Annotated in this window: 59 protein-coding genes and 3 pseudogenes (1 of these 62 running past the window's edge); 25 read left to right on the top strand and 37 right to left on the bottom strand. The window is 58.0% G+C overall.

Features of this window, described 5'->3' with window-relative positions; genetic code table 11:
• On the top strand, positions 1-114 hold a 114-nt coding region (locus BM216_RS31070), incomplete at its 5' end, for a transposase domain-containing protein (protein WP_143102828.1).
• Positions 115-523: 409 nt separating this feature from the next.
• On the opposite strand, the gene BM216_RS34380 is transcribed toward BM216_RS31070, so the two are convergent.
• The 7 genes from BM216_RS34380 to BM216_RS31085 all read right to left on the bottom strand — a co-directional run bounded on the left by BM216_RS34380 (position 524) and on the right by BM216_RS31085 (position 6,614).
• The gene (locus BM216_RS34380; RefSeq protein ID WP_177231002.1) at positions 524-676 is read right to left on the bottom strand and encodes a hypothetical protein; all 153 of its coding nucleotides are present in this window, start codon (positions 674-676) and stop codon (positions 524-526) included.
• A gap of 176 nt (positions 677-852) precedes the next feature.
• Entirely contained in the window at positions 853-1,062 is a 210-nt protein-coding gene (locus tag BM216_RS31075) for a hypothetical protein (protein ID WP_244530425.1), read from the bottom strand.
• Positions 1,063-1,792: 730 nt separating this feature from the next.
• On the bottom strand, positions 1,793-1,954 hold the full coding sequence (locus BM216_RS34385; protein WP_177231003.1) for a hypothetical protein: 162 nt from the start codon (positions 1,952-1,954) through the stop codon (positions 1,793-1,795).
• A 369-nt stretch (positions 1,955-2,323) separates the two neighbouring features.
• Positions 2,324-2,629 carry a hypothetical protein gene (locus tag BM216_RS33850; RefSeq protein ID WP_143102928.1) on the bottom strand — a complete coding sequence of 102 codons (306 nt, stop codon included), beginning with the start codon at positions 2,627-2,629 and terminating at the stop codon, positions 2,324-2,326.
• 727 nt (positions 2,630-3,356) lie between these two features.
• Positions 3,357-3,497, bottom strand: coding sequence for a hypothetical protein (locus BM216_RS34390; RefSeq protein WP_177231004.1), 141 nt, complete (start codon positions 3,495-3,497; stop codon positions 3,357-3,359).
• Positions 3,498-5,580: 2,083 nt separating this feature from the next.
• A complete protein-coding gene (locus BM216_RS31080) occupies positions 5,581-6,096 on the bottom strand; it encodes a hypothetical protein (protein WP_143102929.1) in 516 nt (171 codons plus the stop codon).
• Positions 6,097-6,416: 320 nt separating this feature from the next.
• Positions 6,417-6,614: a hypothetical protein gene (locus BM216_RS31085; RefSeq protein WP_093003930.1), complete on the bottom strand. Its 198-nt coding sequence runs from the start codon at positions 6,612-6,614 to the stop codon at positions 6,417-6,419.
• Between the two features lie 235 nt (positions 6,615-6,849).
• Here BM216_RS31085 and BM216_RS31090 point away from each other — a divergent pair, with 235 nt between their 5' ends.
• Positions 6,850-7,041 (top strand): hypothetical protein, encoded by a 192-nt coding sequence (locus BM216_RS31090; protein ID WP_093003932.1) that lies wholly within the window; start codon positions 6,850-6,852, stop codon positions 7,039-7,041.
• Positions 7,042-7,290: 249 nt separating this feature from the next.
• On the opposite strand, the gene BM216_RS31095 is transcribed toward BM216_RS31090, so the two are convergent.
• The 5 genes from BM216_RS31095 to BM216_RS31115 all read right to left on the bottom strand — a co-directional run bounded on the left by BM216_RS31095 (position 7,291) and on the right by BM216_RS31115 (position 10,101).
• On the bottom strand, positions 7,291-7,500 hold the full coding sequence (locus BM216_RS31095) for a hypothetical protein (RefSeq protein WP_093003934.1): 210 nt from the start codon (positions 7,498-7,500) through the stop codon (positions 7,291-7,293).
• 41 nt (positions 7,501-7,541) lie between these two features.
• Positions 7,542-8,225: a tyrosine phosphatase family protein gene (locus BM216_RS31100; protein ID WP_143102930.1), complete on the bottom strand. Its 684-nt coding sequence runs from the start codon at positions 8,223-8,225 to the stop codon at positions 7,542-7,544.
• Positions 8,226-8,344: 119 nt separating this feature from the next.
• Positions 8,345-8,629: a hypothetical protein gene (locus tag BM216_RS31105; protein ID WP_093003936.1), complete on the bottom strand. Its 285-nt coding sequence runs from the start codon at positions 8,627-8,629 to the stop codon at positions 8,345-8,347.
• 12 nt (positions 8,630-8,641) lie between these two features.
• The gene (locus BM216_RS31110; RefSeq protein ID WP_093003937.1) at positions 8,642-9,421 is read right to left on the bottom strand and encodes a phosphocholine cytidylyltransferase family protein; all 780 of its coding nucleotides are present in this window, start codon (positions 9,419-9,421) and stop codon (positions 8,642-8,644) included.
• Between the two features lie 32 nt (positions 9,422-9,453).
• Positions 9,454-10,101, bottom strand: coding sequence for a CDP-alcohol phosphatidyltransferase family protein (locus BM216_RS31115; RefSeq protein WP_244530426.1), 648 nt, complete (start codon positions 10,099-10,101; stop codon positions 9,454-9,456).
• Positions 10,102-10,654: 553 nt separating this feature from the next.
• Between BM216_RS31115 and BM216_RS31120 the strand changes: the two genes are divergently transcribed.
• On the top strand, positions 10,655-11,359 hold the full coding sequence (locus BM216_RS31120; protein ID WP_093003939.1) for an autoinducer binding domain-containing protein: 705 nt from the start codon (positions 10,655-10,657) through the stop codon (positions 11,357-11,359).
• An 8-nt stretch (positions 11,360-11,367) separates the two neighbouring features.
• Here BM216_RS31120 and BM216_RS31125 read toward each other — a convergent pair whose 3' ends face one another.
• The gene (locus tag BM216_RS31125; protein WP_093003940.1) at positions 11,368-11,679 is read right to left on the bottom strand and encodes a transcriptional repressor TraM; all 312 of its coding nucleotides are present in this window, start codon (positions 11,677-11,679) and stop codon (positions 11,368-11,370) included.
• A gap of 187 nt (positions 11,680-11,866) precedes the next feature.
• Between BM216_RS31125 and BM216_RS34915 the strand changes: the two are divergent.
• Positions 11,867-12,088, top strand: a pseudogene (locus tag BM216_RS34915) (helix-turn-helix transcriptional regulator).
• A gap of 50 nt (positions 12,089-12,138) precedes the next feature.
• Here BM216_RS34915 and pepT read toward each other — a convergent pair.
• The 6 genes from pepT to BM216_RS31160 form a co-directional block, all read right to left on the bottom strand.
• Complete coding sequence (gene pepT, locus BM216_RS31135; protein ID WP_093004031.1) at positions 12,139-13,461, bottom strand: peptidase T; 1,323 nt, start codon at positions 13,459-13,461, stop codon at positions 12,139-12,141.
• A gap of 121 nt (positions 13,462-13,582) precedes the next feature.
• Complete coding sequence (locus BM216_RS31140) at positions 13,583-14,863, bottom strand: CapA family protein (RefSeq protein WP_093003942.1); 1,281 nt, start codon at positions 14,861-14,863, stop codon at positions 13,583-13,585.
• 83 nt (positions 14,864-14,946) lie between these two features.
• Entirely contained in the window at positions 14,947-16,575 is a 1,629-nt protein-coding gene (locus BM216_RS31145; protein ID WP_244530434.1) for a dipeptide ABC transporter ATP-binding protein, read from the bottom strand.
• A gap of 32 nt (positions 16,576-16,607) precedes the next feature.
• Entirely contained in the window at positions 16,608-17,513 is a 906-nt protein-coding gene (locus tag BM216_RS31150) for an ABC transporter permease (protein WP_093003946.1), read from the bottom strand.
• Between the two features lie 12 nt (positions 17,514-17,525).
• Positions 17,526-18,500: an ABC transporter permease gene (locus BM216_RS31155; RefSeq protein WP_093003948.1), complete on the bottom strand. Its 975-nt coding sequence runs from the start codon at positions 18,498-18,500 to the stop codon at positions 17,526-17,528.
• A 7-nt stretch (positions 18,501-18,507) separates the two neighbouring features.
• Positions 18,508-20,103 (bottom strand): ABC transporter substrate-binding protein, encoded by a 1,596-nt coding sequence (locus BM216_RS31160; protein WP_093003950.1) that lies wholly within the window; start codon positions 20,101-20,103, stop codon positions 18,508-18,510.
• A gap of 331 nt (positions 20,104-20,434) precedes the next feature.
• Here BM216_RS31160 and BM216_RS31165 point away from each other — a divergent pair, with 331 nt between their 5' ends.
• The gene (locus BM216_RS31165; protein WP_177231006.1) at positions 20,435-20,701 is read left to right on the top strand and encodes a helix-turn-helix domain-containing protein; all 267 of its coding nucleotides are present in this window, start codon (positions 20,435-20,437) and stop codon (positions 20,699-20,701) included.
• A gap of 833 nt (positions 20,702-21,534) precedes the next feature.
• Positions 21,535-21,792 (top strand): hypothetical protein, encoded by a 258-nt coding sequence (locus tag BM216_RS34400; RefSeq protein ID WP_177231007.1) that lies wholly within the window; start codon positions 21,535-21,537, stop codon positions 21,790-21,792.
• A 212-nt stretch (positions 21,793-22,004) separates the two neighbouring features.
• Here BM216_RS34400 and BM216_RS31175 read toward each other — a convergent pair.
• The 15 genes and pseudogenes from BM216_RS31175 to BM216_RS31250 all read right to left on the bottom strand — a co-directional run bounded on the left by BM216_RS31175 (position 22,005) and on the right by BM216_RS31250 (position 38,345).
• Positions 22,005-22,894 (bottom strand): annotated as a pseudogene (locus tag BM216_RS31175) (transglutaminase family protein).
• A gap of 85 nt (positions 22,895-22,979) precedes the next feature.
• Positions 22,980-23,147 (bottom strand): hypothetical protein, encoded by a 168-nt coding sequence (locus BM216_RS34405; protein WP_177231008.1) that lies wholly within the window; start codon positions 23,145-23,147, stop codon positions 22,980-22,982.
• Positions 23,148-23,399: 252 nt separating this feature from the next.
• On the bottom strand, positions 23,400-23,849 hold the full coding sequence (locus BM216_RS34920) for a hypothetical protein (protein ID WP_244530427.1): 450 nt from the start codon (positions 23,847-23,849) through the stop codon (positions 23,400-23,402).
• A 662-nt stretch (positions 23,850-24,511) separates the two neighbouring features.
• Positions 24,512-24,649 (bottom strand): hypothetical protein, encoded by a 138-nt coding sequence (locus BM216_RS34410; protein WP_177231009.1) that lies wholly within the window; start codon positions 24,647-24,649, stop codon positions 24,512-24,514.
• A gap of 611 nt (positions 24,650-25,260) precedes the next feature.
• Entirely contained in the window at positions 25,261-25,470 is a 210-nt protein-coding gene (locus BM216_RS31200; RefSeq protein ID WP_029870033.1) for a cold-shock protein, read from the bottom strand.
• A gap of 60 nt (positions 25,471-25,530) precedes the next feature.
• Entirely contained in the window at positions 25,531-25,710 is a 180-nt protein-coding gene (locus BM216_RS33855; RefSeq protein WP_143102931.1) for a hypothetical protein, read from the bottom strand.
• 625 nt (positions 25,711-26,335) lie between these two features.
• Positions 26,336-27,382 carry a fatty acid desaturase gene (locus BM216_RS31205; protein WP_093003956.1) on the bottom strand — a complete coding sequence of 349 codons (1,047 nt, stop codon included), beginning with the start codon at positions 27,380-27,382 and terminating at the stop codon, positions 26,336-26,338.
• A gap of 437 nt (positions 27,383-27,819) precedes the next feature.
• Entirely contained in the window at positions 27,820-29,118 is a 1,299-nt protein-coding gene (locus BM216_RS31215) for a glycoside hydrolase family 130 protein (RefSeq protein ID WP_093003958.1), read from the bottom strand.
• A gap of 33 nt (positions 29,119-29,151) precedes the next feature.
• On the bottom strand, positions 29,152-31,434 hold the full coding sequence (locus BM216_RS31220; protein ID WP_093003960.1) for a glycosyltransferase family 4 protein: 2,283 nt from the start codon (positions 31,432-31,434) through the stop codon (positions 29,152-29,154).
• Positions 31,431-32,381, bottom strand: coding sequence for a class I mannose-6-phosphate isomerase (locus BM216_RS31225; protein WP_093003962.1), 951 nt, complete (start codon positions 32,379-32,381; stop codon positions 31,431-31,433). The genes BM216_RS31220 and BM216_RS31225 overlap by 4 nt, the downstream gene beginning before the upstream one ends.
• A gap of 666 nt (positions 32,382-33,047) precedes the next feature.
• Positions 33,048-33,314 (bottom strand): DUF1488 family protein, encoded by a 267-nt coding sequence (locus tag BM216_RS31235; protein ID WP_093003965.1) that lies wholly within the window; start codon positions 33,312-33,314, stop codon positions 33,048-33,050.
• 162 nt (positions 33,315-33,476) lie between these two features.
• Positions 33,477-33,599, bottom strand: coding sequence for a hypothetical protein (locus BM216_RS35155; protein ID WP_280141725.1), 123 nt, complete (start codon positions 33,597-33,599; stop codon positions 33,477-33,479).
• A 454-nt stretch (positions 33,600-34,053) separates the two neighbouring features.
• Positions 34,054-34,830 (bottom strand): HAD-IIA family hydrolase, encoded by a 777-nt coding sequence (locus BM216_RS31240; RefSeq protein WP_244530428.1) that lies wholly within the window; start codon positions 34,828-34,830, stop codon positions 34,054-34,056.
• A gap of 323 nt (positions 34,831-35,153) precedes the next feature.
• Positions 35,154-35,903, bottom strand: a complete 750-nt coding sequence (locus tag BM216_RS31245; protein WP_093003967.1) for an SOS response-associated peptidase family protein — start codon at positions 35,901-35,903, stop codon at positions 35,154-35,156.
• A pseudogene (locus BM216_RS31250) lies at positions 35,800-38,345 on the bottom strand (excinuclease ABC subunit UvrA). Before BM216_RS31250 ends, BM216_RS31245 begins: the two are co-directional and overlap by 104 nt.
• A gap of 542 nt (positions 38,346-38,887) precedes the next feature.
• Between BM216_RS31250 and BM216_RS31255 the strand changes: the two are divergent.
• From BM216_RS31255 to BM216_RS31285, 7 genes are all read left to right on the top strand, one after another.
• Positions 38,888-41,149: a PAS domain S-box protein gene (locus BM216_RS31255; RefSeq protein ID WP_143102932.1), complete on the top strand. Its 2,262-nt coding sequence runs from the start codon at positions 38,888-38,890 to the stop codon at positions 41,147-41,149.
• A gap of 157 nt (positions 41,150-41,306) precedes the next feature.
• Complete coding sequence (locus BM216_RS31260) at positions 41,307-41,993, top strand: sensor histidine kinase (protein WP_093003971.1); 687 nt, start codon at positions 41,307-41,309, stop codon at positions 41,991-41,993.
• Between the two features lie 107 nt (positions 41,994-42,100).
• The gene (locus BM216_RS31265) at positions 42,101-42,472 is read left to right on the top strand and encodes a putative quinol monooxygenase (RefSeq protein ID WP_210217091.1); all 372 of its coding nucleotides are present in this window, start codon (positions 42,101-42,103) and stop codon (positions 42,470-42,472) included.
• 64 nt (positions 42,473-42,536) lie between these two features.
• The gene (locus tag BM216_RS31270; RefSeq protein WP_244530429.1) at positions 42,537-43,211 is read left to right on the top strand and encodes a zinc-binding dehydrogenase; all 675 of its coding nucleotides are present in this window, start codon (positions 42,537-42,539) and stop codon (positions 43,209-43,211) included.
• Positions 43,212-43,286: 75 nt separating this feature from the next.
• Positions 43,287-43,604, top strand: a complete 318-nt coding sequence (locus BM216_RS31275; protein ID WP_244530430.1) for an FmdB family zinc ribbon protein — start codon at positions 43,287-43,289, stop codon at positions 43,602-43,604.
• A gap of 37 nt (positions 43,605-43,641) precedes the next feature.
• Positions 43,642-44,217: a type 1 glutamine amidotransferase domain-containing protein gene (locus tag BM216_RS31280; RefSeq protein ID WP_093003975.1), complete on the top strand. Its 576-nt coding sequence runs from the start codon at positions 43,642-43,644 to the stop codon at positions 44,215-44,217.
• A gap of 53 nt (positions 44,218-44,270) precedes the next feature.
• Positions 44,271-45,110, top strand: coding sequence for an aldo/keto reductase (locus BM216_RS31285; RefSeq protein WP_093004043.1), 840 nt, complete (start codon positions 44,271-44,273; stop codon positions 45,108-45,110).
• Between the two features lie 218 nt (positions 45,111-45,328).
• Here BM216_RS31285 and BM216_RS35160 read toward each other — a convergent pair whose 3' ends face one another.
• The gene (locus BM216_RS35160; protein WP_348272031.1) at positions 45,329-45,514 is read right to left on the bottom strand and encodes an ATP-binding protein; all 186 of its coding nucleotides are present in this window, start codon (positions 45,512-45,514) and stop codon (positions 45,329-45,331) included.
• On the bottom strand, positions 45,501-45,737 hold the full coding sequence (locus BM216_RS34925; RefSeq protein ID WP_093003977.1) for a hypothetical protein: 237 nt from the start codon (positions 45,735-45,737) through the stop codon (positions 45,501-45,503). The genes BM216_RS35160 and BM216_RS34925 overlap by 14 nt, the downstream gene beginning before the upstream one ends.
• A gap of 453 nt (positions 45,738-46,190) precedes the next feature.
• Between BM216_RS34925 and BM216_RS31300 the strand changes: the two genes are divergently transcribed.
• The 12 genes from BM216_RS31300 to BM216_RS31370 all read left to right on the top strand — a co-directional run bounded on the left by BM216_RS31300 (position 46,191) and on the right by BM216_RS31370 (position 56,594).
• Positions 46,191-46,559, top strand: a complete 369-nt coding sequence (locus BM216_RS31300; RefSeq protein ID WP_093003979.1) for a response regulator — start codon at positions 46,191-46,193, stop codon at positions 46,557-46,559.
• A gap of 388 nt (positions 46,560-46,947) precedes the next feature.
• Positions 46,948-47,157, top strand: coding sequence for a cold-shock protein (locus tag BM216_RS31305; RefSeq protein WP_093003981.1), 210 nt, complete (start codon positions 46,948-46,950; stop codon positions 47,155-47,157).
• 122 nt (positions 47,158-47,279) lie between these two features.
• Positions 47,280-47,504 (top strand): hypothetical protein, encoded by a 225-nt coding sequence (locus BM216_RS31310; RefSeq protein ID WP_093003983.1) that lies wholly within the window; start codon positions 47,280-47,282, stop codon positions 47,502-47,504.
• A gap of 30 nt (positions 47,505-47,534) precedes the next feature.
• Complete coding sequence (locus BM216_RS31315; RefSeq protein ID WP_093003985.1) at positions 47,535-47,915, top strand: DUF6481 family protein; 381 nt, start codon at positions 47,535-47,537, stop codon at positions 47,913-47,915.
• 79 nt (positions 47,916-47,994) lie between these two features.
• Positions 47,995-48,270: a hypothetical protein gene (locus BM216_RS31320; protein WP_093003987.1), complete on the top strand. Its 276-nt coding sequence runs from the start codon at positions 47,995-47,997 to the stop codon at positions 48,268-48,270.
• A 141-nt stretch (positions 48,271-48,411) separates the two neighbouring features.
• Positions 48,412-48,942 carry a hypothetical protein gene (locus tag BM216_RS34930; protein ID WP_244530431.1) on the top strand — a complete coding sequence of 177 codons (531 nt, stop codon included), beginning with the start codon at positions 48,412-48,414 and terminating at the stop codon, positions 48,940-48,942.
• A gap of 1,145 nt (positions 48,943-50,087) precedes the next feature.
• Positions 50,088-51,065: a TIGR03885 family FMN-dependent LLM class oxidoreductase gene (locus tag BM216_RS31345; protein ID WP_093003993.1), complete on the top strand. Its 978-nt coding sequence runs from the start codon at positions 50,088-50,090 to the stop codon at positions 51,063-51,065.
• 60 nt (positions 51,066-51,125) lie between these two features.
• Positions 51,126-52,787 (top strand): alpha-amylase family protein, encoded by a 1,662-nt coding sequence (locus tag BM216_RS31350; protein WP_093003995.1) that lies wholly within the window; start codon positions 51,126-51,128, stop codon positions 52,785-52,787.
• Positions 52,736-54,562: a glycoside hydrolase family 13 protein gene (locus BM216_RS31355; protein WP_244530432.1), complete on the top strand. Its 1,827-nt coding sequence runs from the start codon at positions 52,736-52,738 to the stop codon at positions 54,560-54,562. The genes BM216_RS31350 and BM216_RS31355 overlap by 52 nt, the downstream gene beginning before the upstream one ends.
• A gap of 640 nt (positions 54,563-55,202) precedes the next feature.
• Positions 55,203-55,427 carry a hypothetical protein gene (locus BM216_RS31360; RefSeq protein WP_093003999.1) on the top strand — a complete coding sequence of 75 codons (225 nt, stop codon included), beginning with the start codon at positions 55,203-55,205 and terminating at the stop codon, positions 55,425-55,427.
• A gap of 100 nt (positions 55,428-55,527) precedes the next feature.
• The gene (locus BM216_RS31365) at positions 55,528-56,133 is read left to right on the top strand and encodes a DedA family protein (RefSeq protein WP_244530433.1); all 606 of its coding nucleotides are present in this window, start codon (positions 55,528-55,530) and stop codon (positions 56,131-56,133) included.
• Positions 56,130-56,594 carry an MgtC/SapB family protein gene (locus BM216_RS31370; RefSeq protein ID WP_093004002.1) on the top strand — a complete coding sequence of 155 codons (465 nt, stop codon included), beginning with the start codon at positions 56,130-56,132 and terminating at the stop codon, positions 56,592-56,594. Before BM216_RS31365 ends, BM216_RS31370 begins: the two co-directional genes overlap by 4 nt.
• Before the next feature lie 103 nt (positions 56,595-56,697).
• On the opposite strand, the gene BM216_RS31375 is transcribed toward BM216_RS31370, so the two are convergent.
• Positions 56,698-56,984: the end of a GlxA family transcriptional regulator gene (locus tag BM216_RS31375; protein WP_210217092.1), read on the bottom strand. The gene runs 655 nt beyond the window's last position; 287 of the gene's 942 nt are visible here — the last part of the coding sequence; its start codon lies off the right edge, out of view; it ends in the stop codon at positions 56,698-56,700.

A 56,984-nucleotide genomic window follows, 5' to 3' on the forward strand; every position in this document is an offset into this window, starting at 1 on the left:
GTTGACCCACTTACCTGGCTGCGCCACGTGCTCACCGAGTTGCCTCAACGCCACGAAGCCGACGACATCGACGACCTGCTTCCGTTCAGCTTCTCCAAAACCTCAGCCAATTGATAGACCCGGATATCGCTTCGCAAACGAGGCCGCTCCGGTGCTGCCGCCTACGTCAATGTGCATGGAAAATCGCGCTTACGGCACTTCTGCGAAAGCTGTCAGAAAATGGCGGCACGATACCCGCCGAACTGCTGGACTGAGCGACCGGCATCAGGACCAGCTGGAAAAGGCGGCAGATATGCCGCCTTTTTTCCTGTGCGATCGTGTTACCGGTTGTTTTGATCGATCAGGCAACGTGGATCTGAACGTTTGAACAGGTGCCGAATGCCCCGGAGGGCGCTGCTCAATCGCTCATGCCACCGTTTAGCGGTCGCGGAGCCAGAAGCGTGTCAGGACAGACCTGACCAACTGGCTACTCGCCATCGAACGCAGTCGTATCCTGCCTAAAAGGCAGCGTTGCACTGCGCAACTATTCCTTCCTGGAGGGTTCTTCACCGGGCTTCTCTTGGCGAGCGCGCTCAAGCCCCTTTTCGGCGGCTCTGGACAGAGCGTCGCGGTTCTTGTCTGCGTTTTCTCCGCTGCGGGCAGCGTCACTTTCGGGAACCGATCTCTCGTCGCTCATGGTCTTCTCCAATGTTTTGAAAAAATAAAGGGAGTTCCAGTTTCCTGGTAGCTCCCTCCTTGATCAGAACCGGCCACATGGGCAGATAGCCGCCTCTGCTGTTCTAACATTGGCAATCGCCCTTGGTTCCCTTGCCGGAGACCCTCGCTTGTGTAGTGAGACACCGGCGACCTCATTCAAGGTCTCATGAGCCTGATTAGGAAGTCGAAGTCCCGGGGGCTATAGTGCTGGTCTGATCCCATAACCGCTATGCTCCAGTATTCTCTTGCCGCGCCGAACACGTCGGTGACCTGTACGATCTCCGCATCATCTGCGCCGGCACGGCGCGCCCAGTAGAACGACCCGACGCGGAGGTTTTCGGGGTCGATGGAAATCGGTTCTTTCACGGGTTCAGTACTCTGCATCCGAATCGGAGGGGCCACTATCGCATTTAGCTGCACGTGATCAAGGCAGCGATAATGCGCGATATGCGGCGAGGCTTCTTGTTCGATGTTTAGGCGCTGGACGGGGTTTACAAAAATCGTAACTCTAGCAATGCCCGTCCAGATAGTAGCCTTCAGCCGTCACCGCGTACTTTACCAAAATCCGTCCTGGCATTACGCCTTCCATCGAAGCGGTAAAGCGTGCTCTGTCTTCATCGCAAAATTACGGCACGCAAGGGCGCCGCGCAATCGCTGACCTGCTTGTCGTCAGTTGCCTTCAATAGCGGCACGTTGTTGCGGGCTCGAATTCATTTAGGTCGCGCTGGGTACGAGAGGATGTTCCTTCACTCCCCAGCGTGCAGGTGCCCGAGGAGTTCGGTGACGATAACACTGGAGGCCTGGTTGGGCAAAGTCCGCCGCCAAAGAATAGGAAGCAGCGCTCACCGCCCTGAACTCTTATTTATGCCGTTTGATCGGTGTGGTTGATGAGGCGAGATCGATCGTTCTGCGTTCGCCTGAGCATCCCAGAGATTGTCGCAAAAGCCGTTCTGAGCGTTGATGTACGTGTACCAGTACCAAGACGTCTTATCATCATCGTAAATGGGCGTAATAGCAGCGATCGCTTTGTCGTTGCACCACAGGGTGAGAATCCCTCGGTGGTCGGGTCGCCAAATCATAAGGCTCGTCCCGCGCCTTATCGCAGTGAGGGCAGTCTGCTCTTCGCGATGGTCTGTAGCTTCTCAAGATTTTCAGTGAGCGCGTTGATACTCGCAATCGCACCGCGAACGTGATCAAGAAGATCGGCTTTTGCCTGTGCGATGGTCTTCGCTGGGGCGTTGTCGTTTACGGGGTGCATGTCTTCTCCCGGGCGCAGTATCACTGCCTTGTCGCTAATAGAGACGATTGGAAGTTAGGGTGAGCGCACTTTCATAGTGCGAAAAGCCGAAGGTGGAGCGGACGTTTCGGGAACCACTCCCCTTCGACAATCCTCGCGCCGGAGCCTCCCGGGCGAATGAACAGAGACTAAGTTGGAGAAGTTACTGAACGTCTAATATTTCAGACTAAAGTCGGGGTTCTTGAGTGCCACGGGCTGACGGTACTGCTCTGACGCCAGTTGAGCTATCCATGACACATATGAATGGTCCCTTTGTCGCGCGTTTCTCCTCCGTACGATCTTTGTTCGTCTCGCTCGCGGTACCGGCCCCGCCCCCAGAATTTGCCTCTGCTACAGCGCTGTGGCACTTGTATATCCAAGCACCCACAAATCGACCTTCTCGCAGCCGTCGTCTACGAGATATGGACAGTGTCGAGGATTGAGCTTGACCTGTCCCGCGCTCCAACCTTCAAAGAAGACAAGTGCGCGATCGGAAGCGCCAAGATTTGAAAAATCAACTGATTTGTAGCCGTCGACCCATGCCTTCCAAGCAGAGCCGTCATGACCCAGGTATGGGCTGGCGGTGAGGGCCTGTCCGATTCTTGCCGAATGCCGACCCTGAGCAAAATACAACGCATATGAAATGTCTTCGTCCATTACACACCCCATGTATTGCGTGCAGTGAAACTTAGAAAAGCAGCATTTTCAAGAGGTCTAAGTTAGACAATGGGCCGTGATATCATCATCCTGACCTAACGTGTGTTGTTCCTCAGGTTTTGTCGCCCCAGCGATGCCGTTTCTGCTGATGCAAGCATCAAAGCGCGCTCGACTTGCTCATGTTCAGCCATTTCGAAGGTTTGTCACTCGCTACCGCAAGCCTGCGATCAACAACCTCACGCTGGCGCTGACTGACAGCCGTCATTGTGAGATCTTCACTGACTGACCTGGTCACTCTCCGGCGCACAGCTTCCCGAGGATATCCGACACCATGACGCCGGCCGCCTGCTTGAGGAGCGGTCGGTGCCCCAGCAGCGCATGCGGGAAGTCGATCGGGTCTGCAACGGCAACAAGCGTTAACCATCTAAGCGGAGCTCATGCGCTTCGTGCTGAGGATGGGAGAACACCGCCGTTCAGCCGCAAATGAATAGTCGCAATTGATTGCACCCGGCGGCCTCTCGATAGGGTGGCCCGGCCTTTTCATCTGCCGGCGCGATCTGATCGAGTTCCGACCGGGCGAACTTTACCGACCATACCTGGCGACAGCCTCCGTCATTGCTGGTAGGGTATCCCGGCGAAAGGTTGAGGAGCAGACGGATACGACCTGGTCATCCCCTGCCGGCAGGATGCTGATTGGGGTCATCAATGCGCCTAGAGCTTGCTCGGCTCACAAGTAGCTGAGAGCGAATATGAGCAGACTGGTGAAACCGATACCGATCGCAGCAACAAGAAGCATTCTGCCCGCGCTCATCTGCGCCTTTGTTTTGACCGGAGCCTGGCGCTCGAAATTTCGGTCGTCGACCGGCATCAATTGTCCTCTGGTGGCTTGTTGTCGGCAAAAACTCGCAATGCAATGAAGCAGTGGGTGGCTCGGCACAAATGCACAGATACATCAGGGGCGGTCTATAAACCTGTGGAAGCAAATACCCTGGCGATCCTCTTATGTTCAACCACTAATATTCATGCCGCTTCCCATGGCGACTGATACGCTCTCACTTCGTTCACGATACCTCCTGAAATGCCCCGTCGCGAGGCGGAGGCTCAGACGATACAAGTTCGAGAGCGGGCGCGCCATAGACGTGGTTCTGTGTCGGCACAGGGCTGATGGTTTGCTCTACGCTCGCCAGCCCCAGTATCGGCTCGGGGGCCCCTGCTTAGACATCACTGGATGGAAAACGTGCCCACCCAGACTCGGTATAAGGCGCGACCAGACAATTGCCTGGTCGCACTGTCAGCAAAAGAAACAAGCCTCTCTCTGCATCCAGCGTTTCGAAGCCAATGGTCGGCCGTGGAAACCTCGAAGCGGTTGATAGCGTCGTCACCGGCGCCATCGACACGCCCGGTAAAGGGCCGAAAACGAGGCTAGGTGGCGACAGCTCTTAAACGATGTCGCCGGTGTTCTCTCCCGCGGTTGCCAGCGGCAAGTTTTGACCTTTCATGGCGGACTTGCGACATGACTCAAGCGCTTGAGGAAGCCGTTGGCGACGGCCGATACGCGCCGCTGACAAGCCGCCCGATCCGGAAGTGCGTGACCACCGATCGAAGGCAGTGCCCCCCTTCCTTTAACGGGATGCGCGAGCGCCTGGATAATTTCGCGATCTGCAGACTGGACTAGCAACCTAAGCGCGATCCCGGTTGGCCGGGTACGACAACAGAATTGACGGGTACGCGAACGGGGAACGACGTTGGGTTTTTATTCGCTGTATAACCTGTGCATGTTCATTCTCCGAGGGCGCGAATAATAGTGACCCGATAAAACGAAAAAAGACCCGGCTCGCGGCCGGGTCGAAGGTCAGGTTTGCCACATCCCCTGCGTTCCACCTACTCGATCGAGACAATCCCGCCTGTAGCGCGAATGCCACAGCGACGAACATTTACGTGTAATATCTGTCTATCCCTTTGCATGGCCCGCCGGCTACGATTGGTCGGCATTGCGGGGCTTGCGAAGCCGCTTACTTCAACATGTCGGCAATCTCCGCCGCTGGCAGCTTGGCCCCACCGTGCCGTGGCAGCTCGCGATAGGACCGCGGGCAGATATCCGGCGCAATACCATAGCGTCACCGTCCGGCTTTCCTCGAAGCCATAGCAGCCCCACGTCTTGCAGCCTGATGATCGCAATAGTGTTTGATATGTATAATTGCCTTAGGTGGAGCGGTCCGGCTGTCATCACTCATTGCGTGCCTGGGGGCGAGAACAGGAGGCGCAGCCAAACTTCTTTATCAGCGCCTTCGGCTCCGTCGAGGCACTCTAAGGCACCGATGACAGGAGGTTTCGATGGTCCACGGCAGTCTCGCAGCCTAACGGCCGTCATTGCGTCGCTGACGGATGAGGCTTGAGGCGAACAGACCATCCGGTAGCGGGGAGAGATTTCCCTGCTACAATGATCCTTTTCTCGAATACCTGCTCCGCCTTTCTCTTCGCCTCATCCTGAGTCGAGGCTGTTACGGTGATACGTCGACGGCCAATTGGGAAAAGGAATTTGCGCTTCGTGGTATCAATCCTGTACCGAAATCCCGCAGAAGAGGCGACGCACGGCGATCTTATCGAGAGCATCCCGTTCAGTGGAGACAGGCATGACCACCAGTTTTCGAAAGCGATTTGGTTTCTTCTCATCCTGAGCCTGTGCTACAAACCCCGCTGAAGTTCCTATTATGTTCAGTCGTCATGTTGAATCAACATGGAGGGGTCAAGACAGCGTGAGTGACGTCACGAGGGCTAATGAGTTCGAGGTTGGGGGCAGAACTCTACGCATAGGGGACGGAGGCGTTGCCCTCGTGACCTAATCTTAACGGGCATCGAATGAAAACGTTCCGCAAAGCGCCCGTAGGCGCAAAGCCGCTGCAGCTGATCTCGACATCACGTGAGGCCGGAAGCGCATATGCCTGGCGACGTCAGCTCCTAGGGATCCCGGGATCACCGATGCGCGCAAGCGCCGGAGCCGCACCGATGAATTGACGATCTCGACACCATCGCAAGGACGGGCCGTCGGCAAGCATGACGCTTTTCAACAAGTCTGCCTGCCTTTCAGATTGCAGGCCGATGAAGGCGATGTCGGTGACCGACATCACCTTCCGGCCGCCCTCATTCTGGCTACGAGCCTCGACGCAAATCCGCAAAACTTCTGCTCCCGTAGCGCCGAGTGTTTCGACCTGCTCCAGAATGTCGGTGCTGACGGTACGACTTGCGCCGTAAGTCACGATGCAATCATTCCTGTCGAAACCGAGGGCGATCGGAATGCATTCTCCCGAAGGGACGTTCGCCGCCTTGGCGCTGGCAGAATCGTATAGATGGCCAATGCCGGAGAGTTTCCCATGGCGGCTCATTCCATAAAAATGATACCAGCCGGCCTGGCTCAGGTATTCGATCTTCCATATAACCTGTTCGAACTCGGCGGGGTCGGCCAGCATCCCGCTAAGAGCCTGGACCGCATCTTGAAAGTCTTTTCGGCAGCAGGCTGGCATGACAGATCCCGTCCCCATGTTTCTCACCGATAACATCCTCGGAGACCACACGTTCCTGACCACTGCCGAATTGTCGTCGCTTCTTACCAGCCCACGTTGAGATCAGAGCCCTTCTTTCAGCGATCTTCGGCCCGGCGGATTTGCGGTTATACAGCCGTCGCGCAAAAAGCGCCTGGGTTTCTTTTTGTCCCACATGATCACTCACGCGAACTACACAGCGGATAACCCCGTGATTGGCACCGGCTTTGACGGACTGCGATGCTCCCTCAATCGTCAGGCAAATCGCGCCTGATCGCCTTCACGCTTCCCCAGAAATCCGACACCGGCGCCTCGACCGGGCCGCTTTCGGATCTGGAGACCGTTTTCTCACCGGCCTCATAGCCTTCGATCCATGCTGCAAATCTTTGATCGTTGTCGATGAACGGGCAGGTATATGCGCCGACTCTGGCTAGCGCAGCCAGCATTCCCATGTCTCGCACCGCTCTGCGTTCCTTCGCACTGAGCCCCATATTTGCCCTTCATCCCGGTGCCCGCACTCTCGAGCGGCACAAATCGAACAAATATCCCGGCAAGAAACAATGCCTGACCATGTTGCTTGCATTTTGCCGAGATGAACTGGCGTGATCCTACTGTCTTCTCACCTTAATGGGAACAGCCTGCCACTGATTGACGTTCCCTTCCGTGTGAGAGGAGAAATTCATGATCGAAACTGTTCTTGTCGTCTTGCTCGTTTCCGCCCTGTCGGTCACGGCCTATTTTACACTCGGACACTGGCGCTCAAGCCGCTCACCATCAAAACAGCTTCCACCGGAGGTCGTGCAGAAGCGGTGGTTGAACCGCGAAGCCCGCCACGCGCGGCAGCATCGTGAAGCGGAAAGCCAAAACGGTTGATCCCGTCCAAAAGCAGCGGCGGCGTCTGAGTTTTAAGCCAGGACGCTGCCGCAGCCACTCACCAGAAATGGCACACACGACACCGGTCAGCAAAAACCTGACGCGTGGCTTGCTTCAGGCTCGACTGTAACCTTCGCCGGTTACACCTTCCTGAAACATCAGCTTTAACTCCCCCCGTTGGGGCCCGGCCTTGCCAGTCTGAATGGCGAGACCTCTTGCGGGAGGAGACGGGACCTAGGAGGGCTCGTTTTAACCCTTGCGCGATTGCCGGGTCTCGGCAAGGGGCATGCTATAGGGATCGAGCGCCCAACCTTCTGCATTTGCCCTTCGTGACCGTGCAAGCATCAGCGCGTCGAGATCTCCTCTGGCCGGGCCCGAGATCCGATAGATCCGTTCTGCCTCTTCGTTTTTCAGAAGGTAGTGATCTCTGAACTGATCGAGCGAATATGTCGATGCCATGCGCAGCTCCCGATTTGTCAGGGCTTACAATGCGACCGTGGTCATCCGGTTCCATCGCCCTGGCGATCCACTCCATTGCGTTTGTCCATCCTTGCCAGGCGCGTCTCCGAAACCGATCCACGCCTGCCCTTCCAATGATTTGGCGAGACGCCACCGAACAACGCCGCCCACCTGACCTCTGCATCTCGCCCGTAGCGGCGGATGATCTCAACGACGTCCGAGCGGTGAACGAGCTGGTGTTGGTAGAGGTGCCGCAGTTGCCGCATCAACCGACCGTTCAGCCCGAGAAGTCTGTCTGCCATGTCGATCATGCGGGAGTTGCGCCAGGCCTGGGGCTTGCGCTGGACGACCTGCGGAAAAACCCGCGCCAACCGCTCCGGACCGGATCTGGCAAGCAGGATCGCCAGAGCCGCCGTGGATCGCGACACGCCCATGTGACAAGGGATCAAGGCTCCCTGGCTCCCTTCCTCTCCAAGGCGATCGCCAAATTGCAGGATAGCCGCGATGTCTCTCTCCTGCGGGGCGACCATAGTGTCATCCGGTTCGATGAGATCGTGAAAGCGTAGAAACAGATGGCGATCAACGTGGATTGCCGCTGGCCGAAAGACGTTCGCAATATCTGGATCGACGATTGACAGGAGGCCTGAATGTCGTGCGTCCAAGATCGACGCCACCTCTTCGAGACTGCAGACCTCGTAGGAGGCGGGCGCGGTGTTTCTGGTCATCGACATCTCATTTCAGTCCCGTGGACGCTACGCCGCGCACGAAATGCTTCTGGAACAGGAGGAACGAGAGACAGATCGGAGCGGTGATGATGACCGTTACCGCGGCAAGCGGGCCGTAATCATTCCCGGCTTCCGCGTTTGCGATAATACACGAGACCGGCCGGCGGCGTGGCAAACCGCTCGAGCCCCGGTCCCTGGCAGCCGAGATGGCGGACCAGAAGTTCGGCGGCCGTCAGCGCCTTTTTCCTGTCTGTGGGGATGACCGTCATCAACCCGTCGACGGCCAGACGGACGCTGGCAATCGTCAGGCAGGGCGGAAAAGGCTGGGAAACTAGGCCTCGGTGCAGCCTGCCATCCTCGTCGCGAAAAACACCCTGAAGGATTTCTCCGGTGGCCGATGGCATGGGCAATCGCGCTCACCGGTCTTCGCCCGGTAAGGCCTGCACCACAGACTGCCCCTTGAGCAGGCGAAGGCCGTCCCCGGCACGCTTCAGATCAAGCGGAGTGTCGATTTCGAACGATTGGTATCCTGCCACATCCATGTCGACCGTTGCGATCACACGAGAGCCGGCGACGCGGGCGATGATATCCTCGTAATAGAGGTCGAGATCGTTGTCATGGATGGCTGCGATACATCCGTCATAGATAGCGCTGGTGAGTGCAGCATCGAAGATGAAATAGAGGCTTAGCGACTTCTTCACGCTCGCATCCTCCGGCTCGGGATTCCGATTGACGCGGATAGACCAATGATCGCCGCCGTCGTCTACGAGAACATAGCCTGTCTCGCCATCGGCGAGGTCTCTGACCGGAACAAGGATGTCGCAGCCGGCCCTGTCGAGCCAGGCCGGCGGCAGGGTTTCAAGAACGATATCGCAGTCGCAGATGACGATCGGGCGCCGATACGCGGATGCCAGTGCAAGAGACGTGATATTGTTCGTCCTGGCAAAATCGTCCGAGCCTATATAGCGGATCGGACAGCCCTGGTGGGAAGGACCCAGCGCCCGCATGATCTGGTCCCCGAGGTAGCCGACGACAATGACGATCTCTTTGATACCCGCCGCGACGAGCTGGCTGCAGAGGCGAGATATGACCGGAACGCCGTCGACCTTGGCGAGTGCCTTTGGCTGACGCCTGGTCAGTGTGCCAAACCATGTTCCGCGTCCGGCGGCAAGGACGATGGCGGTCGAAATGGGCATTGTTTCACTCCCCCTCAAACAGAAGCCAAAGATCAGGCTAGCAAAAGCCAGTTCATCACAGCGATGTAGGCCGCAGATGCCGCAATCGTGCCGACCGAAAACTTGGCAAAGCGCAGCGGTGCAACGTGAAGGGCCGTAAGGACGATTGCGGTCGTGGCGAGAAGGTTGCCAAGAGCCTGCGGCAATCCCTCCCGCGCCAAAAGGTAGACCAAGGCAAGAACAAGAATATTATGAGGAAGCGGAAGTCCGACGAAACGGCCACCAGCGATCCCGACCGCATCGAAATAGCTCAGGCGCAGCATGCCGGCGCTACAGATTAAAATTCCGGCGATGACGGAAGGCGGCGAGGCGCCTGTCAGCATTACCAGGAGGACCAGCGGAAAGATCCCGGCCGAGAGGAAATCGGCGAGCATGTCCATCGCCTTGCCGGTCTCCTGGGCAATGGGAGACCGCATCTCCATCCTTCGGGCAACAAGGCCATCGAGTGAATCGGTCAGATGGCACCATAGAACGCAGGAGAGTGCCGCATCTGGCTTGCCAGCGAGAGCAAACGTGATGGCGACCACGGCACATAAAGCACCAGTAAGCGTGATCGCGTTGGGGAGATCTGCGACAATCTCCAGGACAGCAGTCGGGCATGCACTGTCATGCATTGAAGTGGAGTGTTGCGACGGTTCCATGGCATTGCTCTCCCGACGGGTGATCGTTCGCGCGGAAAACGCGTTGGTTATCGTAGGGATGAAACATCGGTCGCCTCGGTCACGGCTTGATCTAAAGGCCCGGCGCTCGCACGACCTCGCACCATCTACCACAACTGGAAAGGGCATTTCTATCTGGAGATTTAAACAGGCCTCTCAAGTACCGGCGATTTGCGCGCCTGCGTTGCATGCGCATTGTGCGACGGCAATGCCTGGACAATCCCGAAATTTTTACCGTTAGGACAATAATTTACCGCGCCGCGGGAAATGTGTGCCTTTGTCAGCTTTTGCTGGATCTTTCACTTGATCCGTTTCTTTGCGCTGCTATTTTGCACGCAATGGTTTCAGCGCTTCCTAGGGACGTCTTGGGCCATAAGGCATTTTCATTTTCATGGATCGCGGCGGCATGAACGCCCCGCCGGTCGGATTTCAAAGGCTTGGTAGGCTGCCCTGTTGGTTGCCGCGAAGCATCCGCGACCTGACCGTATTGCACCTGACTATTTCATCCTTTCCTCAACCGAGAGCATGACGCGATATGAAGGTAACATTCCTCAACCTGATCGACGCTGTCGACGCCGCAACCCACGAAACCACGATCAGAAAAGCCATCGGCGACCTTGGTCACCATATGGGCTTTCAGCATTTTGCCTACATCCAGGCAGTCGCTGGGGACATCGAAACCTGCAGCAATTATCCACGCCCATGGGTGGACGACTATCTCAACAAGGGCTTTTCAAAAATCGATCCGGTGCTGCGGGACGCAAAGCAGTTAAAGCGTCCGTTTCTCTGGCACGCCGACGACTGGATGGGTGAAACGAAATCGGCCGAAGTGCGCAGCTTTGCCGAGCGGGCGATCAGCTACGGCTTGCGGTCGGGGCTCACCATTCCGGTCGAAGGCAGTTTCGGACGGACTTTCATGCTAACCCTTGCGTCGAGCAAGGCACATCGGAAACTTGAGCTGCCTCGCAATACCCTAGCGCTTTGTAACGCCGTCCTCGCGATCCATTATAACCTGCTCAGGGTCGTAGACGATGCACTCATATCGGCGAAGGTCGCACTCTCCCCACGCGAATCCGAATTCCTGCATTGGTCATCGTTGGGAAAGCGTCACGAAGAAATTGCCGCCATGTATGGCGTCTCGGTCGGATGGGTACAGAAATCTCTTGATAGTGTCCGAAAGAAGCTCAACGTGACCACGATCCCCCAAGCAGTCGCGAAATTGAAGGGCAAGCCACAGTAAATCAGAAGTCAGTCTGGGACCTCTGGGATATACCCCAGGACGTCGAGCATTGCGCTAAGCGTCGTGCGTTTTTCCCCAAGCGCGCGTTGCCGCTGCAGATAGTCGGCCTGCATCGCGCGGATCACTGTCGCCGGAGAGGCCGGGTCCTCTTCGGCTTTCACCCATTCCTCGTAGAGGATGTCGGCTGTTGCAACCATGAGCCGGAGCTCGCGTATCGTGGCAATGGCCTGCTGTTCCAGCTCGTCTTTTTCCAGGCCGCTAAAAGCCGAAACGCGGTCGGGGCACCGGGCATCGTGATCGATCTCGTCGGCATCATGCATTGTGCGGCCTCCTTGTCCTGCTTAGGGTCTTCTTCACTGGCTGAGACAATCAAAAGGTGTGCAAGCCAGCGTCATTTTTTAAAACAGCCGTTCGCTGAAGCGGTTCCGGCGTTCGCGTCTCAGGGCATGCAGGATCCTACATATCATAGTTCATAGACTCGCCACCCGTTCGTTGCGATGAACGCGCATGGATACGCGCCGGCTGGTAGGCTGGAACTTTTCTCGCCTCCGTCAGGCAAAAGGTCTGACGTAGGAGCAAGTCGCTGACCGGTCCGGTTTCAGCCATCAATAGATCAGCGGTCTTGAAAGCGGGAGGCGCAACCCGAAGATCATCCAGCTCTTTGAACTGGCCGCGAGCCTCGGCGTTGGTCCGATCGAGCTCCGCGCCGATCTTCAAGGCCAGGACTGACAACGCTTCTTTGGCCGATCTGACTCGCGCGGCCAGGAGCTTTGATGCACTCACCGCTCACCTCCCACCTGAACAGCATGACGGCGTCGCGGCAATTTCGATTGGCGCTCCGCGTCGACTCGGGCATCCGTGCCAATCGCCCGTTCAGCCGCCATTGCGCAGATCGCCGCGGCGACGCGGAACGATGCTTCAAAGGCAGGGATCGGCAGGAACTCAAAACGCGAATGAAAATTATGCGCGCCGGTAAAGAAGTTCGGGGTAGGAATGCCGCGGTCGGACAAGACCGCGCCATCGGTCCCGCCACGCATTGGCAGCACCTTTGCTTTGATACCGAGGGAGGCGATTGCCGCCGTCAACAGATCCGACGCACGGTCGTCGCCTGCCAGCGCATCGGCGATATTGCCATAGGTATCGCTGAGGCGGAGCTCGACCGATCCGTCAGGATAGCGGGCGCGGATGATGTCCGTGGCATCTTCGGCGGCGCGCTTGCGCCTGTCAAAATCGGCCCTGTCGAAATCACGGATGAAGGCTGTCAGACGGGCCGTGCTGTCATCGGCGACCAGGGTCTTGAACCAGAAAAATCCGGCACGCCCGTCGGTATGCTCAGGTGTGTCCTGGCGATCGAAAAGGCCGATGAAATCGACCGCCATCAGCAACGGGTTGACGAGAACACCTTTCGCCGACATCGGATGGGCACTGACGCCGCAGAACGTCACGTCGACGGAGGCAGCATTGAAGGTCTCGAACACCACTTCGCCCAGCTCGCAGCAATCGATCGTATAGGCGAAGTCGCAAGCGAAGCGATCAAGATCGAGCGCCTTTGCCCCGCGCAGCCCGATCTCCTCGTCCGGAACGAAGGCGACATGGATATCCCCATATCCGTCCCTGGCATCGAGACGGGACAAAAGGGTCATGATCACGGCGATTGCCGCCTTGTTGTCGGCACCAAGGACGCTCGTTCCATCGCCGACGATAATGTCCGCGTCCTTCCATCCACGGATTTCTGGATGCTCCCCGACACGCAGCCAGATGTTTTCCGCCTTGTTGAGGCAAAGATCCTCGCCGTCGAAATGAAAGATTTGCGGCCGGATCACCGGCGACAGGCCGACATCCACCGTGTCGAGATGGGCGATAAAGCCGATCGACGGAGCCTGCGATGTGTTGCCACGCTTGACGGCAGTAAGCACTGCGTTGTCGTCGAGCACGACATCCTCCAGTCCGAACCCGCGCAATTCCTCCGCAAGCATTTCGGCCAAACGCATCTGTCCGGGCGAGGAAGGCAGATGAGTTGCATCGGCATCGCTCTGGCTTTCGATCGACACATAGCGGAAAAAGCGGCCCACCAGTTCTTCGCAAAGGTTTTCTGTCTTCATCGGATCCATCAAAAAACTCACTGTCGATATTGCCCGCCTTGCCATCCCACCGGGCAGCTCGAAATGACCTGCCCGGTGGAAAGCCGTCGCCGTGTCCCTGTCCTACGGCAACGAGGACGGTTCACGCATGGGCGCGCATGGCGGTTCTGGCCTGTTGGGACGGTGACGCCGCCCGGATGATGCCGAGATCATCGACAATCTCGACATTGGTGCCAAGCCCTGCCGACCGATCCCTCACCCTGCCGAGGATACGGGCCGCGGTCGCACCGGTGACCCGATGCGGAACGAGGCGATGTTCGAGAGCAGGATTGGCAAGCCCCGCCTCACCACCGATGACCACCGGATGAAGTTCGATCGCATCGAGACGATTGTCGCCGTCGAAGCGGCAGGTGGCGACAACGCTTTCCCAGACCTCCGGCCCCGTCCAGGTCGACTTTTCCGACCGGACATGGAAGATGAAATTGCCAAGGCTATAGAAGATCGGCCGGCCCTTGTAGATCTCGATCGGCTGCAGGACCGGAGCGCCATGGCTGACGAAGAGGCTAGCGCCGGCATCGATGCACTGGCGGGCAATACCACTGACCCAGTCAGGCAGCTGGTGCCAGTCGGACGCCCAGTGGTGATGGTGCAGATAGGCGATCACCAGGTTTCCGTCATCGGCCGCTTCGGCAATCGCCGCGAGGTTCCGCTGCAGGTCGAGGGGATCGACCTTGACGTTGCGCCCCGGGGGCGTTCCGCGCCTGAACACGGCACGGGCGATTGCGATCTCGGCGCCGTCGATGAGCCTGAGCGGATCGTCTGGCTGGCTGTCATTGGCAAGATCGATCGCAGTATAACCAACGATATCGCGGATCTTCTTGATCTGCGCGAAGGTCGTGTCGTCGAGATCGATGACCTGCGAAACTTTCAGCCGGTTGACACCCGGTCGTGACGGTCGTTGCTGATCGGCATCTGCCGCATACATGAAGTCTGGGCCGGGACCACCATCCATCGCCACAAGCCCGACCCGGGTCCGCCCGACCCTGACCTGCCCGGGCAGCGACGCTTCATCCTGATCCCGGCCGATCCCGGCATATAGGAACCCGCGCTTTTCGACTTCTTCGAGCGTCGTCAGAATGCCGGGCGGGCCGAGGTCGAACGCGTGGTTATTCGACAGGGAAAGGGCGCCAATGCCCATCGCCTTGAAGGTGTCGAGGACGACCGGGTCACTGCAGCCGAAAAATGATCCCTTCAACGGCCATCCCCCATGCGACCCGAGCAGCGTGCCCTCGAAATTCGTGAAGGCCAGATCGGCGCCCTTGAGGATGTCCTGGACGGCCAGGAACTGCGGGTCGGTGATGGTGCGAATGTCATACTTGATCAGGGACTGGCCGGTCAGTGCCAGGGTAAATGTCTCAGTCATGCGATGTCCTCCTGTATCGGCAATTCCGTCATGAAAATCTGGCGGTCGCGATGAGCGTCCCGCCGGCTCGGGCAAATCCCGGTTCAGCGGGTGAACCAGCTGGATCGCGCGGCAATCAGCTCGCGCGTATAGGGATGGGTGGATTGCGAGAAGATGTAATGGGGGCTGCCGGCATCCTCGATGCGGCCCGCCTTGAAGATATGGATCTGATCACAGAGATCCTGGACGAGAGCGAGATCGTGGGAGATGAACACCATCGTCATATCCGTCTCAGCGATCGCCTCTTTCAGGAGCGCGACGATCTCGGCCTGGACCGATACGTCGAGAGCCGATGTCGGTTCGTCGGCAACGACGATCCTTGGTCTTGCAAGCAAGGCTCTGGCGATCGACACGCGCTGTTTCTGGCCGCCGGACAACTGGTGTGGATGGCGCGACAGCAGGCTGCGCGGCAAACCGAGGCGTTCCATCATCGCAGCGCAATCGGACGGCCGCTCCACGTCGCCCGCGCCATAGCGGATGCTTTCCCGAAGGATGCGCTCGATCGTCATGTGCGGATTGAGCGACAGAGACGGATCCTGGAAGATCATCTGCACGAGGCCAAGAATGCCACTGCGCCGGCCCGGTCGCGTCACGTCGAATTCCCGCCCGTCAATGGCGACGCAGCCTTGCGAGGCAAATTCGAGCCCGGCCATGATCCGGCCGATCGTGGTCTTGCCGCTGCCACTCTCGCCGACGATCCCGGTGACCGATCCGCGGAGAAGATCGAAGGAGACGTCGCGCAGCGCGAAAGGCTTCTCCGTCACGGCCGTCTCGCCCCAGGGCCAGTATTTCGGGCCGGTGGTGGCAAAGCTGCGGGACAGGTTGCGTACCGATAGGATCGGTGTCTCGGACCTGCCGTCACTCCATTGCGGCGATGTGCTGCGGACTTTCCTTGCTGCCATCGTCTGTCGCAGACGGGGAACGGCGGCAAGCAGGCTTTGTGTATAGACATGTTGCGGACGATCGAGGATCGCGGCGGTCCGCCCCTGTTCGACGACTTCTCCCTTGCGCATGACCAGAACCCGATCGGTAATCTCTGCGACCACGCCCATGTCATGGGTGACCAGAATGACCGACAGGCCGCTTTCGTCCACCAGCGAGCGCAACAGGGCGAGGATCTGCTTCTGTACCGTGGCATCGAGCGCCGAGGTCGGTTCGTCGGCGATGATCACGTCCGGGGATCCAGCGAGCGCAATCGCAATCACCAGGCGCTGCCTCTGGCCTCCGGAAAACTGGTGCGGATAATCCGCATAACGGCGCGCCGCGTCGGAAATCCCGACCCGCGTCATCAATTGCAGGCTCACCTCTTTCGCTTCGCTGACGGTCAGGGCAGGGTCGAGTGCCAGCACTGTCTCGCGGATCTGCTTGCCGACCGGCATCAGCGGATCGAGCGAGGCCGTGTGATCCTGGAAGATCGCAGCGATCCGGTGCCCGCGGATGTCTCGCTCCAGCGTCCGATCATCGATCGGAGCGCCTTCGAGCCTGATCGTGCCGGAGACCCGGACGAATTGCGGTGCCAGAAGCCCGAGTATAGCATTGCCGATGGTCGACTTGCCGGCGCCGGACTCGCCGATGACGCCGAGAACCTCGCCATAACCGAGACTGAAATTCACATCGGTGAGGATGGATACTGGTCCAAACACGGATCGGTGTTCAAGGCTGAACCCTTCCATCTGGAGCAAGGACGGGACGACGGGTTCCTGGATCATCGTGCTGCACTCCTCGGGTCGAGGCGGCGACGCAGGTCGTCTCCGACAAAGTTGATGCTGGCGACAAGACATAAAAGCGCGAGCCCAGGAAAAAGGCTGATCCAGTACTGGCCCGTCATCAGGTACTGAAATCCGTTGGCGACAGCCGAGCCGAGCGACGGCTTGTCGAGCGGTACGCCGAGGCCAAGGAAGGAAAGCGTCGCCTCCAGTGCGATCGCATGGCCGATCTCGATCGGCAGCAAGGTCAGGGCCGGCGCGATGCTGTTGGGCAAGAGATGCCGCAACAGGATCCGGAGCGTTGGCATGCGCAACAGCTGGGCGGCATCCATATAGGACTTGCGTGTTTCGCTGAGGGCGACGCCGCGGACCATGCGGGCATAAACCGCCCATTGGACGATGATCAGGGCAAGGATGATGCGATCGACGCCCGGTCCGAGCGTGACGATGGCGATCAGCGCCACGAGAATGGTCGGAAGGCTGAGCTGCAGGTCGACCAGACGCATGATCACTGCGTCGATCCAGCGCCCAAAATAGGCGGCGGTGACACCGGCGGCGAGACCGATCATGGCCGCGGCGAGCGACGAGACGATGGAGACGACGAGGCTGATCCGCAGGCCATAAAATATGGTGCTGAGGATGTCGCGGCCGAGCCCGTCCGTCCCGAGGATATAGGCATAACCGCCGCTTCCGACAGTGCCGGGTGGCGATGACGCATCCCATCCTAACACCTGCAGCGGATCATAGGGGTTTTGCGGTGAAATCAGCGGCGCAAGAATGGCGACCAGAACAAATGCCGCAAGAACGATCTGCGACCCGCCCGCCCGCAGGCGCAGCCGAAAAAGCCCAGCCGTTCGGTCGAGACCGGGACGCTGAAGGAGAATACGGAGGACAATGGCTTTCATGATTTAAACCTCTCAGCTCAGGCGCACGCGCGGGTCGAGGATGGCGTAGAGAAGATCGACGAGCGCATTGAGGGTGACGAAGGCGACCGCAACGAAGGTAAGCGTTGCCATCACCACCGGCCGGTCGAGCAACTGGATGGAGTCGATCAGCAGTTTCCCGACACCGGGCCAGGCAAAGATCGTCTCGACGACGACGGCAAAGGCCAGCATGCCGCCGAACTGAAGCGCGATGATCGTCACGATCGGGATCGAGATATTGGGAAGCGTATGGCGCATCAGGATACGGCGGGCGCTCAGGCCCTTGGCGCGGCAGAAACGGGTAAATTCCTGCCCCTGGACCTCGATCGTGCCAGCGCGTGCCAGTCGGCAGATCAGGGCGATGTTGGGCAGAGCGAGCGCCAGCGCAGGCAGGATGATATGGCGCAACCCGTCACCGGTGAGCACACTCCATTCCTGTCCGAAGGCCAGCATGCTGTCGCCGCGACCGCCTGAAGGAAGCCAGCCAGCAAGGACCGCCAGGCCAAGGATGAGCATCATGCTCAGCCAAAATGACGGAACGCTCGCCACCAGAACGCAGAAGCGCAGCACGACCCGATCGAACGCCGATCCTTCATTCCGCCCCGCAAGAAGGCCAAGTCCAACGCCCACGGGTGCCGCCACGAGCATGGCGAAGACGGCGAGTTCGAGTGTCGCCGGAAGCTTGCCGAGCACCAGGTCCACCGCCGGCTGGTGATAGATATAGGAAGTGCCGAATTCGCCGCGGACGATATTACTAAGGAAGAGGAAATATTGCTTCCAGACCGGCTGGTCGAGGCCAAGCGCGGTGGTTGCCTGCCGTATATCCTCGGCCGTCGCAGTCTCGATATTGACGACGTTGAAGACGGGATTGCCGATACTATGGATGCCGATGAAAGCGATCAGCGACATGGCGAGGAGAAGCAAGGCGGCCTGCGCCAGTCTTCCCGATGCGATTGTTGCCCAGTACATGACCGTCTCACTCCTGGGCCGGCTCGGCCTGCATGGCCGTGGTCCAGCCTCGGGGATGCATGAGATAGGCGCCGATGCGCGGGCCATATCCGGTGACATGATGGAAATGGTAGAGGGGGATGATCGGAAGATCGGCCATGACAAATTCGGTTGCGTCGGCAAGCGCCGCGTCCCGTACCGGCCCGGCCTCGATGCTTTCGGCCTTCGACAGCATGGCATTGAACGTCGCGTTCCGGTAATGCCCGAAATTCAGCGCACCGGTGCCTCGGGCCTTGTCGGGCGACGCAAGCAGCGCATCAAGGATGATATCCACCGCCTCGCCGGACGCGCCGCCATACCAGAGCCCGTATTCACCCGCAGCACGCTTGGTATTGAAGACGGAGAAGGGCACTGCTTGCGGCTCGACGGTGATACCGATGCGGGCCCAGTTCTGCGTGATTGCCTGGAGGCTCTCGCTGTCGCCGGGATAACGTCCGGCAGGCCCGGCGAGCAGGACCCGGAACCCGTCGGGATAACCCGCCTCGGCGAGAAGTTTCTTCGCCGTCGTGACATCAGGCGCAATCGGTAGGAGCTTGTCCGACGTCCCGGGCAGACCGTTCGGAAAGACCTGGGCTGCGGCAGTGCCGTATCCGGCGAGGATCTTGTCGACAAGGATGCCACGATCCGTCGCCAGGGCAAGTGCCTGCCGGACCGCGAGCTTCCTGAAGGGATTGGCGATTGCCGCTCCGGCCTTGTCGGTCACGCCGGGCAGTGTGTGGCTTTCCATTTCGAACTGAAGGAAGTTGATACGGGCAGCGCCGACACTAGCGATTTTCACGCCACGCTTCTTCAAGGCCGCGACATCGCGGGCGGGCAGGGCGTCGGCCACATCCACCTCACCGGTGGTGATGGCCGCGACGCGGGCGGCTGGGCTTTCAATCACACGTATGGTCACGTCGGGCCAAGCCGGCGCCCCAGCCCAATAGTCCGTATTGGCCGCAAGCTGCAGATATTCACCCGAGGCCCAGCCCTCAAAACGATAGGGCCCGGTACCATTGGGCGCCATACCGCCATTCAGCGCCTCGGTCGTGGCAAAGCCCTGGACCGGTTTCTTCATGATGAAGACTGAAGAGAGCGCGAGTGGCAGGTTCGGAACGCTGCCATCGGTCTTAAAGACGACCGCCAGCGGATCGACGACAGAGACAGACTTGATGGCGGAGACATAGGAGCGATAGCCGCCGCTCGGCGACTTCAGCTGATCGCGGATCCGCTCGACCGTATAGACCACATCCTCGGCGGTGAACGGAGATCCATCATGAAACCGCACGTCCGCACGGAGCTTGAACATCCAGCTCGTCGTGGATACAGCCTCCCATCCGACCGCAAGACCCGGCTGCAGCTGAAGTTCCTCGTCCTGAAAGACGAGCCGCTCGTAGATCTGCGACAGGAGCGAGGTGTTTTCATTGAGGTTGGCGTAATGCGGATCAAGCGTCATTAGCTTGTAAGCCGTGGCGATCCGCAAGCCGTCACCGGCCTGCACCCCGCTCGCCGTCATCGCCAGCAGCCCAATTAAGACCGTTGCGGCGAGGCGCAACCCGACATGCAATGCTCTAAGACTCTTCATTTCTTATCCCCTCTGATGATTTTGTGCAGCGGATCGATCGCAGTCACGATGAGACCACGGCAGTCGATGAAAAGATGAGTTCGCCCCGCCCGCGGGCTGCGCCCACGCGGGATCGGCCACGGCGATTGAAACGCAGCAGCCGAACCGCTATTTCCGTGGACACATGGGCGGGGGGCGCCTCGTCAGGATGACGTAAGGCAAAGTTGTGCTAATGTCGGAATCAGCCATGATCCGAGCTCCTACGGCTTGGTTTGTGGTCAGGTCGCACTCGGTGCTGTAACACCGGGAGCGGCCGCTAATCTGAGTAAGGCTTATACAAGGCGAATTTGCCATGCGCAACACAAATCACCCCGCACGGGGTGATATTACGCCGCTTCAGTGCCGCTTGGCACGAACTGCGCTGGGATGGAATATCGAAGCGCTCTCGAGCGATGCGAAAGTTTCGTCGCAAACCGTGAAGCGTTTCGAACGAGGTGAGGAGCTTCGACTAGCCACTGTGGATAAGATCCGAGTATCTCTAGAGCGGGCAGGAATAGAATTTATTCCTGAAAACGGCGGAGGTGAGGGGGTGCGTTTCAAATATCCGAAGCACGGATGACGCGGATCGGGCAGCGCAGCCAAAAAGTCGTCTGACGTGTGAAGATAGCATGCATTGCACTGCCGATGTTGACAATAAAGCATTGAATGGCCGAGCACTGATTCGTGTCAAGCCGAGACGACCGAGAGGAAGTATCCCGGTTAATCGCTGAAGCTGTAAACGATGGCCAAACCTTTTATGCGGAGTATCGGGTGACGGGCGCTGACGGTCTAGTGCAGGAGGTTATCGATATCGGCCGCTGCTACTATCACGGTAATGGGATGCCGCACCTCTGTTCCGGTATCGTGTGTCCAGTGAACCGGCTCCAGGTCCTCGGTGCTGCGTAAGCGGGCTCCTGCGTTTCTGCGTAGAAATCGAACGCGAAACAACGTTAATTCCATGGGCGAGACAGCGCGGAGGCTCCAGTGTCAGAGATATTCATTAGTCATGCTACGGCGTAATGCGTGACAGCGATTGGTGATCCATAGCGTTAATATCGCCGCTCCGGACAGCGGTGATCATCCGGACGATCCCTAGGGAAATTTACGGGGCCGCCGATGTTCGCAGGGGCACAATTCCCAAGTAGTCGAGCACAGGCGTATACCTAAAGCTGGTTCGCGCTCAGATCCCGGCGCGCCGAAGATAGCAGACGCTGATCGGCCGACAGGGCAAATGGCTTGGTTCGACATGTTTTTCAGTCCTGTATGCGGATCGTCGCTTATGGACAGCCCCCGGCGTCGTGAGCTTAACGGCGGGCCTAGACGGTATGACCTGCTTGAAGCGCAACGGGCGCAAAAACGAGCCGAATCCTTTTCCAAAGCACGGATAGCCTCATCCGCGTTCGATACGGCCATATGCTCGAAGCCTGCTTCCGTCACGACCCCTTCGAGGTTTGCTTTGATGAAGAATTCGTCTTCGGCTATGAGAACAAGCAGCTTGCTACCGTCGCCGCTAATGATTTTCTGAGATGTCTCGGCGCAATCATCGACCATGAGCACGTCCTGCATTGGCAGGCGGGAGCTCTAAGCCCTCAGCCGCCAGCGCCTACGAATTCGTTTGCTGACGATGACGATGACGATGACGATGACGATGACGAACAGATAGAGCTTTGATGTGATAAGTCCATCCTCAATCCCACGGAGCTTGGGGGTATTGGCCAAGGCATTAGGCAGCGTCCTGATCCGCCCATTCTTCCGGCACCAGTTTTCGACAAACGCGCGTGAACAGGGGCGACGTTCACCAAGGAGACGACTGATGGTTCTCGTCCCTTCGAGATCGAAGAAGCGCCACAACGTGACAATTGTGCCACCTCAGTCCGATCATTCTATAGCCGTGCGGCTGCGGCTCGGTCCGCTACTTTGACCTCTACGGCCACATTCATCGATAGGAAGGCGTCCGTCCCGCCGACGAAGCTTCCTGAAATCGGAACGGCTTGGGTGATATCGCGGGTCACGGCGACTGGGATGAGGTTGGCGCCGCCCATGCTGCGGTTCGTCGGATCGAATGTGATCCAGCCAGCGCCCGGAACGAATACTTCAGCCCAAGCATGGGTTGATCCATTGTCCATCGAACCGGTGAGTGAACTGTCCGGGTTGAACAGATAGCCCGAGACGATCCGGGCGCCGAAGCCCAGGCTGCGCACCGCCTCCACGAATAATAAGGCAAATCTCTGCAAGAGCCCCAACCCCGGTCAAGAGTGGTCAGCGGCGATTGTGTGCCTTCTTCTTCCCGGCTTTGGTAAGCGATAGAAGATGCGATGCCCAGACTGATATCCTTGAGAAGGGACAGCGTATCCGTTGGCCTTCTCGCGACGAAGCCGCGCGCCCATCTCGCAAGCCGCTGCTCGACGTCCTCATACTGCTGAACTGTCAGCGCACCGAGGTCAGTCCAGTCGTTGTCGGAGTACAGGAAAGGATAGTTGATTGCCGACGCCGCAATGTCGAAGACGGGCCATGCAGATGCCGTCAAATCGACGGTTGCCATGCTGTCCACAACAAGGCTTTCGCTGGGCGTCTGGAATGTCGCTGAGGCGATCGCATTGCCGAATACGTCGGTCGACCAGGTCAACTGAGCCTCGGTCGACATGGAAATCTCATGGCTCAGCAGCCTGAGCTCGCGGCCTTCACGTGGCCTGAGCATAAGGCGGTGCGGCGACAGCGACACCTTCTCTTGAAAAACGTAAGTCGTACGATGATGAATGTTGAGCGTCGGCATAGCAACGGGTCCTAAAAAGCTGAGGGCGAGGGCGCTGCCCCTGAGACAGAGCAATGGCATAACTTCCGCGCGCCGCACCGGCTCATCAACGCATCAGTCCGGCAGCCCGAAGCGCACCGTTGATCACCGTGCTGACGCCTGGATCGTCCCGACCGCCGATGTTGTGCACGGCGCTCGGCTTTGCATATCGCTTGTTTTTCTGAAGACGCCCGTTGCCCAGCCTGTACGGCTGCCTTCCGATGAACAGCGACATCGTATGTCTAGAGGAGGAGTTCTGCCCTTCGCGCGGACTTAACATCAGACAACGGGGGAAAGCTAAACCAGGAAGCAATAGCGGTAGGTCGTGTGGTGTCCTATGGGAAGCATCGGCGTACCCTCTCCTTGTCGGCGCCACGCGACTGCAACCAATCCACTCTATCACACCCATGCTGGCCAAGTGCCCACGGCTCTGCATGGCTCGTCGCCCAGCCCCGGGACCCATCACAACACCCGATTGCCCTGCGGATCAGATATCGCTGATCGATGGGAGATGCAGCTTAACCTCCCGACGCTGCTTCTCGTCCAAAGGCTCGATATGCTCCTTCCAGAAGGACGATGCCATGGCCGGTTCATCGTCCCACCTTCGAGTGCTGACGATGTTGTCGTCGACTTTCACTCGCCGACGCCCGCCGAGGCGCAGGTACTCCTCGGCCAGCCGCAGGGATGGCGTCGCAGCATCTTCGCGAATGCCGGTATCTTCACTTGTTTTATTCTTTTCCAGGAACACGACCAGTGCCTCACGCTCGGGACCGAACGGCCGCTGGTTCAAGAAAGCATCGACCGACGATCTTGTCTCGTGGCCGCCAGAGGATGCGTTCCCCCGGTGGAGGACGAAAAGCGTGCTGGTCGCAGCGTCCTTTCCAACGAACCACTTGTCTCCATTCGAACTCGAAGCAAATTCTTGTAGATCGGTCATGTCGTAGTCCTCTTTGTCAGCTGACAGTTCATAGGATACGGAAAGCAAAGGCCTACCGGACCAGCTTGGTCGCGACGGTGATCCCGAATCTCTGAGCGTCGCAGATCAAAGCTCACGTCGGTGTCCCAAGAGTCCGTCAGACCTGTCGCCGATCAGGCGAACCGGCGTGAAAGTGGATAGCCTGGCGCGTCATAGAGCGCGAATCTGATTCTGATCAAAGCGCGCTTCGTCAATCTCCAACATAGAGCCACGCTGCTGACTGTTTGGCATGTCCTCTACGGCGAAACGGAGGGCTTCGGCAGCTGTCTCGAACCGCCGATAGCGAGGGCCGCTCATTCCAGCTTTCGACTTGCCGGCGTAAACTCCAGCCCCGCCCAAATCATCGAACCGAGTCAAATTTGCGCCCTCGCGGTTGCGAGCGGATGACGGAGGCGACGGGCGGCGTCTCGGACGGTTCGTTCGCTGTCGCGCACTTCGCGCTTCCGCAGTTGCATCCGTTTTCGAAGGTTCAAGAGCTTTTCGGCACTGGAACCAACTTCGGCGACAGGTGCGTGAAACAGCGCTTCTGCGGATTTTCGGGTGGTGTAGTTTGTCATTTTGTCCTTGAATAACGACCATGGTATCGCGCCCTTTGCGATGATATTAGGGGCGACAGCGCCAAGCTATTTTTTGCTGACACTCGCCGTGTGGCCGCCGGTGAGCTTGACCTGCGATCCAGATGGCGCGGGTGCCGCTGCTGCGGATTTGTCTTTTTTTGGTTTACGGATCTCGCGGTTGCTACGGGTTTGGCCTTTGGCCATATGTTTTATCCTTTGGCGCCCGAAAAAAGTCGGCGCTGTTTGAGCTGGAGTGATTTGGGTCGGCGTTCGTCTCGAAGGAAATTTGCTAAACTGGGAGGAGCGTTGTGCCCTGTAGGATCGTCCTCATGCGGGTGTCTCCGCCGACGTCGAAATTGGGAAAGGCTCTAATCGCCGCCGAGGGCAGATTTCGCGGAGCGTTACGAGTAACCACGGTCTCGAGAAGCGCGCGAAGGGTCGCTTGCTCATGATATCCGAACGTACTGGAACGAGCCAGATTTTCTGAAACGTAGCCGGAATACTCGTTGGAAGACATCACGTCCTCCTCTCGGTTGGGTAAGGCCGCCGGAAAGACAGCGATTCCTATGACACGGCGACTGCGTCTGCCACATGCCTGCCTCGCCGTTTGAGCAGGCTATTGTCATTTCTGCCTGCAATGCCGCCCGGCCGGATGTTGCAGCGGTCGAAACCGGACCCGTCCTTTCGAACGCTTCGGAGATTAAATTGCCAATCTCTGTGGCAGGAAAAACAAAAGGCCGGGCATGAACCCGACCTCTCACAGTCATTCAGCCTTGCTGCCAGTACATCCGTGGTCAGCGGTGCGAATGACCTTATTACGCCGCCTGAAGGTTGTCGGCAGAGTTCTTGCCAGACTTGCGGTCCTGGACGATGTCATAGGTGATCTTCTGACCATCCGAGAGTGAACGCATGCCGGCGCGCTCGACGGCAGACACGTGCACGAAGACATCCGTGCTGCCATTGTCAGGCTGAATGAAGCCGAAGCCTTTGGTGGAGTTAAACCACTTTACAGTACCAGTGTTCATAACGATTTCCTTTCGAAGCAATCGTTGTGGTTCCCGCGATGCTTTGCGAGATAAGATCGATTATTTGAGAGGAAATCCGACGGGAGCATAAAGCTCTGGAACGACGTCACAAGCATTGGTCGATAAAGAAGATATAAGCTCAATTTTTGGTTTTGCAATGCCTATCTCTTTTTTTTCTAGGCTCCTGCTGTCTTGGTCGTATCGAACCTGGGTCGCCCAACCAGCCTCGCGTGCGGTCAATGCCGGCCTCCAGCATGCGGCCCTGAATTTTCCAAAGGACTTTCGCTTTTAACGGCAAGGTACACCGTGGACCATACCCTTGATGAGATTGATCTCGATGACGGGTTTGCCGCTTTCATTGAGCCAGATCTTACGACTATCGCCATTGATGGCTCGATCACATCCGGTGCGTCGGAGACCTTGGTGCACGATGGCCCACTGATGGACCATCTGCTCGGCATTTCGATAGCATGCCCTCCGCCATAGGCGGTTCCGTCATTAAGCCCGCCGATGATCGCGCCGGCAGCTAACAATTCGGGATAGGTCGCCAGCATGATGTGCGCGATCGCGTCTCCGGCGGCTGTCCGATGATGACGGTCTTATCAGGATCCAACCTTGCGACTCGCATCCGTGCAGTACGACGACGAGCGGCGTTTTGGGAGCGAGGACAGTCGGCAGGTGAAGCCGGCACTTCAGCAAGCGGGGGTCGAACAGAAGTTGCTCAGCTCGATCAGCTGGCGCGTATGTATATGCTCTGGCACATCGGTTTCCTTTGCCCGCCATGGGCACAAGTTCCAATATGAGTAAGAATGCTGCGCCGCGTAATTTCCTTTGCAAAGATATGCTGATCTCTGCTGGGATGATCTCATTGACCCCGAGTGACCGGCGCGATAGCGGCCGCCTCAGGAAACGAGACCAAACGCCGGCTTCCTTCGTCCCACAGGACCAGCTTTACGCATTGCAGGCTCTGCCACAGCGTGATTTTGCCGATTTCGGCGAGTTCAGGATGGTTTCGAAGGACCTCCGGCAGGCGATAGTAGGGAATCTTGCTGGAGAGGTGATGCACGTGGTGGATGCCGATGTTACCGGTCAGCCAGCGCAGAGGACGCGGCAGATCGTAATGCGAGGCACCGTGCAGAGCGGCCCTTGGAAATTGCCACTCCGGCTCTTTCGACCAGTGCGTCTCCTCGAATTGATGCTGCACATAGAAAAGCCAGACGCCAATCGACCCCGCCAGGAGGACGACCGGCAGATGAACGACAAGGAAGGATACCGGGCCGACCGCCCAGATCAGGAGCGCAGCGATCACCATCACTGCAGCGTTTGTGGCCATCGTTGACATCCAGGGAAGCACGCCATCGCGCATCATTCCCATCGGCAGCCGTTGCTGAAACAGGAAAAGCCAGGCCGGGCCGATGCCAAACATCACCAGCGGATGCCGATAAAGGCGATATCCAATCCGTCCCCACCGCGATCGTCCATAATATTCTGTCACGGTGAGAGTGGTGATATCCCCGACGCCGCGCTCATCAAGATTGCCGGCCGAAGCGTGATGCGTGGCATGCGCCCTGCGCCAATAGTCATAAGGCGTCAGGGTAAGGATGCCGAGAACGCGTCCTGTCCAGTCATCGAAGCGCCGCCGGGCAAAGAAGGAGCCGTGGCCGCAATCGTGCTGGATCATGAACAGTCGCAGTAGAAATCCGGCTGTCGGGATGATCAGTATCAAGCCCCACCAGAAATCGTAATGAACCGCTAACCAGGTCAGCGTCCAGAAAGTGGCGAAAGGGATCACTGTGACGGTCAACTCGAACACGCTGCGGCCCGCATGCGGCGTGCGATATTTGGCAAGGATTTTGAGCCAGGCTTTTTCGTCCGACCCTTGGTCCGTGGATGACTTTGTTTCCACGATCATTGTTGCTGGCCCGCTTTCTGCAGGGCTGCCGTGCGATAAAAGTGTTCAGCGTGCTGATAAAGGTTCTCCGCCTCGACCCGGTCACCGGCTTGGGCGGCTTCTCGGGCTGAAACGACAAATTGCTCATATCGTCTCATCAGGTTCTGCGGGCTCGATATCACTGTCTTATCCGCTGTGGCCCGAACGCGGGTGCTGGCAGACGGAGTAGAATTTCGGCGTGGTGATTTCAAAAGAACAACTCAAGCCGTCATAAGGCTTGCTCCATAAAGGCCGGGATTTCGGGAATATTTGACGGCGACCAAATCAAGCGGACTCGCAAGTGGTTTCGCCCCTCAGGACGGCATCGCAGTCGAGGGACGTTTACCCCGGCATTGCGGCCGTTTGATGTTACCTGGCTCCCGTGTCGGCACCAAACGATGATAATCCAATGTAGGGAGTCAGCCGGTCAGCGTGTCCAGCAGGTCGGCGATCTTGATCGTCGAGAAGTTCGAGAACGTGTCACAGATGGCGTAAGGTAGCACGATCTGATCGTTGTGGCGCATCGCGCCGCATGTGTAGACGACGTTTGGAACATATCCCTCCCTTTCCGACGGCTCCGGGTGAACGAGCGGCTCTTTCGAGCGAGCGAGAACTTTGGACGGATCGCGCTTGTCGAGAAGGGCTGCGCCGATTGCGTATTTTCGCACGGGTCCCACACCGTGGGTCAGAAGCAACCAACCCTCGTCGAGCTCGATCGGCGATCCGCAATTCCCCATTTGCACGAATTCCCATGGAAATTTCGGGCCAAGAATGATCTCGCCGCCATTCCAGACGTGGAGATCGTTTGAGCGGATGAGATAAAGGTTTTCATTGTCCTGGCGACCGATCATCGCATATTGGTCGTCGATCTTTCGCGGGAATAAAGCCATTCCCTTGTTCTTGGCGGCTGTCCCGGCGAGAGGCGTCATCCGAAACGACAGAAAATCTTTGGTCTCGAGGAGCTCGGACCGAATGTCTCTGCCATTATACGCCGTATATGTGGCGTAGAAAGATTTCTGACCAGCCTCTTCGAACTCGACGAAGCGAGCATCCTCGATGCCGTTCGACTGCGCGGCGGTCATCGGAAATATCACCCGTTCGCTGATTGGCTGTTCGGAGGAAAATTTCAGTTCCAAAGGCTCATCGGCCGATGAAGGTGAGGGATTGTCGAACGAGGGAATGGACGCAAGCCGCGCCGTGGGTTCGATGTCCACGAAGCCATTCTGATCGACAATTCCCGATCTGAAGGTGAGAGACGAAACATGTCCTTCGCCGACCGCACGCAGGCTTAAGATAAAGCGCTTGCTGCCGCGCGACACGCCCGACTGATCCGCGTGGGCGACTATGCTCGGGTTGAACAAAGCGGATGCCTCGAAGGAGTATTCGTGCATGAAGTATGCGCCGACGAGTTGGCGTTGCACCTTGTTGAAAGCAATGTGGGGCGTGAACGCTTCCTCCATTTCGATAGCGCGCTTTTCGAACGTCGCCAGCAGATTGCGGTGTCGGCCCTCGAAGTTTTCGAGAACCTCGGCCAGTTGCTGCTCTGCGACCTCAAGGTCGAGGCCGAGCACGCGATCCACGATGTGATTGGCCCGCGTCTTGTCCGTCGGTTTGAAGTCTCGCGGTTCCGTAGCGGGTTTGAAGCGCCGCACCACGACGCGTGTGGGATCGGGTCGTAGGAAAAGTGCCTGGCGGTTGAGAAATGCTGTCTGTGACAAGATGATCTCGATCTGAGTTGAGGCTGCGATGCATTACGCGGTGAGCGCGCGAAGCGGAGCGAGTGTCGAAGGATGACCGCTGGCACGCGAAAGCTTACGAAACTCCACAAGGCCGAGGAGATAGCAGACCACGGATTCGCCGCCTCTGTTTTCATTGAGACGCGTCGGATGCAAACCGTCGCGGCAACTGCCTTTTTCGAGATCCACAACTGGCAATGAGAGATCGTTGCTGCCGAGAAACCAGGCGAAAGCCTTTGCGGCCTCTTTTTTCCATGTGATGTCGTGGCTGACCCGCCATGCGGCATGACAAGCAGCGATCGTCGCTGTCGCCTCCAGAGGCTGTTGGTCGAAGACCTTCACCTCTCCCGTCCGATCCGTAAAGCCATCTGTGCCGATAGGCCTGAATAGTCCTTCAGGGTTCGTCTGTATCGTCATCAGCCACCGCAAGGATTTGAGCCCTGCTGCCACGTAATCGGGGCGTTCAGCACTCAATCCCGTCGCGATCAGGGCCTGAGACAGTCGGGCATTGTCGTAGGAAAGGCTCTCCTCGAACCAGCTCCATCCTATTTTCCCGACACGGTGGAAGATATCCACCAGCCTGTCGGCCAGTGTCGAACGGATTTGCTGGGCCAACATGTCTTGAGGGGAGGCTGCGCAATAGCCGTCCAGGCCCAAGAGCGCAAACGCCCAGGCGCGTGGCGAGCCAAAACCTTCAACAGTCGGCAATGCTTGCGCGAACAGGGCCGCGGCCCACGTGCGCCGGGATGGGCTTGCGTCGCCGCGGGCGCATTCTCCAAGAGCCCAGAGCGTTCGGCCGTGGCTGTCCTGCGATCCTTTATCTTCCAGCCAGCGTCGGTCGAAGCCCATGAAGTTTCTAAAATGTTTCTCGTCAGGGTTCCAGGCGTGTTGCACGAAGGACGCGAAGCGCGCGGTGAGGGCGTCCGGCAACAGTCTCTCGCCAGGTTCGTTGAGAGCAACCGACAACAGAAGCGCGCGGGCATTATCATCGACACAGTAGCCGTGCGCCCGATCCGGCACGGAATAGACGGCATGTTGGAACAGCCCCGTATCGTCGCACATCGACATGAAGTAGCCGAGCTTCGGCTCGGGGAGGGTGGGGGCCTTGCGCATCACGACATTCGTTGGTGCTGCGGGCTGTCGTGCGGGATTTTGAAACGCCACCTGTAAGAACAATGCGAGATAGCGCTCGGCGGTCTTTTGCCACGTCATCGGACGACTGTTTTGGTATGCCCGGCGCCGCATTGGGTCGCGTCTTGTGTCGTCCGTGAGAAGCGACGCGATCTCGCGGCCGATAGCCGTCGCGTCGCCGAATGGGACGAGCACACCACGGCCGTCGGCCAACAGTTCTTGTGCGTGCCAGTAAGGTGTAGAGACGACGGCCTTCCCAAGACCGAAGCTGTAAGCCAGAGTGCCCGATGTCATTTGGGCCTCGTTGAGATAAGGCGTGGCATAGACATCGCACATGGAGATTAAATTCAGCAACGTTGCCTTGTCGACGAAACGGTCGAGAAACACCACGCTGTCTTCGACGCCCAGGTCGTTTACCCGTGTTACCAGGCTCTCGCGATAGGCCTCACCTTGGTCGCGTACGAGATTGGGATGGGTTGCTCCGAGGATAACGTAAACCGCATCGGGCCGGTTTTCCAAGATCAAGGGCATGGCATCGATCATGACCTCGATGCCTTTGTTCGGTGAGAGAAGGCCGAACGTCAGGATCACCGAGCGCCCGTCGAAGCCAAGGTCAGCTTTCGCGACTGCCGGTTCCGAAAACGGCATGTCGGGAATTCCATGGGGAACGACCTCTATCTTGCCGGCCGGCACATGATAGACCTCTGACAACAATGTCCTGCCCTTTTCCGCCATGACCACCACTTTGGCAGACAGGTCGACGAGTTCGTTCAGGACGCGGCGCTGGCCGAGACTTGGCTCCGCCAGAACCGTGTGCAACGTGGTGATGATCGGCATCTTCAACCGCGACAGCAGCGCAATGATATAATCTCCGTCCTCGCCGCCAAAAATTCCGAATTCGTGCTGCAGGCAGGCGACGTCGAAATTGCCGGCGTTCAGGACGTCCGCGGCATGAATATAATCGTGGCGGTTGTTATCGGCTATCGTGAGACGGACCTCCGGCGGGTAGTCGTAGATTTGACCATGATCCGTCATTGCCACGATCGCCGTGGCGACATGCGCGGGAGATTTTGAAACGGCCTGCTGCAGATCCGTCGTGAAAGTCGCGATACCACAGCGGCGCGGCAGGGAGTTGCCGATGAATGCGATATTTTTGAGCTGATTCATAGCGAAGCTCCTGACGAGCGGAATGGAATGACGCTTCGCCCTTGGCGACCTCTTTCCAGCTCGGAACCGGGTTGCGATCCGACTTCGGCCGGGAGCTGCCTCAGGAGCCCGATCGTGGGGGCGCTCGCTGCGGTGGCAATGAGCAAGACAATTCCGTCAGGCCCGACATGGATGGCGGCACGATCAGCTTCAGCGAAAAACCCATCGCCGATCGTCGCCGTCAGCGATCCTATTGTGCCGACTCCCGCGACGACCAGAGCCCAGCTTTCGCGGCTCACGGTCCACTCCCAAACGGTGTCGGCAGGGAGGTCCAACCGTTCGAGGGTGAAGAACGGACAAGACATAAGCTCGGCGCGCTCGACGGTGATATGGCGTGGTAGCTTCCTGCTGCTTGCCGGTTCCAGCCGTGCCACGGCTATGGCTTGGTCGATATGCAGTTCTCGCGGACGTCCATGATCCCAGATGCGAAACGTCGTCTCGTTGCGCTGCTGGAGTTCAGCAATGACCAGACCTGCACCGATGGCATGCACGGTGCCAGCCGGAACATAGAACACGTCACCGGCCGCCGCCTCCTGCCAGTCGAGAAGGCCCCCAATTGATCCGCCGAGCGCAGCGTTCCTGAATTCGAGCTGTGTCAGTGGCCGTTTAAGACCTACGGCGACCTGCGCCCCGTCTTCCGCTGCCAACACATACCAGGCTTCGCTCTTGCCGCTTTTCATCCCCATCGACTTGGCGGTAGCATCATCGGGATGAACCTCTATCGACAGTGTTTCCCCTGTAAAGAGGAGCTTCAGGAGGAGTAGACGGTCCGGCCCTCCCTCTTCGCCACAGTCAAACGAGATTTCGCCGACCGGGCTATCCTGATGGTTTTTCGATGCCCATGGCCCGAGATCAAGACGACCCCATGGCTTCAGAATTGTTCTCACACTGGCGCGGTCGATTGTCATGGTGGTCTCCTTGATCCCGCCGCTAAGATCGGGGTGACCTGAGATCGGAGTGTGTTATTGCCGCTGCGGCGCTGTCGGTCCGGATCTTGGAAACAGCAAGGGCAACTTGGTTTGCACGATCAAATTTTCGACCGTTACCAGTTCGTCGGGTGTAACGAGTCTTGAGGTTGCTTAAGGAGCGATAGACGGCGCCAGCGTTTTTTCGAATTCCTCCCTCGACACAGGCCACGCCTCTGTGCGCCCGTTGGAGCTAAGGAGTAAGGTCATTGTCGTATGATAAGCCTCCCATGTGACGTCGATGGGCTCCTCATCAATCTGAAGCTCGAAGACGCCTGGTGGATGAGGTTGCGCCATCCCGGGAAGCTGGAACGGTCGAATGATAGCGATGCTTTCCACTGTTGTCTTCATGACGGCACCGTTCCTGTCGAGAGAATGCTGAACGCTCTGTGGGGGGCCGATCCTTTTATCTGCCGGCATTTCTGAGGAGGTCTATTTCCTTGGCGATGGAGCCGAGGAGCTTCCGCAATCGGTTCTCCTCCACCTGACCGAGGCGAAACCTTTTCGCAAATTCGCTCACAAGCACAGTTTTCGCTGTTCCTGGTTGAAGCGTTGGAGCTGATTTGGCTGGATGATGCACGATCGTATCCTTTCAGGATCACGGTATGCTCAACGAAAATGCGCGAGATCCAGCGTGATGGCGCTGGATCGCACTTTGGAATAAGCAGAGGTCGCAGCTTTCAGAATTCTTGGGCGCAACTCATCGAACGCCGTCAAATAATCTGCCTCAGTGGAATCTCGGTGCGACTTCTCGCAGGCCAAGACTTCAGTCGCCAGATAGAATTTGATTTCGAACATCCCGTCGTATCCAGTGAAACGGACACAGCGATTTCTGTGGTCAAAACTACGAGCTTCGTTTGGGAACGAGATGCCCATCAACGCCAACCCTCATCTTGCCACCGATCAACAGCGCTACCCTTGGGTTGGGGATCAAGGCTTGCTCGTGTCGGCGACTGTTTGCGATTGCCGAGAGAACTCAGGAGAGCCAATTCGGTCGTCACACCGCTGCGGAACTCGCCTAAGAGGAAGAGCGAGGCGTCACGCTTCATGTGGGAAACTCGCGTCCGACACGTATTCCCGGAAGCCTGCGAGCCTCAAGACCTCCCTGACCAACCTGAAGCCGGCGGGTTTGAGATGCGGTGCTGCTGGATTGGAAGACATGAAATCCTCCTTCGTTGGGGCAAGGTTGTGCACCCTTGGTGACAGCGCCCTGAAGACGAGCCGTCACTGCCACCTAAGTCGTGCTGAAATACTGGATTACAAGGGGGAGGTCGGGCAAAGACGTCCGGAGCCATAAATAAGGACCGTTGAGAACTAAGCTCGCAAAACCAAAAAAGGGGAAAGGACTGGCATCGACGCGAACAAATAGCGGGCCGGAAGTTCAGCTCCCTTCACGAGCTTAAGATTTCTACAAACCGAGCGACTGCACGCACTTTTTGCGCTCAATGTGGCGCCGTTCGGATAATTATGCTCATTTACCTATCTAGTAGTGGGGCGCGTCGGTTTCACGTCTGTCGATGTTTGGCGAGCGAAAGGTGCAGTTCGCAATATAATTGTCTGTCGTGCATCTCGCGATGCCCGACGTCAGATTATTCTCAACGTTTACGCTACCCTGCTAGACGTGGTCGAGCAGATCCGCCACCGAGTTAATCACCAGCTTCGGCCGGAAAGGATAGCGTACAATTTCTGCTCTGTCGGCGATGCCACTGAGGACGAGCACTGTGTGCAATCCCGCCTCGATGCCAGCAACGATGTCCGTATCCATGCGATCGCCAATCATGCCGGTACCTTCCGAATGAACGCCGAGCTTGTTGAGCGCGGACCGGAACATCATGGGATTTGGCTTGCCGACGATATATGGCTCGCGGCTGGTCGCACGAGTGATCAGTGCGGCGACCGCCCCGGTAGCGGGAAGCGCGCCTTCGGCACTGGGTCCTGTCGCATCAGGGTTGGTTGCGATGAACCGGGCTCCTGCGCTGATCAAACGAATTGCTTTCGTGATTGCTTCGAACGAGTAGGACCGGGTTTCACCAAGTATGACATAGTCTGGATCGGTGTCTGTCATGATAAAACCTGCCTCGTGGATGGCAGTGGTCAGCCCGGCCTCGCCAATGACGAATGCTTTGCCTTCCGGGGTCTGGTCCTGCAGAAACGCGGCCGTTGCAAGCGCCGAGGTCCATATGCGTTCTTCCGGCACGCTCAGTCCGCTGTTGTGCAGCCGGGCACTGAGATCGCGGGGGGTATAGATCGAGTTGTTGGTCAGGACCAGGAATGGTGTATCGGTCGCCCGCCAATGCTGAATGAGTTCTACCGCGCCTGGAATCGCCTTGTTTTCATGCACCAGTACCCCGTCCATATCGGTCAACCAGGATCTAATATTATGTTTGCTCACTTTTGGTTTTCCTAACTATACTGGCGCTCAGATCCTCGGCCGTGCTTAACGAAATCGGCAGCTCAAACGTGGGGCAGCCTTCACGGCAGATGAAACCGAGCATTTGCAGAAGCGCTTGATTTTGAGAGCCGCGCATCTCGACCGCCGAATTTGAGGACGAGCACCATTGGGATGGGCCGTTCGCACTCATATCCAAGATGAAAGTAGGCACAGATCTTCATAGTAAATGCCTTCGCGAACGCGAATCATCGTAGGATTCGCTTATGCGGCAAACGCCGGGATAGGCAATGCGTTCCGATCAGCTGAATGCGGATATGATACTATCATCCGTGGTGATATCGACCAGGACGCGCATCTCGTCGTATCCCGAAACTCGCTTCCTCAGCGTTCTGGCCGCGACCCGCCGGTCGGCTAATCGTCCGGCCTCTTCTCCAGGTCTCAACTCTCAGCGAACGCCTCGGGAGCGGGCGTAACAATTCTTCCTCTGGCTCAGTCAGGTCGATCCACGCCTTCCAATTTGTAGGGTGAAGCACGACGAGCTGCCGGTTGTGGATGTGCTTTACATCTGGTCCCGGCTCCATTGTCAGCATTGTGAACGCCTCCGGCTCGCCATTGCGACCGGGCCGCCAAATCGCGGCAATCGCCATCAATGGCGCGCTCATAAGCGTGAAACGGTATTTCGTCTTGGGGGATTCCCTCCCCTTATGCTCGAAGAACGCGCTCGCGAGAACAAGACACCGGGGACTGTCGGTGAAATGGTTCCCGCTTGATCGAAGGTTGAAGACCGGGCCGCGAGTCTGCGTGGGAGGAAACCCGAACTTCATCTCCTTGAGCTCTAGTATATTGTCGCCAGCTGCTCGGATGACCGGGGTCATCTGGCCAATTTTGATGTGTTTGGCGGATGGTAAATCCACCTCCGTTTGCCGCGTTAGGCTACCAAGCGCGAGATCCTGCATCACCTTGCGGTAATCAATCGTGTGGCAGAGCGCGCGTGAGATAAGGTGCAGTCCGGCTATGTCCTGCGAGGGCAACCTGCTCCGGTGTTCCGCTTGCGACGATCCGGCCGCCTTCATCTCCGGCACCCGGCCCGATATCGATGACCCAGTCGCTGGCTGCAGCTAGGGCCATGTCGTGATCGACGACAATTACTGTGTTGCCAGTCTCAACCAGCGCGTTGAGCTGTGCGATCAGTCTCTCCACGTCCGACGGATGCAAGCCCGTCGTCGGTTCGTCCAGCACATAGAGCGCGCCGCCCTTCTGGGCGCGCTGTAGCTCCGTCGCCAACTTGATGCGTTGAGCTTCGCCGCCGGAGAACTCGGTCGCGGGCTGGCCGAGCCGCAAGTAACTCAGTCCGACCTCCTTTAGGACTTTCAGCGACGCGCGAACGCTTGGGACGTCGTCGAAGAAATCCCATGCGTCGGCGACGGACAGCCCGAGCACCTGTGAGATGTTCTTAGCCCGATACTTGATCTCCAAGGTTTGCGGGTTGTAGCGGGTGCCATGGCAAGTCGGGCAGGGGGCATAGACGCTCGGCAAGAAGAGCAGCTCGACCATAACGAAGCCCTCACCTTCGCAGCGGGGGCAACGGCCCTTGCCAACATTGAAGGAAAACCGACCGGCGTCGTAGTGGCGCTTCTTTGCTTCTGGAGTAGCGGCGAAGAGCGAGCGTACATGATCGAAGAGGCCGGTATAGGTTGCGAGGTTGGAGCGGGGCGTCCGGCCGATCGGCTTTGGTCCACCTCGATGAGGCGTCGGATCATCTCTATTCCGCCTTCGATCCTGCCCTGCGTCGGCAGGCCCGGCTCTACCTCCAGGGCGCCCTCGTCCTCAGCATCGTTTTCCACGCGAACCGGAGCGCCGAGTGCTTCGCCGACAAGCCCAACGAGCGCCTGGCTGACCAGACTCGACTTGCCTGACCCGGAGATACCAGTCACCGTCGTCATGGCCCCGAGCGGGAAGGCGCAATCGACGTCACGGAGGTTGTTTCGAGTGACGCCGGAAAGACGAAGCCACCTCTCTGGTTTCCTGCGAGGTCCAGGAGATTTCTCGGCTTCTGCAAACAGGTGCCTTGCAGTTTGGGATTGTGCGATCTTCCGTAGGCCTTCCGGCGGACCGCTGTAAAGGACCTCACCGCCCAGTTCACCAGCGGCCGGGCCTACGTCGACGATCCAGTCGGCATGGCGGACAACGTCGAGTTCGTGCTCCACGACGAATAGCGAATTTCCGACCGCCTTCAGCCCGTCGAGCGCCCGTAACAGCGCCGGGTGCAGGCCTGCAGACGGCTCATCCATGACATAGACGACGCCGAAGAGGTTTGAGACGACCTGGGTCGCCAGACGCAGCCGCTGCAGCTCGCCCGGAGACAGGGTCGGCGTGCTCCGCTCAAGCGTGAGGTAGCCGAGGCCGAGATCAAGGATGACATCCATCCGTCGGCAGAGGTCTGCGGCGATCCGCTGGACGACCATCGCCTTTTCCGGATGCTCTTTCCACATGGTCTTAAGCTTCCCGGCATCGGCATCCGCGTAAGGCGCGAAGATGTCGGAGAACCTCGCCATCGGCAGCCTGCTTATCTCGGCATAGTCGAGACCCTCGAACCTCACCGAGAGCGACTCCTTGCGCAGCCGCTTGCCCTCGCACAGCGGGCAGTCGCTGCTGATCATGTAGCGGGCAGCGCGCTTCTTCATCATCGCACTCTGCGTCGTCGCGAAGCTATGGGTGACATGCCGGCGTGCGCTCGAAAACGTCCCCATGTAAGAAGGCTCGTCCCTCCGTGCTATGGCACGCTTCACCTGATCGTGCGTGAGACCCGGATAGACCGGCACGACGGGCTGCTCGTCCGTGAACAGGATCCAATGGCGGGTCTTCTCCGGAAGCTCTCGCCAAGGTGTGTCGACATCGATGCCGAGCGTGATGAGGATATCTCTCAGGTTCTGCCCGCCCCATGCCAACGGCCATGCCGCCACCGCGCGCTCTCGGATGGTCAGAGAGGGATCCGGCACCATGGACGCCTCGGTTACCTCGTGGATGCGACCGAGACCATGGCATTGCGGGCAGGCGCCCTCAGGCCTGTTTGGTGAAAACGATTCTGCATCAAGGTGCGGTTGACCCGGCGGATATGTGCCTGCCCGTGAATAGAGCATCCGCAGAAGGTTTGAGATGGTCGTCACGCTTCCGACCGAGGAGCGTGCTGTCGGCGATCCACGTTGCTGCTGTAGAGCAACGGCGGGCGGGAGGCCTTCGATTTGGTCGACGTCAGGTACGCTCATCTGGGTGAAGAGACGGCGAGCATAGGGAGACACAGATTCCAAGTAGCGGCGCTGGGCCTCGGCGTAGAGCGTGCTGAATGCGAGCGACGATTTTCCGGACCCGGAGACGCCGGTGAAGACGACAAGTGCATCGCGTGGAATGTCGACGTCGACGTTTTTGAGGTTATGTTCCCGTCCACCTCTAACGCGAACAACGCCATCAAGCATCTCGATCGCTGCGACTGCATCATCATTAGGTCGTCTCGTCATCGGATTTCCTGCAGCTGCGCGTCGAGGGAAGATAGTTCTCAAGACGCAGCGATCAACGGCTCGTCCGTGATGAGTAGATTTCCGCGCATCATCAATTGGGGGCGTGCGGCTTCATCAGCGGTCGGCGGCAGTCAATTTCGTCCATGCCGTATCCCAGCACCGGCCCCACGAGGCGGACGAGTGGCTCACTGACATCGCTGATTTGCATAGCGATCGACATCTGGGTTCGTCTCGACGCCGACGCTGTGTAAATCGTGAGAGCGGCGGCGAAGCTGTCTTGGAGATCCGCGGAAGACGTCCCAATCCGTCCCCCGTTCGCCGTCGGGAAGTTTCGATCTAGTGTTGCGAGCAGGAGGAGGGCGCATCGATGCGCCCATCGGGAGCCCGCTCGGAATAAATTGCCTAATCAGCAGCCCCAAGTTGAATTTGACCGGCTTAACTTTTGGTACGTCTGAGTTCCATAAGTTAGATCACTAAGGAACTTTCCTTGTCCACGCACGTTCGCCTCCCTGCCGGCACCTTGCCCGCAGGAGGGCTGGCATGTGTCGAATGACCGATCACCCGTTAGCGCTCAGGACGCCTCTGACCGCAAGCTTGTAGAAAACCCGTTGCAGGACGAGCGCATGCTCCTCGCCTCCGTTCTGCAGAACCTGCCCCTGGGAGTCGGCGTCTATGGAAGCGACGGCAGTTTGATAGATTCCAATCAAACCTTGCGGGACTATGTGCGTCTCGACCGTCTACCCTCGCGACAGCCTGCGGAAACCCGCCTGTGGCGAGGATACGACGAACACGGACGACTAATCGGTCCAGGCGACTATCCCGGAGCGCGCGCCTTACGTGGCGAACGCGTGATCCCAGGCGTTGATTTTCTTTACGCGGGCGGCGATGGACCCGAGCGCTGGATGCGCGTCAGCGCAGTTCCATTTCGCCGCGACGACACCGAAAGCGACGAAGCGATCGTCGTCGTGCAGGACATCGATGATCTCAAACGCGCGCGAGAAGAAATTGAGGCGGCCGCTGCTAAATATGCCAGCCAGTCACGCTTTCTCGAAGCGACGCTGTCATCAATTCCTGACCACGTCTACGCATTCAATGCTGACCGCAGATTTGTGTATGCCAATCCGTTCATGCTCGGCTTGTTCGGGCTGACAGCAAGCGAAATGCTTGGCCGGACCTTCGACGATCTAGACTATCCGCCCGAGCTGGCAGCACATCTAAACGATCACATCGACCGCATCTTCAGGGACGCTGTGACGGTCGAGGATGAAATGTTTTTTAAGAGTCCTACAGGCCATGCCGCTTATTTTACCTATCGCTGGGGTCCGATCTTTGCTGCTGATGGATCAGTTGAACTCGTCGTCGGCGTGTCGCGAGACACCAGCGAGCGGCGGTCTATCGAAGAGGCTTTGGAAAAGAGCGAAGCGCGTTTGCGTGCCGCAACCGAGCTGGTCGGCCTCGGCATTTATGGGTGGGATCCCGTAACGGGCGTACTTGACTGGGACGAGCAACTACATGTGATGTGGGGGCTTTCGCCGGGCGACCCGGTTGATATGTCAGTATACGAAGCAGGTATCCACCCGGACGACCTTCTCGGTGTTCAGGAAGCCATCGCCGCCTGCGTTGATCCGGCGGGAGATGGTCGCTATGCAATTGAGTATCGCGTGATCGGACGGGACGACGGCATTACCCGCCACATAGCGACTTCGGGTCGGACGGAATTTAGAAGCGATCGCGCGGTGAGTTTCATCGGGGCCGCCATCGATGTTTCCGAGCAACGTCGCACTGAGGCCGCCGTGCGAGAGAGCGAAGCGCAATTCCGCAGCTTCGCCGAGAACAGCAGCAACCTGCTTTGGATCGCCGAGACGAAATCGCGGGCGATTGTCTACCGCAGCGCTGCCTTTTCACGGATCTGGGGTGAACCTATGGATGAAGCACCAGATAACCTCGATACCTGGATGGAAGGCGTCCATCCTGATGATCGCTCTGGCGTGCTGCGCGCTTTTGAAAGCGTCATGGCCGGCGAGGTCACGCAATATGAATACCGCATCGTGCGACCGAAAGACGACGCAATGCGCTGGTTGCGGGATACCAGTTTCCCGATCCGTGACAGCCGTGGCGTCATTACACGCATCGGCGGCATTGCCGAGGACCTGACACAAGAGGATAGCCGGCAGGTCTATATCGTTAGCGTCACGGAGTCCGAAGCGCGCAATCTTGCACGTCTGGTCCGTATGGATGGTTATCACGCCCGTATCTTCGCTAGTGCTAGCGCCTTCCTCGACATAGCACCAGTTTTGGCGTCGGGCTCTGTTCTGGTAGACCTCCGCAGCGAGCGAGAGGACGGCCTCTCTATTCTGCGCGAGCTCAAGGCACGCTCAATCGCTTTGCCGACCATTGCACTGGATGATGCCGCGGCTGGGGCTGATGCAGCCGTTACAGCAATGAAGGCCGGTGCGGTCGACTTCATCTTGTTCAGCGAAGAGGCTGGGCTGCGGGAGAAGTTAGGCGCGGTCCTTGCAGAAGCCCATGCGGCTTCGCGGCCGGCAGCGCGAAACGAGGAGGCCAATGCGCATATTGCCCGCCTGACGCCGCGGGAGCGCGAGGTTCTAGGCGGGCTTGTAGATGGTGGCACCAACAAGATCATCGCCAAGGCACTCGGCATCAGTCCCCGAACTGTTGAACTGCATCGGTCTCAGGTGATGAGCAAACTGGGAGCCGGCAGCGTAACCGAACTGGGTCAGATTGCGCTTGCGGCCGGCATCGCACCATCCGCAACGGGCGCAAAGACGCGGAAACTTACCTAGTATTCGTCCGAGTGTTCAGACGACCCCCGAAGAGAAACGATGCGTTGGCTTGGGCGAGCGCCGTGGCGCAACCTCGCACTCATTTGTTCGTGTAACCCACAGCCCGCCTCAATGTCACTTCGCTGTTGGACCCTCGACCGATCCGGTGGAACATCGAATGATTCAGAACAAGGCAGCAGGCCCGTCCTCTTCCGGTCAGTCAGGTTCATTGGATGATCTGTTGCTGCGCGAAACCTATCATCGATGCAGCAACGATCTTCAGCTCGTCATTAGCTTGCTATCTTTGCAGAGCCGCCGTGCAGTGAATTCCGAAACCCGCGACGCACTGGCAGACGCCATGGCTCGCGTTGCGATACTGGCCCGTGCCCGCACAGAACTTACCCAGCGGCGTCCTCCAAGCTTAGAGGGCGCTCTTCAAGAGGTATGTACGGTCCTGCTGAGCCAGGCTGAACCACGTTCAATTCTGATTTCGATGCAGATCGAGTATGAAGTGCATGGATTACCACCAGAGCACATCGCTACTCTGGCACTCGTGGTGAACGAACTCGCGACCAATGCTGTCAAACATGCTTTCGAAGAAGGGAAGGCAGGCCACATCAGAATAGCGGTTCGCCGTTATGATCAGCACCATGCGGCGATCACGGTGGATGACGATGGCATTCCATTTCCGGTACCTCGCGGCGAAAAGTCGGCCGGTATTGGGTTGTCACTGGTCAAGCGACTGGTCGCGTCGGCCAATGGAGTGTTCATCCAGCATGCAGCCGAGTCCAAATGCTTCGAGATCAGGGTGCCTGTAAATGGCACATTGGATCAAACTCGACGTGCTACTGCCCTGAGGTCTTAAGACGACAAGATGCCGATGTTGATGCCCGCGTAGAGTTCCTTAGGGAATGTGCGAGTGCCTGGTGCCGTGAAACATGAGAAGCCTTCCATACAACGGAGGATATTTACATGGAAAACATTGCCCGCGACACATCACGTGAAGCCGCCGCGCCGGCTGACGGGGTTGCGAAAGGATTGTTCGTCCGCCTCAGAGTAAAAAAGGGGAAGGGCGACGAGGTGGAGGCCTTCCTACGTAGCGGCCTCGAAGCGGTCAGCGAGGAGCGCGACACCACTACGTGGTACGCTGTGCGCTTCGGCCCGGAAGACTTTGCCATCTTCGACACCTTTCCGGATGATGCGGGGCGTCTTACCCATCTTGCTGGCAAGGTCGGACGCGCACTTGTTGCTCGATCCCCCGAGCTATTCGAGGGCACGCCGGAAATCGAGCACGCCGACGTGCTTGCCTACAAGCTGCACCGCCGAAGTGGGCAGGTAGGCTAGCCCCTACCAGACAGTGGAAGTGTCGCTACTAGCGCCGACCAAGAGTGGGCAGAATGACTATGTGATGCTGGCCGACATTTTTCCCACCGGCTGGCACTGCACCGAGCTGGCAGGACTTTGCCCAGGCGAGTCGATCGTTATCTATGGAGCCGGACCGGTCGGCCTTATGGCTGCCCATTCTGCCATGATCAAAGGCGCCAGTATCGTCATGGTCGTTGATCGTCATCCCGATCGGTTGCGGCTGGCGGAATCAATTGGCGCCATTGCCATCGATGATTCCAAGAGCTCGGCGGTGGATCGGGTGATGGAACTGACGCACGGCGTGGGAGCCGATAGGGGCTGCGAGTGCGTCGGCTACCAAGCTCATGATCCAGAGGGCCAGGAGCATCCTAACATGACGATGAACGACCTGGTGAAGTCAGTGAAGTTTACCGGAGGCATCGGGGTCGTCGGTGTCTTTGTTCCGCAGGATCCCGCACCGCAGGACCCTCTCTACAAGCAGGGCGAGATCGTCTTCGACTACGGCCTGTGCTGGTTCAAGGGGCAGACGATCGGAACGGGTCAGTGCAATGTAAAGGCGTATAATCGACAACTGCGCGACCTGATCTTCACCGGGCGCGCCAAACCCTCTTTTATCGTGTCGCACGAGCTGGGACTCGATGAGGCGCCCGCCGCGTATCAGCATTTCGATGCGCGTGATGATGGCTGGACGAAGGTCATCCTTAAGCCCGCCGCATGACAGCCGATCCGCTCTGGGCGGCCGCCGGCCGCCCCTTTCGCTCTATCGTCTCAAACGTCGAGGAATACCATGCCGATGTACGAATATAGCTGTCCCGCATGCGGACCATTCACGGCGTTTCGGCCACTGGCGGCGTTCCGCGAACCCTGCGCCTGCTCGGCTTGCGGCGCCGCGTCGACGCGGGATTCACTGAGCGCACCGGCCCTCGCAAGCATGGACCGGGCTCGGCGCGGGCCTGCCTCGAACGGCCGCGAAAAGAGCAGTTATCCCACAGCTAAACCCGCACATCCGGCGGGCTGCGGATGTTGCGTGCGTCGGTCCCCTATCCCGGTTGCTCTGTCCTCGACAGGCCGCGTTTTTACCTCGAGTGGGCCGCCGCGACTCGGATCGTGAGGGCTTCACAGACCCGATTTATTGAAAGGAGATCGACATGGCCTCTCAAACCCTCAATGGCGTCACAGTGGCAATCCTGGTGACAGACGGCTTCGAACAGGTCGAGATGACCGAACCGCGTAAAGCGCTAGATGAGGCGGGCGCCGAAACACGGCTCGTATCGCCCAAGGACGGTCAGGTAAAGGCTTGGGACTTCACGGATTGGGGCGAGACCTTTCCCGTCGATGTGCTTCTCGAAAGCGCTCGGCCGGAAGCCTTCGATGCGCTCCTATTGCCGGGCGGAGTCATCAATCCCGATAACCTCCGGACACTGCCAGAAGCGGTTGCCTTCGTGAGGGCATTCTTCGACGCGGGCAAGCCGGTCGCGTCGATCTGCCACGGGCCCTGGACGATTATCGAAGCGGGAGCCGCTCGCGGGCGGCGCCTGACATCTTGGCCTTCCCTGAGGACCGACCTTCGAAACGCAGGCGCGGAGTGGGTGGATCAGGAGGTCGTCGTTGATCAGGGACTGGTCACGAGCCGCAAGCCTGACGACATCCCAGCTTTCAATCGGGAAGTCATCAACCTGTTCGCCAGTACACGCGACCAATTCCAACAGACAGGTGCCGATTGAGCGCCGCGGGTGGTCCTGCGCCGGACGGACCCTCCCTACCCAGTCAGGAGGGCATTGAGCGAAGGCCGTTTGGACTTGCCTCGCGCGAGGTTTCGGTGATCGGCCAAGGGACCTGGTACATCGACGACGCGCACCGGCCGACCGCCATCGCCGCCCTTCGCTGCGGTCTGGATCTTGGCATGACCCATATCGACACTGCAGAGATGTATGGCGACGCCGAAATCGTAGTAGGCGAGGCAATCGCCGGCCGGCGGGATGAGGTTTTCCTTGTCTCCAAAGTCGTACCGAGCAACGCCTCGCGCGCCGGTACGGTAGTGGCATGCGAGCGTTCGCTCACGCGCCTACGCACCGACCGTCTCGACGGTTATCTCCTGCACTGGCGCGGCTCACACCCGCTCGAGGAGACGTTCGCTGCGTTCGAGCACCTCCGCGAGCAGGGCAAGATCCTATCGTGGGGGGTGAGCAATTTTGACGTCCCCGACCTCGAGGAGGCCTGGAAAGCAGGTGGTCAAGATCGGATCGCTTGCAACCAGGTCCTCTATAATCTGGAGCAACGCGCGATCGAGCACTCCGTCCTGCCCTGGTGTGAGGCGCATGGCGTAGCCACAGTTGCCTATAGCCCATTCGGCCACCGCAACTTTCCGGATGCGGGTTCGCCGGGCGGCCGCGTGCTGGCGGAGATTGCCGCAAACCACCAGGCCACGGCGCGACAGGTGGCGCTTCAATTCCTGGTGCGGCAGCAATCGCTATTCGCCATCCCAAAAGCTTCAACACCTTTGCACGCCACCGAGAATGCGGGTGCTGGCCTGCTACGGCTGACCGATGACGAACTCCGTCGGATCGATTCGGTCTTCCCGCGTGGCCCAATGCCGGAGAGGTTGCCGATGCTGTAAGCCAAAGGTGTTTCCGTCTCAATCAGTGGGTGCTTGGTGATCTATAAATTTCTTGCTTTAACAACGCGGCAGGTCGGACGTTCACATGCCATCAAGAGCTGTAACCATCAACGATTAGCGGGCCCATATGGGCCTGACTTGTTAGGCTCACTCAACGCGCTAAACCGTACGGATCGCTGAGCCTGCTCAGATGATGATGTAGCCGATCAATAATCGCACTACACGTGGCGGCCCGCCTTTGCACGAGCCCGATCGGCCGAATTATTTACGGTTCGCCAAACGGCGCCAAGATGGTTGAGGACGCTGGCCAGCCAGCTTTTGCCGACGCCAACTGGTCCAATCAATAGCAAGGAATAGCGCTGTCGGATCCAATCGCAAGTGGAAAGTGCGCTAGCTATTGGCAGGAAGAACCTGAAGGCTTGCGCCGGCTCGAGGAAGAGCCATGTCTTTGAACAATTGTGATACCAGGCGCGGTCGTAATCCCTGTCGCTGGTCTATCAGAAGATACGACAGTTTCTTTATCTCGAGTGTGATCACGCCCGCATTGTCATGGCGGCGATAATCGTTTACGCCGATCCTGAGAAAGCCATTCTCGACCGCCCAAGCGGCTATCATATCCGCGTTCATAGAGGTCCCGCAATAAGAGTTAAGAGCGCTGACTTCAATCGCGCTCGAGCAAATCGCTTTGCCGCAACACCGGTACCGCGCCCCGTGCCCCTCACCTAACGAATTCAGTGTGGTCGTGCAGTTCTTAGCCAACTGTGACCAGAAAGACTCGCTACACGCCGGTGTTTTGGTGACCCGCTTTCACTTGCCGCAACCGTTTCGCTTACTGAGATCTGCCGGACCTCGATCACCTAGCACAAGGGTAGACGAACCAAGTTTCCTTCCCGCGATGACGACTACAGGCACATTCCTATTCGCACTTGACCGAAAACGACGATCCCGAGGAGAAAGCTTCTGAATTTTAGTGGCACTACTGTAACGAAACACCCAACGGTTTATTTGGTACTGTATCAGATAAAACATTTGAGGGCTTGAAGCAGGGCCCACTTCTCTCCAACCGAAACGAGACAGCCCGTGCACTCCGAACCCGTCACCGTCCTCGTCGTCGAAGATGAGGCCCTAATCCGTCTTGCCATCGTCGACGACCTGGAAGTAGCTGGCTTCCAGGTCCTCGAAGCGGACAGCGCGGCAGCAGCAATTGCTGTTATCGAACGCCACGCTGATATCCGAATGATCTTCACCGATATCGACATGCCGAGTACGATGGATGGCCTAATACTTGCAGCGTTCGTTCGCGATCGTTGGCCACCCATAAAAATCATTGTCACATCCGGCAGGGGTATTCCGGGTGCCGCGGAGTTGCCGCCCGGCGTTCCTTTTTTTGCAAAGCCGTACGACTTCGAGCACGTCATTCGATCGATACACGCGGCGATGAACGCGTAAGGCAGCTCTGCACGCTCACCAATTGCTCATTAGCGGCCGGTTGCCTGCTTAACCGAGGAAGGCACGACACGCGTGGGATGAGGTCGACGTCCGGCTACCGTCTGAACCAAGAATGACATTGGTCAGCCACCTTTGTTGTTAACGCCTCGGACTACTGTGCTTGAGTTTTCGACAACCTAAAGTGGAGACTGCGCTCGTTGAAAAACTAAACGTTGACGCCAGTCCGTTTGCAGCCTATGTATCTCAAATCGATCTTTTGCTTGCCGAGCTTGTCTACGGCGTGATTGGCACCGCGTTTTAAGCGAACTTCTCTTTCAAAAATAGTCGGTTCATACCCGCGTAGCATTTGCCTCGCGGTCCCTCAATCTATGCTTTGAATGGGTTCATCATGACCACTGGGACAGTAAAATGGTTCAACTCCACCAAGGGCTTCGGCTTTATCCAGCCTGACACCGGCGGCGCTGACGCTTTTGTTCACATCTCCGCTGTCGAGCGCGCCGGAATGCGCGAACTCGTTGAAGGTCAGAAGATCGGCTTCGAACTTGAGCGCGACATGAAGTCGGGCAAGATGTCGGCCTGCAATCTGCAGTCCGCTTAGTGATATCTGCTTCCCTTTGACCACGGATGTACTGGCATCGCCGGAAGCACTTATCAGTCTGAGGCCAGGCGGCTTGCCTGGCCTTTTTAATTTTGGTCGAACGACCGACGATGGAGGAATCCATGACGGAAACATACAGCAAATCTCGCCAGCAAGCCGAAATCGCCTTCGGCAACGTTCAATCCCAATTCTTTTCAAAGAATAACGCAGTAGAAGAGCTGCAGTCGGAAGAACACGCGCGCGAGGCGAAGACATTACGGCTTAGAGAGGCGAGGCTTGCGAAAGAGCAAGCTGAACGAATGTCGGCAACCGCCGCGCTCGTCGCCAAACGCGCGAAGGCGCGCTGACCGCGCCATCGGCGCTTAGGGGCATACCATTTGAGAAACTTTGGAAACACTGAACTCGCTGAGCGACGATCCGCTGCTGCTCATGCGAAAGCGTTGCTCCTTGCCGCTTACCAGGTAGCGATGACCGCTAACGATCCCATACGGGATGCAAAACATGCCGAGCGCACCGCACTTGTTCAAGCGCGCGACTTACGCCGCGTAGAACGAGACCGTCTCAAAGTTGAGGAGCGTAATCGACGCGACGCCGATGCGGCCGAAAAGCAAGCAGCTATCGAAGCTGTTGCGTTAGCGGAAACGGAGGAGCGCGCGATCGCAGAGAGTGCAAGGATGAGACGTGTCGGTGAGGATGATGCTGCTCGGAAGGCCGCGCGCGATCGCCGCTATGCGAACCGCAAGGGTCGGCAGGCCTAAATCGCCAAGAGATCAAACCGGGGCACGTCCCGCCTTGACGAAGCGACCGCTCCCGTGAGGGCCGCATTAGGAGCATGCCATGTCACCAGACAAAAACGAACTGCAGGCGATCAATACAGCTTGGCAGATTGCGATCCAGGAAATCCTGCGGATGGTGATACGCGATATGTACCACGGAAGCGGCGAAGAAGCTTTCAACACACATATCAAACGGATCGAAGAGGCCGCAGTCGACAGCATCCAAACGGACTTGCGGCTTCGTGGCACGGACGAGTGGACTGAGGTTTTGGTCAAAGAGCAGGCGAGCAACTTTGTTACAACGCTGCTGACATCCTTTACCTACGATCGTGCCTGATCGCCAACCCTCCAGGTAGCACGTAATCAACGCATCCAGGTGCGGCCATCCTACCAAAACAAAAAACGGCTTGCGATCGAGCTTGACTGCGGGAGCGCACCTGGAACACCGCCACGCCTGGCTCGTTTGGGTGCCGGCGTTATGAGTATCGGTCCTTTCCTATCAAGCAGATCGTACGCGCTTTTGCGTCTCGATCAGCAACGTAAAGAACTGCATTTGATGATCGATAAACATGATTTCTCCATCAGTTCAAATGGCGACCGGTGGTCGCTTGAAAAGCATCAGGTCTCGGGTGAAACGGTGGTGGTGCACGAAGCGAACGCGCTTTCAGGCGGACAGGTAACCCGCATTCCTGTGGCGGGTTTCCTCAATCGCAATGTGGGCAAGCCCGAATTTGAAGCCTTGCTGCAAATATTGGGTCAATCGCACCCGAGGCCGGAAAGCCAGCTCAGCGAGGATCAGGGTGAAACATCCTCGTATGCGACCGCGATGCGTTACCTCAATCTCGGTGGACGACGCCGGGCGAAGGTGGACGACAATATCGTCACCACGCGGTCATGGGAGAATGATCCTTCCGAAGCAGAGGCTTTCTGGCAAGCAAATGTCGAAACTCTCGACGACAGAGGTCGACGAGATGTCGCGCTTCATCTGCCGAGCATCGGCGAACGATAATCGTTCAATGGATGGACTGACGCAGAGCCAGAAGCAACCTTTTTTCCTGGAGCCTTAGCATCAGCGGCGATCGAGCTTCACTCTGTAATCTGCGTAGGCCGCGATAAATGAAAATCTTGCATCCTCGGCATCGCAGCGATTTCTGAGCGCACTGTTGCAGTCAGCAATCGCAGCTCGGAAAGGCGCTCCGGTTTGATGGCGAAAATTTTCGTGAAGAAATTTGAGAGCCGCTCTTGGCCCAGTGATGGGCTTATCGAGCAGGCCATCTTGAACGAAGACAGCAAACTCCTACTCGAGACCGAAACCTACGGGATTACGGAGTTCACAAGCTTCCTTTTCCGGCGGGTTCGAATGGCCGAGAGTTGCAAACGTTCAAAGCGCTGAACGCTGCTGTTTAAGCTGCAATCGAATATGGCGCCGGGATTCCAGGTCTGTTTCCAATAATCACACGCGAAGTGGGAGAGGCGCGACCGTTCAGAGCGTTATTGCTGCTGTTTGCTGCGGCCGCAAACGGACGGTCTCTGATCGTCACCCAGCTGGTGCCCATCATAGACTTGTGCGCCTCCGTAGGCCCGAAGATCAGGCGGCCATCACAATCCACCGGCTTATCCGAGTACACGGTTCGCATATTTGTGCTCCAAGAAATACCTATGCAGCGCGCGGATGAGTAAAGGCGAAAATGAAGGTAGAGACTTAACCTAAACGACCGTCCTGGTAGAATTTCTAGTGCAAGTGAGTGCCGACGACGAGATGCGGATTTCCGGCGGCGTGCTGCCAATGCAACGGTCCTGAGTTACAGTATTCTCAGATGCTTGGCGAAAATTATGAGTGGGTCGATGGTTCGGGTCCACTCAAGACCCTTTCTCCATGCGAGGTCGCTGGGCGTAGCAATGCGCTTGGCTAACTTACCATATGGTTCCCCGGCACAAGGTTGAGTAACTACCGCTTGAGCCGGCGACCCCGTACGATCTCGGTTCGGCAGCAGGGGTGACGAAACATCTCGCCGAGTAGGTCCAAGACCACACTCGTCCTTCAACAGGGAACCATCAACAAACCAGCACGTTCTCGGCTTCGGCGGATGCTCGTAACCTCCCTCGGAACCGGCCCAATTCCCACGTCGAGCGAGAATAAAAGGGAAGCTGCGCATGATCATCGGATACCATGCATCTCATGAGCAATTTGCGCCCAGCGATTTGATATCATACGTGCAAGCTGCGGAAGATGCGGGTTTTCACGCCATCATGACTTCTGATCACATCGCTCCATGGTTATGCCGTCAAGGTAATTCCGGGAACAACTGGGCGTGGCTCGGCGCTGCAATGGCGAAAACTTCGCTCTCATTTGGCAGCCTGGCGATCCCGGGCGGCTGGCGCTACCACCCGGCCGTCTTGGCGCATCTTATCGGTACGATCTCCGAAATGTTTCCCGGCCAATTGCGCTGGATCGCGATGGGGAGCGGCGAGGCTCTCAACGAACACGTCGTCGGCTGCGAATGGCCGGAAAAGGCGGAACGCAATGCGCGCCTTCTCGCGGGCACCGAGATTGTCCGTGCCCTTCTGCGCGGCGAAGAGGTGGACCGGCGTGATCGCTGGTTTACGGTCGACAAGGCGCGGCTCTGGTCACTGCCAGCGACGCCACCTGCCCTGTTTGCCGCGGCATTGTCCGATGCGACCGCGCAATGGGCGGGCGGATGGTCCGATGGACTGGTGACGGTCAGCAAATCGAAGCACAAACTGGTTGATATGGTTGAAGCCTATCGCAAGGGTGGAGGGCAGGAGAAGCCGCTGGCGCTGCAAGTACAGGTCTGCTGGGCTGAGAGCGAGGCTCAGGCGAGAGCGGCTGCATGGGAAGAGTGGCGTAACGCAGCCTTGCCGCCCGCCTCCCTATCTGACCTTCGGACAACTGCAGATTTCGAGAGGGCGGCGGATAAAGTCAGGCCCGAGGATATCGACGAGGCCATTCCGCTTGTCACCCGTCCAGACCCGCTGATCGAGATCATCTCCACGGCCAAAGCGTGTGGATTCCAGGAGGTGTTCATCCATAACGTCTCCCGCGACCAGATCGGCTTCTTAGACTTCATGAAGCGTCAGGTGCTTCCCGCCCTGCGTGCATCCGATGCCTGACGGCCCGCGGAACCTCGTCATGCTGAGCGCCTGCAGGCGACTTTTGAGAAGGAATCAGCCTTGATCAACGACCTCTGGTACAAGAACGCTGTCGTCTACTGCCTGTCCGTCGAGACCTTCATGGATGCCAACGGCGATGGAGTGGGTGATTTCCAAGGGCTGCAACGGCGACTGGATTATTTAGCGGGCCTCGGCGTCAACGCCATTTGGCTGATGCCGTTTCAAGCCTCGCCAGGTCTCGATGATGGCTACGACGTTTCCGACTATTACAACATCGATCCTCGATACGGCACGCTCGGCGACTTCGTCGAATTTACCCATAGTGCCAAGCAACGCGGTATTCGGGTGCTGATCGATCTCGTCGTCAATCACACGTCCGATCAGCATCCCTGGTTCAAGGACGCCTGCGCTGACAAGAATTCTCGGTATAGGGATTGGTATGTTTGGTCGGAGAAAAAGCCCGAGAACGCCGACGAAGGCATGGTTTTTCCCGGCGTGCAAAAAACCACCTGGACGCGGGACGAAAATTCCGGCGAATACTATTTTCACCGTTTCTTCAAATTCCAGCCGGATCTCAACACCGGCAATCCGCATGTCCAGGCGGAAATTCTCAAGATCATGGGTTTCTGGATACAGCTCGGCGTTTCGGGCTTTCGAATGGATGCCGTTCCCTTCGTGATCGCCGAAAAAGGCGCGGATGTGAAGGCATCAAAACCGCAGTTCGACCTGCTGCGCAGCTTTCGCGAGTTCCTGCAATGGCGCAAGGGCGACAGCATCATCCTGGCAGAGGCCAATGTCGTGCCCAAGGAGAACCTGCAATATTTCGGCGGCGACGGCGATCGCATGCAGATGATGTTCAATTTCCATGTCAACCAGGCTCTGTTCTACGCGCTTGCGAGCGCCGATACCCGCCCCCTTGCCAAGGCGATGAACGAGACCCGGGAGCGGCCGCAAACGGCGCAATGGGGAATATTCCTGCGTAATCACGATGAACTCGATCTTGGCCGGCTGACCGAAAAACAGCGGCAAGCCGTATTTTCCGCCTTCGGTCCGGACAAGGACATGCAGCTCTATGACCGCGGGATACGGCGTCGCTTGGCGCCGATGCTGGGCGGCGATGAAAGGCGTCTGAAGCTTGCCTACAGCCTGATGTATTCGCTGCCGGGCACGCCGGTCCTGCGATATGGTGACGAGATCGGCATGGGAGACGACCTGGCGCTGAAGGAGCGCAACTGCGCCCGCACGCCCATGCAATGGTCGACCGAGCCGCATGGCGGCTTCACCAAGGCGGATAAGCCGGTTCTGCCCGTCATCGAAGGCGGCCCCTACGGGTTCGAACACGTTAATGTCGCGGCGCAGCGGCGGGACGCGGAATCGATGCTAAACTGGACCGAGCGGATGATCCGCATGAGAAAGGAAGCCCCTGAAATCGGATGGGGAAGCTTCAGCGTTCTGGACTGTGGCGATCCCGGCGTTCTGGCGATGCGCTACGACTGGCGCAACAATTCCGTCGTCACCGTCCACAACCTCCACGACAAGCCGGTCCAGATCACCTTCGATTCCGGTATAGGAGAGAGTGGACGCGTCCTGATCGACATCGCCGATGGCAGCGACAGCCGGGCGGACGACAAGGACCGGCACAATATGGTGCTCGAGCCATACGGTTATCGTTGGTACCGCGCGGGCGGGCTCGATTACCTGCTCAAGAGAAGCGACATCTGACTGCGCAGCGGAACCTCGCCTTTGCTCAACCCGTTGGCCGATCACGCGAAGAAGAAACTCTTGCCGTCCGTCATTCTGCCAGCCGGCTCAAATCAGCGAGATCCGCAATGCCTGTAGTCGTTCCAGACAATACGGTTCAAGATATCAAGTGGTGGCACAGCGCGACCGTTTATCAGGTATACCCGCGCAGCTTCTGCGATTCGGATGGCGATGGCATCGGCGATATTCCGGGCATCACGTCACGGCTGGATTACCTGCAACAGCTCGGCATAGATATCATCTGGCTCTCGCCCATTTACCAGTCACCCATGGACGACAACGGCTACGACATTTCGGACTATCGTGCCGTCGCGCCGGAATTCGGGACGCTCGAGGATTTCGATCGGCTGGTGTCCGAGGCAAGGGCGCGCGGGATCGGCATCATTCTCGATCTCGTGGTCAATCACACCTCGGATGAGCATCCCTGGTTTCTGCAGTCGCGCCAGACTGCCGACAACCCGTTCCGCGATTTTTACATCTGGCGCAAGCCGGCCGATGACGGCGGGCCGCCCAATGACCTGCAATCCTCGTTCGGCGGGCCGGCCTGGTCACTGGACCCGACGACGGGCGAATATTACCTGCATCTCTTCTCGCGTCGGCAGCCCGATCTCAACTGGGAAAATCCGAAGGTCCGCGCCGAAGTCTACGCGATGATGAACTGGTGGCTGGATCGCGGAATTGCGGGCTTCCGCATGGACGTCATCGATTATATCGGCAAGCAAGTCGACCGGCAGGTGGTTACGGATGGCCCCCATCTCCATGACTATCTCCAGGAAATGAATGCTAGTACGTTCGGCGGCCGTGACATCCTGACCGTGGGCGAGACATGGAGCGCCACGCCGGGATCCGCGCTTCTCTATTCCGGGCGCGACCGCAAGGAACTGTGCATGGTTTTTCAGTTCGAACACGTGACCCAGCAATGGGACGCGGTTCACGGCAAATGGCGCTCAAAACCGTTCGACCTCGCGGGCCTGAAGACGGTTTTCGGCAAATGGCAGCTGGCGTTGGCAAATGACGGCTGGAACGCACTGTTCTGGGGCAATCACGACCTTCCCCGCGCCGTTTCCCGTTACGGCGATGCGACGGGCTACCACAGCCAATCCGCAAAAATGCTGGCGACGGTGCTGCACTTATTAAAGGGAACGCCATTTGTCTACCAGGGTGAAGAGATCGGCATGACGAACATGCCGTTCACGTCGATCGACCAGTATCGCGACATCGAGACATTGAACATGCACCGGCTGCAAATGGAGGCTGGTCTGTCGCCGGAAGAGTTCATCCGAGGCGCCAACGAAAGCGGGCGCGACAATGCCCGCACACCCATGCAGTGGAGCGCCGCGCCGCACGGAGGTTTTTCCTCTGGAACGCCGTGGATTGAAGTGAACCCCAATTACGTCACCGTCAACGCCGAGAGGGCGATGACCAACGACGCTTCCATATGGAACCATTACCGAAAGCTCATCGCGCTTCGCAAAGCACATCCGGTGATTGTATATGGTGATTACCAACCATGGCTCGACCAGCACCCGGATGTGTTCGTTTACACCCGCAGACTCGAGGAGGTCAGGCTTATCGTCGTAGCGAGTTTCAGCCCCGGCCAGGTTCGCCTGACCGTTCCGACGGAGCTTGTCGCCGAGGGTAAGTGCATCATCTGGAACTATGACCCCAGCGATAAGATCGAGGCTGAGATGGTCCTCGAACCGTACGAGGCCATCGCGCTGCTGACAGTTGCGTAGAAACTGCGGTGCCTTTCGACGATGACTATTGGCATCACCTGTCTAGGGGGATATCGCCTCAGCAATACAGCTTCCTTTTCAACGTTTGAGCCGAAGTGGTGTTTTCGAGGACTGTGCAGGCGAAATGACACCTTCATGGGCCACTCCTTCACCCTGCGGAGAAATAGTTCCAGCACCCATTGAGTCATCGTCTCCTAAGGATCGAGAATTGATCCCGAACCTCTTATCCCTATGCCTACTGCGCCGAGCGCTGTCTCAACTTCCTGGCGATGGCTCGGCTGCCTCCGCGCCCGCCTGTCCGGTTTTTGACTGGTCCTTGCGGGGTGCAATCTTGGCGCCATCGCTCTTCTCACCTTGCCGCTGCAGATCGCGCTCAATAGTGTCGCGCGATCCTTCCGCCGGATCCTGTTCAGGGTGGTCTTTTTAGTCGGTCATTGTCATATTTACCCCATAGCCGGCATTTCGGCGTTAGGCATTACGTTATACGCAGGCGACCGTTCGGAAAGCGCTTTTTATGGGAAATTAGATCATTGATGGTTCGAGTCCTTTGAAGACCTTAAAACTGACTGAGCCGTTGATACAGCTCGACGGGAACTGTGCGCCATATTTGCGGGTTTGCTCTCGAGGTAGGAGAAATCGCATGCAGGACACAGGCGATGAAAGCGTCGTAAACAGCATCTTGACGGAGCTAGGCATCCTTCGACCGCAAGGCAGTAGAGAGGACGCCCTGACACTTGAGCAGCAAGAAGTCATTGCTGCTTACCGGGCTGGCCGGATGACTGAAGAGGAAATCCTGAAACATCTTTCCCAAGATCCCGCTTTGTCGGGTCATCTTTCTTTCCCTGACGAAACGCCTACCGGCTGAACTCTAATAGTTGCAGTGCTGCCGGTCGCTGCGCGGCATCAAAATGCAGGACTTCCGATTTCTAGGCAGAAGATTTGGGACATCGAACTGAAAAGCGGAGATGATGGAAGCCTTTGTGCAATCGATGATGGAACGGTTTGGTCCCTTCGGGATCGGCTTGCTGATGTTTCTGGAGAATATCTTCCCGCCAATTCCTTCCGAACTGATTATGCCGCTTGCTGGCTATCTCGCCACGCAAGGTGACATGAACATTGCGTGGGTGATCGTAGCCGGCACGGTCGGATCACTGATCGGCACCTTGCCATGGTACTACCTCGGACGTCGACTTGGTCATGACGGGGTTCGACGCCTCGCCTCCCAGCATGGGCGGTGGCTCACGATGTCGCCTTCTGACGTAGATTCTGCCTCAGAACGGTTCAAGCGGCATGGCAAAGTCTCGGTTCTCGTGGGCCGGCTCATCCCAACAGTGAGGACGCTTATCTCGGTTCCGGCCGGCGTGGCGAGCATGCCAATCGGATCGTTCCTATTATTTTCCGCAGTTGGTACTTTGCTATGGACCGCGGCGTTGGCTTTGGCCGGTTTCCTGTTGGGCCAAGCCTACGACATAATACAGAAATACGTTGATCCGGTTTCGACGGCGGTTCTTGTCATTTTGGTTGTGCTCTACATTTATCGTGTCGCAACCTACAAGGAGGACCGCGCTTGAACGAGTGGCTTGCTTCGCTGGGCGTGGAACTGGATATCGTTCCGCACCTCGTTGCTTTGCTCGTAGCCTATGTCTTGGCGCTGCCCATCGCATGGGATCGCGAGCGTAACGAGAGAAGCGCGGGGCTGCGGACTTTCCCGTTGGTCGCTATCGCCGCTTGCGGTTTTATACAAGCCGCCGAATCGGTCACTGTCGGCAACGCTGAGGCTACTGCCCGAATAGTAGAGGGCATTATCAACGGTGTAGGATTTATTGGTGGTGGAGCAATTCTCGTCGGCAAGCTCGGAACCCGCGGCACGGCGACAGCCGCGAGCATCTGGGCAACGGGCGCAATTGGAACGGCGGTCGGCTTGGGCGCTTACGATACTGCTATAGTGCTTTCCGTCGTGACCTTCGCAACACTGAGGGTGATGGCGAATTTCAAGTCAGCGCGAAATCTGCCAGATAATTGTGAGAAGTGACCTCTCCGCGTCATGGTAGCGGAGCAGAGCATGAAAATATGTGCGCCTTCAAGTGTTCAGCGCTTTTGCAGTCGCGAACTGATACCGTTCACCGCAGCGAGGGTTAGACCGCCCTTGCCAGACGACGGATCGTCTGCGGTGGTTGACCGTATTGGCGTAAGAAAGCTTCGCGCATTCGGCGGAGATCGACAAAGCCGGTTTCACGCGCAACTTGATCCATGGGGTGGCGCGTCTCCTCGATCATCAGGCGTGCTGCCTCTATACGGATCTGCTCCACTGCCTTGGCAGGTGTCTTGCCTGTTTCAGACCGGAAGGCACGGCTGAACTGGCGCGGCGATAAGGCCGCAACATCAGCCAGTTCCTCGACGGTCAGCAGATTGGAGAGATTTG

The organism is Rhizobium sp. NFR07 (assembly GCF_900111905.1).
Taxonomy (GTDB): Bacteria; Pseudomonadota; Alphaproteobacteria; order Rhizobiales; family Rhizobiaceae; genus Neorhizobium.

Coding starts and splice junctions, on each gene's coding strand:
- BM216_RS34380 (WP_177231002.1), bottom strand. CDS start 676: ATGAGCGACGAGAGATCGGTTCCCGAAAGTGACGCTGCCCGCAGCGGA.
- BM216_RS34385 (WP_177231003.1), bottom strand. CDS start 1,954: ATGCACCCCGTAAACGACAACGCCCCAGCGAAGACCATCGCACAGGCA.
- BM216_RS33850 (WP_143102928.1), bottom strand. CDS start 2,629: ATGGACGAAGACATTTCATATGCGTTGTATTTTGCTCAGGGTCGGCAT.
- BM216_RS34390 (WP_177231004.1), bottom strand. CDS start 3,497: ATGCCGGTCGACGACCGAAATTTCGAGCGCCAGGCTCCGGTCAAAACA.
- BM216_RS31080 (WP_143102929.1), bottom strand. CDS start 6,096: ATGCTGGCCGACCCCGCCGAGTTCGAACAGGTTATATGGAAGATCGAA.
- BM216_RS31085 (WP_093003930.1), bottom strand. CDS start 6,614: ATGCTGGCTGCGCTAGCCAGAGTCGGCGCATATACCTGCCCGTTCATC.
- BM216_RS31090 (WP_093003932.1), top strand. CDS start 6,850: ATGATCGAAACTGTTCTTGTCGTCTTGCTCGTTTCCGCCCTGTCGGTC.
- BM216_RS31095 (WP_093003934.1), bottom strand. CDS start 7,500: ATGGCATCGACATATTCGCTCGATCAGTTCAGAGATCACTACCTTCTG.
- BM216_RS31100 (WP_143102930.1), bottom strand. CDS start 8,225: ATGACCAGAAACACCGCGCCCGCCTCCTACGAGGTCTGCAGTCTCGAA.
- BM216_RS31105 (WP_093003936.1), bottom strand. CDS start 8,629: ATGCCATCGGCCACCGGAGAAATCCTTCAGGGTGTTTTTCGCGACGAG.
- BM216_RS31110 (WP_093003937.1), bottom strand. CDS start 9,421: ATGCCCATTTCGACCGCCATCGTCCTTGCCGCCGGACGCGGAACATGG.
- BM216_RS31115 (WP_244530426.1), bottom strand. CDS start 10,101: ATGGAACCGTCGCAACACTCCACTTCAATGCATGACAGTGCATGCCCG.
- BM216_RS31120 (WP_093003939.1), top strand. CDS start 10,655: ATGAAGGTAACATTCCTCAACCTGATCGACGCTGTCGACGCCGCAACC.
- BM216_RS31125 (WP_093003940.1), bottom strand. CDS start 11,679: ATGCATGATGCCGACGAGATCGATCACGATGCCCGGTGCCCCGACCGC.
- pepT (WP_093004031.1), bottom strand. CDS start 13,461: ATGAAGACAGAAAACCTTTGCGAAGAACTGGTGGGCCGCTTTTTCCGC.
- BM216_RS31140 (WP_093003942.1), bottom strand. CDS start 14,863: ATGACTGAGACATTTACCCTGGCACTGACCGGCCAGTCCCTGATCAAG.
- BM216_RS31145 (WP_244530434.1), bottom strand. CDS start 16,575: ATGGAAGGGTTCAGCCTTGAACACCGATCCGTGTTTGGACCAGTATCC.
- BM216_RS31150 (WP_093003946.1), bottom strand. CDS start 17,513: ATGAAAGCCATTGTCCTCCGTATTCTCCTTCAGCGTCCCGGTCTCGAC.
- BM216_RS31155 (WP_093003948.1), bottom strand. CDS start 18,500: ATGTACTGGGCAACAATCGCATCGGGAAGACTGGCGCAGGCCGCCTTG.
- BM216_RS31160 (WP_093003950.1), bottom strand. CDS start 20,103: ATGAAGAGTCTTAGAGCATTGCATGTCGGGTTGCGCCTCGCCGCAACG.
- BM216_RS31165 (WP_177231006.1), top strand. CDS start 20,435: ATGCGCAACACAAATCACCCCGCACGGGGTGATATTACGCCGCTTCAG.
- BM216_RS34400 (WP_177231007.1), top strand. CDS start 21,535: ATGCTCGAAGCCTGCTTCCGTCACGACCCCTTCGAGGTTTGCTTTGAT.
- BM216_RS34405 (WP_177231008.1), bottom strand. CDS start 23,147: ATGTCGCTGTTCATCGGAAGGCAGCCGTACAGGCTGGGCAACGGGCGT.
- BM216_RS34920 (WP_244530427.1), bottom strand. CDS start 23,849: ATGACCGATCTACAAGAATTTGCTTCGAGTTCGAATGGAGACAAGTGG.
- BM216_RS34410 (WP_177231009.1), bottom strand. CDS start 24,649: ATGGCCAAAGGCCAAACCCGTAGCAACCGCGAGATCCGTAAACCAAAA.
- BM216_RS31200 (WP_029870033.1), bottom strand. CDS start 25,470: ATGAACACTGGTACTGTAAAGTGGTTTAACTCCACCAAAGGCTTCGGC.
- BM216_RS31205 (WP_093003956.1), bottom strand. CDS start 27,382: ATGATCGTGGAAACAAAGTCATCCACGGACCAAGGGTCGGACGAAAAA.
- BM216_RS31220 (WP_093003960.1), bottom strand. CDS start 31,434: ATGAATCAGCTCAAAAATATCGCATTCATCGGCAACTCCCTGCCGCGC.
- BM216_RS31225 (WP_093003962.1), bottom strand. CDS start 32,381: ATGACAATCGACCGCGCCAGTGTGAGAACAATTCTGAAGCCATGGGGT.
- BM216_RS31235 (WP_093003965.1), bottom strand. CDS start 33,314: ATGGGCATCTCGTTCCCAAACGAAGCTCGTAGTTTTGACCACAGAAAT.
- BM216_RS35155 (WP_280141725.1), bottom strand. CDS start 33,599: ATGTCTTCCAATCCAGCAGCACCGCATCTCAAACCCGCCGGCTTCAGG.
- BM216_RS31245 (WP_093003967.1), bottom strand. CDS start 35,903: ATGAAGGCGGCCGGATCGTCGCAAGCGGAACACCGGAGCAGGTTGCCC.
- BM216_RS31260 (WP_093003971.1), top strand. CDS start 41,307: ATGATTCAGAACAAGGCAGCAGGCCCGTCCTCTTCCGGTCAGTCAGGT.
- BM216_RS31265 (WP_210217091.1), top strand. CDS start 42,101: ATGGAAAACATTGCCCGCGACACATCACGTGAAGCCGCCGCGCCGGCT.
- BM216_RS31270 (WP_244530429.1), top strand. CDS start 42,537: ATGCTGGCCGACATTTTTCCCACCGGCTGGCACTGCACCGAGCTGGCA.
- BM216_RS31275 (WP_244530430.1), top strand. CDS start 43,287: ATGTACGAATATAGCTGTCCCGCATGCGGACCATTCACGGCGTTTCGG.
- BM216_RS31280 (WP_093003975.1), top strand. CDS start 43,642: ATGGCCTCTCAAACCCTCAATGGCGTCACAGTGGCAATCCTGGTGACA.
- BM216_RS34925 (WP_093003977.1), bottom strand. CDS start 45,737: ATGAACGCGGATATGATAGCCGCTTGGGCGGTCGAGAATGGCTTTCTC.
- BM216_RS31305 (WP_093003981.1), top strand. CDS start 46,948: ATGACCACTGGGACAGTAAAATGGTTCAACTCCACCAAGGGCTTCGGC.
- BM216_RS31310 (WP_093003983.1), top strand. CDS start 47,280: ATGACGGAAACATACAGCAAATCTCGCCAGCAAGCCGAAATCGCCTTC.
- BM216_RS31320 (WP_093003987.1), top strand. CDS start 47,995: ATGTCACCAGACAAAAACGAACTGCAGGCGATCAATACAGCTTGGCAG.
- BM216_RS34930 (WP_244530431.1), top strand. CDS start 48,412: ATGAGTATCGGTCCTTTCCTATCAAGCAGATCGTACGCGCTTTTGCGT.
- BM216_RS31345 (WP_093003993.1), top strand. CDS start 50,088: ATGATCATCGGATACCATGCATCTCATGAGCAATTTGCGCCCAGCGAT.
- BM216_RS31360 (WP_093003999.1), top strand. CDS start 55,203: ATGCAGGACACAGGCGATGAAAGCGTCGTAAACAGCATCTTGACGGAG.
- BM216_RS31365 (WP_244530433.1), top strand. CDS start 55,528: ATGATGGAAGCCTTTGTGCAATCGATGATGGAACGGTTTGGTCCCTTC.